Genomic DNA, 44731 nt, shown 5'->3' with positions numbered 1-44731 from the left:
GGACGGGGACCGGATTTGGCCGGGGTGAAGTCGGTGTCGGTGGCGGGGGTGGGGGGGGCGAGGCTGGCGGCGCGGGCTTCGATTTCGCGGAGGGCGGCGCGGGCTTCCTCGTCGTCGGGGTGCCTTTGGAGGATGCTTTCGTACTCGAGGATGGCGGAAGAGAACTGGCCGAGCTGGACGTAGGCCCGGGCGATGCGCTTGGCGGTTTTGATGACCTGTTCTTCCTGTCCGAGCTTGGCGTAGGCTTCCTTGAGGATTTCGAGCGATTGATAGTCGAGGGGTTGCGATTGAGCAATCACCTCGAACATCTCAATCGTCTGCATGAGCTGGGCGACTTCGCTTTGGCTGAGTGTCGTCGCAGCGGCCATGAATTTGACCTTTTACGGGGCCCCCGTGGGGAGCGCAAGCCTGCCCGGTTCGGTGGCAATGCAGACGGTGCCGAAGGCCGCAGATCCGGGCTGCGGTTCGGACCAGCTGCACGGGCATCCGACGGGGCTTGAGCGCGGCTCCGGACGGTCGCCCCCGGTTTGTTGTCCGTTCCTATATCGGCAGGATGGGCCGGAACTATAGCGCGGGTTTTGGGGAGGGTTCAGGGGGCGTGATCGGCGCGCCAGAGCAACCATGCGCCGGTGATCTGGAAGAGGAAGTTGGGCAGCCAGACGATCAGGTGGGGGTGCAGGTCGGGTCGGGTGTCCCATGCATTGGCCAGAAGGAGGAAGCTGAAGTAGACGGCCACCAACACCAGGGCGATGCCGACGCTCAGGTTGGTTTCGCGGCGGTGAAGCCGGGCGCCGAGGGGGATACCCACCAGGCAGAAGGAGAAACAGGCGAAGCCGAACGCCATGCGCTGGTGGATCTGGACGCGCACGGGGGTGACATCCACGCCCTGCTGATGGCGGAGGTTCTTTTCCTGGAGGAGCTGGCGCCAGGTCAGCTCGCTGAGCTTGGGTTGGCGGGGCGATTCGCGGCCGGGCGGCGTCAGTTCGTAGATCAAGGTGCGGGCGTATCCCGCGGGCAGCCAGCCCTCCGAGCTTTTCCGGGCGGCGACCACGTCGTTCAGTTCCAGCCGGAGCCGGCTGCCCTGATCTTCCGTCAGGAGGCGGCCCGACTCGGCCCGGAGTCGGAACTCGGCGTGTCCCTCGGCGTCAAGTTTCCAAAGGAGGACCTCCTGAAGGTTCCCCTGACGGTTGCGGCCGACGTACAGAACCAGGCCGGGGTAGTCGTGGATGTATTGTTGTTCGGGGATGAGGCTGCCGGCCATTTGGAGTCCGACCCGGGCCAGCAGGGCTTTGTAGGCCACGCGGCTGCGGGGTGCCCACTCGGCGTTGAAGAGGACGGCGACGAAACTGAGGAGCAGGCCGAGGATCAGGATGGGGGCGGCCAGGGCGGTGAGGCTGAACCCGCTGGCGCGGGCGGCGGTGAGCTCCTGGTCGGCGCTGAACCTGCCGAACACGAGCAGGGTGGCGGTCAACAAGCCCATGGGGAGGGCAAACGGTGCGACGTAGGGCAAGAGCAATCCCAGCGCTTCGAGCACCAGCGCGGGGTGGACCTGACGCTGGACCAGCAGGCCGAGGATTTCGCGCAGCACGTTTCCGAGCAGCAGGACGAACACGAAGACCAGCACGGCCATGCCCATGGCCGCCAACACCTGGCCCAGGAGATAGCGTTGGAGCGTGTTCACGGCAGCGGCAGGGCGGATGCGGCATCCCGCCCGGTCCACGGTCGCAACCCTGCGATCTTTTTCCGGCGGCGACTCATGATGCGTCAGCGGCTGATGCCCCGCGAGCTGCTTCGGATGAAGTTCACCAGGTGACGGAGTTCGGGGTAGGGTGGCAGCTCGGCTTCGATCCTGGCCAGGGCATTGGGCAGGCTGAGCCCGCTGCGGAACAGGAGTTTATGGGCCTGCCGCAGGGCGGCCTGGACTTCCTCGGCGATGCCCGCGCGTTCCAAGCCCACCTTGTTGATGGTGACGGTTTCGGCAGGGTTGCCGTCGGCCAGCATGAAGGGGGGTACGTCCTGCACAACCTTGGAACAGCCGCCCACCATCGCAAGCCGCCCGATGCGACAGAACTGATGGACGGCGGCGTAGCCGGCCAGGACGGCCTGATCTTCCACGTGCACGTGCCCGGCCAGCCCGGCGTAGCTGGACATGATGATGTGATTCCCCAACACGCAGTCGTGGGCGATGTGGCAGTAGGCGAGGATGTGGTTGTCGGATCCGATGATGGTGGCGCCGCCGTCCCCGGTGGCGCTGTGCACGGTGACACCTTCTCGAAAGGTGTTGCGGTCACCGATTTCGACCCGGGTCACCCCGCCCTGCCATTTCAGGTCCTGGGTTCGCAAACCGATGGAGGCAAAGGGGTAGATTTCATTGTCACAGCCCAGCCGGGTATGTCCGTCAATGACGACATGCGAATGGAGTCGGCAACGGTCGCCCAACTCCACATGTTCGCCAATGACGCAGTAGGGGCCGATGACGCAGTCGCGTCCGATGCGTGCGCCCGGGTGAATGATGGCTGTGGGGTGGATGGACATGGGCGGGCCGATGCGAGCGGGTGCGGATCAGGCGTCCATTAACATGAAGGTGACCACGGCTTCGCTGACCACCTCACCTCGAACCTTGCAGACGCCGCGGGCCTTCCCGACCTTGCCGCGGGCTTTGACCAGGTCCACTTCGATTACCAGCGTGTCGCCGGGCAGGACCGGTTTGCGCCATTTGACCTCTTCGGCCGACATGAAATAGGCGATTTGCGGTTTGTCAGCGAAGCGTTTGCGCATCAGGACGCCGGCGACCTGGGCGATGGCCTCCAGTTGCAACACACCGGGGAAAATGGGATGCCCGGGGAAGTGCCCCTGGAAGAACGGTTCGTTGATGGTGACGTTTTTGATGCCGACGATCCGTTCGTTTTCCAGGAGGGCAATCCGGTCCACCAGCAGGAACGGGTACCGGTGGGGGATGAGTTTCATGATCTCGGAGATGTCCAGGGCGCAGGCATCGAGCACCGGATCGTGCGGGGGTGGAGGTTGGGCCGGGGTTTCCCGCGCGGGTGGGGGCGGGGCGAAGGCCGGCACGGAGCCACGACGGCATCGGGCGTCCAACTGTCGGACCAGTTCGCAATTTGCCGCGTGGCTGGGACGCACGGCCACCAGGTGACCGAGGATCGGGCGGCCCAACAGGGCGAGGTCACCCACGATATCGAGCATTTTATGGCGGACGAACTCGTCCGGATACCGGAGGGGTTCGGTGGTCAGGACGGCGTCGTCGCGGATGACAACGGCGTTTTCGAGGCTGCCGCCCTTGATGAGCCCGTTTTTGATGAGAAACTCGATTTCCTCGAAGAAGCAAAAGGTGCGTGCGTGGGCCAGTTCGCGTTCCCAGGATTCGGGTGTGACCACGAGGGAAAAGAACTGGGTGTAACGGCCGGCCTGGTCGGCGCTGGTACAACTGATTTTGAACTCGGGGGCGGGGACGAGGTGCATGAACGTGTCGCCCATTTGGAGCGCCAGGGGTTCGTTGACAGCGTAGGGTTGTCGGGGGGCATCCTGGGGTTGCAACCCGGCTGCGTGGATGAGTTTGACGTATTCCCGGGCGCTACCGTCGGCGATGGGGGGTTCGTTGGCGTCGAGCTCCACGACGACGTTGTCGACGCCGCAGCCGCTGAGAGCGGCCAGCACGTGTTCCACTGTATGGATGCGGACGGATCCCTTGCCCAGCGTGGTGGACCTTTGCGTGTCCACCACGTTCTCGATGCGTGCCTCGATTTCGGGCCGGGCTTCCAGGTCCACCCGCCGGAACCGGATGCCATGGCCGGCGGGCGCGGGGACCAGGGTCATGTTGACCCGGTTACCGCTGTGGAGACCGACGCCCGAAAAGCTGACGGGACGTTTGATCGTTTGCTGCGAAAGCACGGGCGGCATTAGACCAGTCCGGGCCGGTTGTGGCAAGGCGAGAGGCCGACCGGGCCGGGTGCAAACCATCCTGGTACCCGGGTTTCCGAGTCGATGCTGGGTGGCCGACCGGGGTTGCCGACCTTGGTACGGGTCGCAGAGCGGTTGACAGGTGGGGAGTGACCGGCAACGCTTCCCAGGCGGCTGGCCCCGATTATTGGCGGTTCGTGCCAGCCGGGCGTGCAGGTTTCTCGCCGGGAAAGCCACTGGCAACGGTACGATTCCGGGCTAAAGTGGTGGGTGATGTTGCGATTGTGCGATGGCAGAATGAAGCGGGGGCCGGGTTGGCGGGTTGCTCAGACGCTGGTGTTGTGCGCAGGTTTTTGTATGGGCATGGAACCGCAGGTTCATGATTCCGCCGCAGCCACCGAGGAGGCGCCGGGGCGGGAGATCGCCGTGTTCGGCGGGGGTTGTTTTTGGTGCATGGAAGCGTTGTTTGAGACGCTGCCCGGCGTGATATCGGTGACCAGCGGTTACGCCGGGGGTCATGTGCCCCATCCCACCTACAAACAGGTGTGCACGGGCACGACCGGCCATGCCGAGGTCATCCGGGTGGAGTACGACCCGCGTCGGATCCGGTATGAGGATCTGCTGGAGGCGTTCTGGGAGGCACATGACCCGACCACACCCAATCGCCAGGGCAACGACGTCGGACCACAGTACCGGTCGATTATTCTCTACGTGAACGAGGCCCAGCGCCGGGCGGCGGAGCGTTCCAAAGCGGAGGCGGCCCGTCGATTCTCGCGGCCCATTGTGACGGAGATTGTGCGGCTGGAGCGGTTCTATCCGGCCGAGCCGTATCATCAGGACTACTTCCGCAAGAACCCGGAGCAGGCGTACTGCCAGTTTGTGATCCGGCCCAAGTTGGAAAAGTTCTTGAAAGCCCGGCAGAGGCCGTGAGTTGCTTCCGGATGGGCGGGGAATTTACCGGCCATGCTGTGCGGTGTTGGGACCTCTTGATGCGGATGGTCTGTGGCATTGAACGGGGGTGACAGGGCCGCGTATATTGCTTCGACCGGGAGGGCGCCCTGACGGGGTCGATGAATCATCCCAGGGGTTGGGGCGCCGTTGCTTATGCAAGTTTTATTGTTGAAATCCAAGATCCATCGGGCGGTCGTGACCGCCGGGAACGTGGACTACGAAGGGAGTCTGGGCATTGACCGGGACCTCATGGACCGGGTGGGGTTGTTTCCGTACGAGAAGATTTTGTGCGGAAACCTGGCGAACGGGGAACGATTTGAGACGTACGCCATTCCGGCGCCGCGGGGGTCGCGGGCCATCGTCCTGAATGGTGCGACGGCTCATTTGGGCAAGCCCGGCGATCGTTTGGTGATCATGAGTTACACCTGGGTGGACGAAGCACTGGCCCGGGATTGGCGACCGCGGGTGATTGTCCTGGGCGAAGGCAACCAGGTGCTGGAGCAGGACGAACCGCGCGCTGGCACCACCGATTAAGTGGCGCGGGGTAGGGGCCCGGCCGGGCAGGTTCAGGGGGTCTGTCGTGGCGGGTGGCCGGACGTCAGGGTTGGGCCGGTTCAAATGTCATGCGCATCTCGCCGCGAGGGGCAGCATCCCGAAGTCGAATGGCTATCCGGCGCGGTTTTTGCGGGGTGCGCACGTCCTCCTCAAGGATCTCGTCCGCGAGGGTGTAATCCTTGCCGGATGTGTCCAGGGCCGCGCGGACAATTGCGGTACCTTCACCGATCTGCAGTCCCGCGGTTTGTGCGGACCAGGGAGACCAGGTTACGAGCGCGGATTCGAACGGAATGGGGCGTGCGGCTTCCCAACGATCCGTGACGGTCAGGGTGGGCCGGGCGCCCCTGCGGAATTCGAATTCCCGCTCCAGCTTGGTCAATCCGTTGACCCGATACGCGCTGCGCAGGTCGAACACCACGCGATCGGCTTCGGGGCTCAGCGAGACGGAGACGACGCGGGCACGGGCTGCGGCACCGGTGGATTGCAGTTGACCGTCCACGACGGGGACGCTGTGGCCGTAGGAACTGAGGACGCGGCTTTCGTAGCGCCGGGCGCTGAAGGTGCGGGCGGTGTACACCTCGGCGCCCGGATCACAAATCACCATGGTTGAGCCCACCACGAGGCTGAAGCTACCCACGTCGTTGTGATTGTGGTGTTCGGCGTTGTGGCCGCCCTTGAGGCATGCGGCGAAGGGCGGCTGGCCCGGGCCAGGGCGGCAGATCAAGACGCCCGCGTCCTGAAACCAGGTCCGCAGCGGATCCGGGTCGGGCGCGGCGGTGGAGGAGGGAATGGGCGGCAGCGGCCGTGGCAGGAAGGTGTCGAGCAGGGTGATGGCCAGGGCGCGGCCCGGCCCGGGTTGGGTGGGGCGAACTCCGCCGGGGAACGTCCGTTGCAGCCGTTCCGCCAGGATGCGGACGACCCGGGCGTCGGGTCGCGTGCCCGGTGAGCAATCGGAAATGCTGGGGTAGATGCCGTTCAGGATCTCTGCGCGCCAGGGGAATCGGGCGGGCATTTGGGCTTCTGGCAGGGCCAGCAGGTCGAGCCGTCCGTCGGTGGCCCGGCGAAGCATTTCACCGAGCCACACATAATGGCCGAACCCGTAGTTCCAGTAGCCCAATCCCTCGCTGCAATAGCCGTCGGGGGTGAACCCTTGCAGGAAGGACCGGATGCGTTCTTCCGCCACGGCGACGAACCATGCCCGATCCCGGGGCGATTCCACCATGGCCAGGGCGGTTCCCACGGTTCCGGCCAGGCAGACGGCGTTCCAGTTGTGGGTGGCCCGGAGCCAGAACGCTTCGGGCTGGCGTCCCTCGATCATTGCGCGGAAGGGCTCCAACGTGCGGCGTTGCAGGTTCGCGCGGATGAGGGAGCGGAGTTCCGGGGACAGACGGTCACCCAAAAGCCCCAGGGCCGCGGCCAGGTCCCAGCTCAGGGCGGTTGAGCCCAGGTCCATCTCCACGACTTCTCCTCGAAAATTGCGGAGCGCTGCGTCGTGAGCGGGGTACACCCAGGTGCGTTCGGCGCAGAGGGCCCGGATGGTTTCCTCCAGGGGTGGGAGGAAACGGCCCCGGTCCTCGAGGGCTTCGGCCAGGGCAAAGGTGGTGACGCGGGCGCGGCGCGCGAAAGCCACGCGTTGCCAGCGCTCGCGGTTGCCGGTCCTGGAGAAATCGAGGTACAGGTCGTCGGGCTGTTCGGGCAGGCCGGCCCGGGCGTCGGTTTCGGCATCGCGGATGAGGGCGCGCCACTCCGGCTGGTTCAGGAGGGCTGACCAGGCTGCGCGGTTGGTGATGGGCTGGCCCGAGGCGGTCGGCCGCGCGGGCAGCCAGGCTGCAATCTCGTCCACCCGGGCCGCAGGCGGAGCAGCGGCGAACAGGGTCGGGCCCAGGCTGAGAACCAGAACCAGGGCAAGCAGACATCGGGGACGCGGGATTAGTGGCGACGGGCGTCGTGTTGCGACCAGGGCCAGCTGCGCTGCCGGGGTCGCCCATTGCACGCCGGCGGGCCAGCCGCCATGTTCTTGCACGCCGTTGCGTGCGAGCATGGGTTCGGGCAGGGACGGCCGGGGCAGTCGCATTCGGTCCGCCGACCTTGCAGGTTTCGACCCGTTCGTCCCGTGGGCGTTCTGCTCCATGCCCATATTGACTTGAGGCGGTGCCTCGTCATTCAACCTGTCACGGGCCGGCGCCGGGTTGGGTGTGTAGCGTGCTCGGGGAGGTAGGATGGGAGTGCAGGGGGTGAACCGGGTGAGGCTGAAGGTTCGTTGCAGTGGTTCGGTTGGTGCCCGGCCGGGGCGGTCGGGGTGGGGGTTGGCTGCCAGTCCGGGCTTGACTGTGGGCGGGGCGCGGACTTGGATGGCCGGTATGAGAAGCGTGTTGTGGGCAGGGTTTTTGGGCCTGGCATTGGTGGCCTCGGGTTGTGTGGGCACGTTGGACGGACGCCACCGGGCGGGTGTGCCATTCGTGAAGGATTCTGTAGAAGGGCGTTATGAGCGCCCGGTGGAACGGGTGTACGCCGCTGCGCGTGAGGTGATCCGGTACAATGGGACCCTGACGCGGGAGACGACGCAGTTGGGTGAGACGAACACCGTACGGGTGCTGGAGGGGAAGGTGAATCAGCGGTCGGTTTGGGTGCGGGTGGAACCGCTGGATCCCAAGGTGACGCGCGTGGTCGTGCAGGTGCGGACGCCCGCCGGTGGGAAGGACCTGGACCTGGCCCACGAGCTGGAGAAGCAGATTGCGCTGCAATTAACGCGGTAACCGACCTTTGAGGCCGAGGTTTGATTCGTACTGGCCCAGTTTGACCGTTGGGGCGATTTCGCGTCGTTTGAATTCCAGCGCGAGCAGGTTGATGCGGCGTTGGGCCTGCTCGGCGTAGGGGGAGTCGGGGAACAGTTCGCTGATTCGTTCGAGGGTGGCGCGGACAGTTGGTTGGTCCTTGCCGTGCCGGATCTGAAGATCGGCCAGCAGATGGATCCAGTGCACGATTTGAGCCGGTGTGGCGCCCGGATGATGGATGAGCTGCTCGAGTTGATCCTCCGCCAGGTCGAGTCGCTGGAAACCGTCGGCGTACAGGACGGCGAGTTGTTCGCGGGTGTGGAAGTCGTCCGGATGCTGTTCGAGGTGTTGGACGTAGCGGGCGGCGAGGGTTTCGGGCGGGTCGGGCTGCGGTGCGAGGGTGACTGGTGTGCGTTGTAGGCCGATGTTTTCGATGCCTTTGCGCAGCTTGACGCGTGCGGGTTCGTGTCGGTCGGTGAGCTGTTCCGCGGTGGGGAGCCGGGCCAGGCGTTGGCGGGCCGTGGTGGCCAGGTCGGTATCGGGGTATTGCTCGACCAGTTGTTGGAGGATGCGTCGGGCGTTGTCGGTGTCCTGACCGATCCGCAGGTACCAGTCGGCCAGGGTGGAAAGGGCATAGGCCTTTTGGGGGTCGGTGATCTCGGGCAGTTGGATCAGGCGCTGGATGGTCAACTCTGCGCCGTCCAGGTCGAGCATGTTCTGGGCCAGGATTTCGGCGGCGAGCATGTGGCCTTCGAAATCGTGGGGGAACCTGGCCAGTTGGGCACGGACCTCGGCGAGGGCGGCGGCGTACTGGCCGCGCTGTCGTTTGGCCCGGGCAATCGCGTAAAACGGGCGCGGTTCGGGTTGTTCATCCCCTCCGGTCCAGGCATGCCATAGGGGTTTGAAGAGGACCTCGACGATGTTGGGGGTCCAGAGGATGGACAGCAGGACTCCGCATACGGCGGCCACGATGGGGGCCAGCAGGCGCGTGTAGGGCAGAGCCGCGGTAATCAGGAAGGCCAGGATGGCGAGGCCGGTGGCGCACCATTTGAGTACGAGAGTCACCGGTTCATCGCGGGAATGGCGCATCCAAACGGCCAAGAACCAGATCAGGCCGGCGAACAAGACCAGCGCGATCAGGATGTCGGCCACCAGTTCCCAGGACGGTCCCATGGCGAGCTCCAAGAGACTATGCGTCCAATGGGCCGCGGTTGCAACCTGCTGATGTCACTTGCTCAGCGCATCAACCCCACAGGCCGGCGTGCGGCCTGTCTGGGTTGGCAACGGCCGGGGTTACGATGCTGACCCAGCGGTGAGCGGACGGGTCTTGGGCGGAAGCGATTTTGACTCCGCACCCCGGCCGGCCCAGGATTGACCCGAACCTGACTCGGAACACAAAACCTTGATCCCACGGCAGCCATGTCCAGGTGTGGAAACATCCTCCTTGCGGTCGGGTCCCTTCTTGCCGGGCTCGGATTCAGAGTCGAAACCAAGGCCTTTTACCTGTCGGACCGGGTCGAGCCGCGGGTGGTCACGAACCTGTGCAAGGCCCTGCCCCTGCCGTTGAACCGGGTGCGGCTGACGGGCGGGCCGTTGCAACGAGCCCGGGAACTGGACGCGAGGTATTTGCTGGAGCTGGAGCCGGATCGGATGCTGGCCCTGTTGCGGGAGAGCGCCGGGTTGAAACCGAAGGCCGAGCCCTATGGAGGCTGGGACGGCCGGGGCCGGCAGCTCAGTGGGCACATTGCCGGGCATTACCTCTCGGCGGTGAGCCTGATGTACGCGGCGACAGGGGACGAACGGTTCAAACAACGGGCGGACTACCTGGTGGCGGAATTGCAGGAGATCCAGAGGGCGCACGGGGACGGCTACCTGGGCGCCCAGACCGATGGGGACGGGACCCCGGGCAAACGGTTGTTGGAGGAGATGGCGCAGGGACGGATCCGCGCGGCGGCGTTTGATTTGAATGGCCTTTGGGCGCCCTGGTATGTGCATCACAAGTTGTTCGCGGGATTGCGCGATGCGTATCGGCTCACCGGCAATCGGACGGCTCTGGAGGTGGAGCGGGCGTATGCGGGCTGGGTGGAACGGGTGCTGACGCCGCTGAGTGACGAGCAGGTGCAAACCATGCTGCGGACGGAGTTTGGCGGGATGAACGAGGTGCTGGTGGATTTGTATGCGGACACGGGGGAGGAGCGCTGGTTGCGACTGGCAGAGAAGTTTCATCATCGGGCGGTGGTGGATCCCCTGGCGGAGGGACGTGACATTCTGCAACATCTGCACGGCAACACGCAGGTCCCCAAGTTGTACGGGCATCTGGTGAGGTACCTATACACGGGGGACCCGTTTCATTTGCGGGCGGCCACGTTTTTCTGGGAACGGGTGGTGTTGCACCACAGTTTCGCCACCGGGGGCCATGGGAGGAACGAGTATTTCGGTGCCCCGGACCGGCTCAGTGACATGATTGAAGGGCGCACCGCCGAGACCTGCAACGTGTACAACATGCTGAAGCTGACGCGCGGGTTGTTTGCGGTGGACCCGCAGGTCCGGTATGCGGAGTTTTTGGAACGGGCGCTGTTCAACCACATTCTGGCCTCGATGGATCCCGAGGATGGTCGGGTTTGTTACATGGTGCCGGTGGGCCGGGACGTGCAGCACGAGTACCAGGACATGTTTCGGAGTTTTACCTGCTGTGTGGGAACGGGCATGGAAAGCCATGCATTGCATGGTCACGGGCTCTATTACGAGTCGGGGGACACCCTGTGGATCAACTTCTATGCGCCTTCGGAGGCGGATTGGACCCGGATGGGGGTGCGTGTGCGGATGGAGACCGACTTTCCGGCGGGCGAGACCGCCACGGTGAGGGTGGACCCGGCCGGGGCACGGTCTTTCACCCTGGCACTGCGACGACCTGCGTGGGCCGGGGCCGGATTCGCCGTGGAGGTGAACGGGACACCGGTCTCGGACACGGGCATGTCGGGTTCCTACCTGCGTCTGAGCCGGACATGGCGGGACGGGGACACGGTGAAGATTCGCCTGCCCAAGACGCTGCGGGAGGAGCCGTTGCCGGACAACCCGCACCGCGTGGCGCTTCTTTGGGGGCCGTTGGTGTTGGCAGCGGATCTGGGACCGGCGACCGAAGGACGTCGTCGGGATGGCCGGTCGCGCGAGCGGGACCCCGCCGAGTTCACCCTGGTCGTGTCGAGTACGAATGTGGCGGACTGGCTCGAGCCGGTGCCGGGTGCACCGGGCACGTTCCGCACGCGGTTCACCGCCTCCGGTGCGGAAGTCACGTTCAGGCCTTTCTATCAGGTGGCGCGCCGGCGCTATGCGGTGTATTGGGACCGGTACACACCGGAGGCGTGGGCGCGCGAGCGTGCGCTCCGGGAGGAGCAGGCGGCTGCACGGCGGCGTTTGGAGGCGGCCACGGTGGTATACATCGAGCCGGGCAACGCCGCCAGCGAAGAACCGTACCGGTTTCAGGGCGAAGGATCGAGCACGGTTCGGGTGGAGGGCCGATCGGGTCGCCGGGCTGACCGATGGTTTTCCTACGAGGTGCCGTTGACCGGGCCGGGTCCATGGGCCCTGGTGGTGACCTACGGAAACGATGCGCCGCGTGACACGACCTTTGCAGTGTGGGTGAACGAGCAGAAGGTGGGCGAACAGACGGTGCGGCGGCGGAGTCCGGAGGAGCTGGTGCGGTTTGTGGACGTCACGTACGCGTTGCCCGAATCCCTGTGGAAAGGACGTGAGAGCCTTGTGATCCGATTCGAGGCGCCGGAGGGGCAGACGGTGGCCGGGGTGTTTGGGGTGCGCCTCATCCGGCAGGGTGCGGCCCCCTAAAAGGCGCGGTGACGCGGTCAGGCCCGCGGGCGCGCACCAGGAAAAAGCCGGGGGCGACCCTGGGGGCGACGTTTTACCGGCCGGGCCGGTGAAAACCCCTTGCCGGGCGGGGAAGGATGAACCATTTTGGCCGCCTGCATGGTACTGCCACAGCAACCAGTGACATTGACGCCCGAGCAAGTTGCGGAGCTGAATCGGAAGCTCTCCACGATGCGCCATGACATCAACAACTATCTTTCGTTGATGATGGCGGCGGTGGAGATGATCCGGCTGCGGCCGGAAGACGCCGCACGGCGACTGGCCACGCTGGCGGATCAACCGGCACGCATTTCGCGGGCGATGGCGGAGTTTTCCGCCGAGTTTGAGAAGGCCCTGGGCATTCAGCGGTGACCCCGGGCCGTGGGGGCGTGTTCGGGCCCGTGCGGGTGGTGTGGGGCCCAAGGGACTGAACTCAATTCGAGGCAGGATTTTCCGGTTGCCGGTCAAGTGCGGCGGGTTGGTTGCAGAAGGGTGTGGCTTCCTGATTTTCCAGGAGATCGAGGATGGCACCGAAGCGCAGGCCCCGGGTGCTGAACCGCCAGGATTCAAACCCCAGTGTTTCGGTCAGTTGTTCGTAGATCAGGCTGCCGGTCAGGATGATGTCGGCTCGTTCCGGGGGTAGTCCGGGCCATTGACGGCGCTGGGCCAGCGGTGTGGACCACAGCCGATCCGCCAGGGTGCGGAGTTCGGCACGGCTGAGGCGCAGTTGCTCGAGGGCGCGGCGGTCCCAGGATTCGGTGGCCAACCGGATGCGGGCGAGGGTCAGGGCCGTGCCTCCCACGGCCACGGGCAAGGGGGGCTTGGCGGAGGTGCTTTCATCAGATGCAACGTGGACATGTTCCCGGAACGCCGGCACCAGTTCGGCTTCCATGGCCTGGCGCAGTTGTTCCTTCAGGCGGGCGCGTTCCTCCGGGGCGGGCGGATCGGAGAGCCCTGCCTGTTCCCACAGACGGACCGCACCCCAGGGGTGGCTGGCTTGAAACAGGATCTGCCGATGCTGGCCTGCGATGATTTGGGTGCTACCGCCGCCGACTTCAACCACGACCATGAAGGCGCGGGACAGGTCGGGATGGGTCCGTGCGCCAAGGAATGCCCAGCGGGCTTCCTGCTGACCTGAAATGACCTCGAGCGGGATACCGGTGAGGGTTTCCAGTGCCTGTCGCAGTTCGTCCTGATTCCGGGCTTCCCGGGCGGCGCTGGTGGCAAAGAGTCGGAACCGCGCGGCCCCGACCCGGCGGGCCCGCTCCACGAGTTGCTGAACGGCTTGGACGGTGCGGGCGATGGCCGCGGGTTGCAGGATCCGGTCCGGGTAGAACCCCTCGCCCAAACGGGTTTGAATCCCGGTTTCCAGGACCGCCCGCAGCGGGGGTCCCGGATCGGCCACCAGAAGTTTGACCGAGTTGGTACCCACGTCGATGGCTGCCACGCGCACCGGCGTCATGGACTCATTAGACCGTGCGGATCGGTCTCACCCAAGCGCTTTTCTGTTACGAGTTCCGGTGCCTGAACCGGTTCGGTCCGGGAATGGTCTTGCGGTGGTCGGGTCTGATGCGTGCCGTTCTCGCCGCGTCCTGAGTGGAGCCTGTTGAACAGGCGGACTGGATTCGGCCCCGGTAGGGGGCTGCCGGCTGGCGACTGGACATGGGCCGGGGCGTGGTCGCAAACTGGTTGTGGGTAGGCCGGGAGTGTCCCGGTCCGGGCCCGTGGGGATGCCGAAGGTCGGCGCACCCCCGTTTTGTGGCCGGGGCAGAGCCGGTGTTCGTGAAACCTGAGAACCTCAACCAACCGATATGAAAACCTCCAGAAAACCTCTCGATGCCGGGCAGGATTCCCGATCCCTGGCTGGTGCAAGCGGAGCCGGTGTGAGTCGTCGGCGCTTTTTGAGGCGGCTGGCCCTGGGCGCGGCCGGTGTGGCGGCGCCGATGATTGTGCCGGCCCATGTCCTGGGCGGTGCGGGCCGGGTGGCCCCCAACGACAAGATCCGCCTGGCCGGAATCGGCGTGGGCGGCATGGGCGCGGCAAACCTTCAGGCGCTGGCGCCGTATTGTGACATTGTTGCCTTGTGCGATGTGGACGATCAGCGGGCGGCCGAGACCTTCGCGCGATATCCCTCGGCTCGCCGGTACAAGGATTTCCGGCGGATGTTCGAGGAGTTTTCGGACAAGTTCGACGCCGTGGTGGTATCGAGCCCCGATCACACGCACGCGGTGGCCAGCATGATGGCGATCAACCATCGCAAGCATGTGTACTGTGAGAAGCCGTTGGCCCATTCGGTCCACGAGGTTCGGGCGCTGATGCGGGCGGCGGCCGAGGCGGGTGTGGTGACGCAACTGGGCAATCAGGGGCATTCGTTCGATTCCATTCGGGACTGCGTGGAATGGCTGCAGGCGGGAGCGATCGGACGGGTGCACACGATCTATTGCGGGTGCGAGGCGGTGAACTCCGGATTGGACCAGCTGGCCGAGGTGCGCAAGGGTCGGCCGGTGCCGCCCACGCTGGATTGGGATCTCTGGTTGGGGCCCGTGCCGTGGCGACCGTATCATCCGGCCTATGTGCCGGGTGCCTGGCGGGGTTGGACCGCGTTCGGGAGTGGGACGATCGGGGACTGGGTGTGTCATGTGGTGGATCCGGTGTTTTGGGCCCTGGACCTCGGGGCACCGCGGACGGTGGTGGCAAGGGTTCGGGATTGGGACCCGCGCACCCAGGGCGAGGCGTATCCGAAGGGCGACGTGGTCACGTTCGAGTTTCCGGCCAAGGGCGGTCGCGGTCCCGTGACGTTGCATTGGTACAGCGGCACCGAGCGGATTCCGCGGCCCGAAGGGTTTGACCCGGAAGAGCCGGACGTGAAGACCGGGGCGATCGTCGTGGGCGATCGCGGGATGATGGTTTACGGGTCGCACGGCGCTTCCCGCGTACATCTGGTGCCGGACAAGCTGATGAAGGAGTTCCAGCGACCTCCGCGGCGGTTGCCGCGCGGCCTGGAACATCATCGGGACTGGGTGGATGCCATTCGGGAGGGCCGCAAGGCGGGTTCGGACTTCACGAGCTACGGCGGTCCGTTGACCGAGCTGGCCATGTTGGGGATTGTGGCGATCAAGATGCCCGGCGTGAAACTGGAATGGGATGCCGAGCGGATGCGGTTCACCAACGTGGCGGAAGCCAACCAGTACCTCCGGACGCCTTACCGGGAGGGGTGGACGCTGTAGACTCCGGATCGGCCTGAACGGAGCCGGGCTGTCGGCGCGGCCTTGTTGAGCGGGCCGGGTTCCCCGGGCGGAGGTGGGGCCGGGGAACCCGGGGCGCTCCGGACGCCACTTCGGCACGGTGTGCGACTGGTGGCGGGACTGGATTTGCGCCGGGGGTTTGGTATGGTGCGTGCATGCTGGGTGAGGGTTTGGCCAAAGGGTTGTTGACCACGGCGCGGAACTTCGTGGGCAGCTACGTGTCGCGGGACCGGCTGGTGACGGTCCAGTATCCGGAGGAACGCCGGCCGTTACCCGAGGCGGCGCGATCGTTTCCCTTTCTGGTGTACGACGGGGAGGATCCGGTGGCCGGCCTCCGGTGCGTGGCGTGCAAGATCTGCGAGACGGAATGTCCGCCCCAATGCATCTACATCGTCAAGGACAAGGTCAAGAAACCGGATCACACCGGGAAACTGCAGAACCAGCCGCTGATCTTCGACATCGACATTTCGGTCTGCATGAGCTGTCAGATCTGCGTGGAGGTGTGCCCGTTTGATGCCATCAAGATGGACGTGGCCTACGAGTTGAGCACGACGGACCGTTTCGGAGGGCTGCTGCTGCACAAGGAACAGTTGAGCAAACCCAACAGTTACTACCACAAGATCCACCCGACGGAAGCGGCCGAGGTGGATGCACGATTGGCTGCGGCGCGGGCCAGGGCGGCGGCGCCCAGGTCGGCTGCCGCGGGCCAGCCGACGCCGGCGCCGGCGAGCCGGGGCTGAGAGGACGGGAGGGGGTTGAACATGTTGGAAGGACTTTCGGTGGCTGTAAAAGGGGTGGTGCTGCGGGCGTTGATGACGGTCCTGCCCGCATGGGCGGAGCCGTGGGTGTCCGGTTTGTTGTCGGCTGCGGCGGTGGGGACCGTGTTTGGCCTGTTGTTCGGCATCGTGACGGTGCTGGAGCGAAAAGGGCTGGCCCGGATGCAGAACCGTTACGGACCGAATCGCGTGGGTATCCCGCTGACCCGGGTTCGCCTGGCCGGTTTTGGCCAGTTTCTGGCCGATGGCATCAAGGCGCTGACGAAGGAGGACCTGGTACCGCGTGCGGCGGACCGGGTGGTGCATTTTCTGGCGCCGGTGGTGATGGTGATTCCGGCCCTGCTGGCCCTTTCCGTCATTCCCTATGGCCGGGAGTGTGTGCCAGTGGATCTTGAGGCGGGGCTGCTGTTCTTTTTTGCGGTGGGTGCGGCGACCGAACTGGCCGTGTTCATGGCCGGCTGGTCCAGTCGGAACAAGTATTCGTTGTTGGGGGCCATGCGCGGGATCGCCCAGATGTTGAGTTATGAGGTGCCGCTGGTACTGGCGGTGGTGCCGGTGGTGATGGCGGCGGGTTCGTTGTCGTTGGTGCGGATTGTGGAGGCGCAGGCGGCGCAAGGGTCGGGTTGGACCGGCTGGTATGTGACGACTCCGTGGGGTTTGGCCGGGTTTCTGTTGTTCCTGGCGGCCGCGTTGGCCGAGGCAAACCGGTCGCCGTTTGACCTGCCGGAGGGCGAGTCGGAGATTGTGGCCGGGTATTTCATTGAGTACTCGGGCTTCAAGTTTGCGCTGTTTTTCCTGGGTGAATACCTGGGGTTGTTTGCCGCGTTGGGGCTGGCCATCACGTTGTTTCTGGGCGGGTGGCAGGCGCCGGTGACGGCGCTGGATTGGCTGCCGTCATGGTTTTGGTTCTTTGCCAAGTTGCTGGTGCTGATCGGGGTGGCCATTTGGGTGCGAGGTTCGTGGCCCCGGTTGCGCGTGGACCAGCTGATGGGCCTGGCGTGGAAATTCATGCTGCCGCTGGCGTTGGTGAACCTGGTCAGTGCCGTGTTGTGGCGATACGTGCCGGGTGCGCTGTTGCAATGGGCGGTTTGTGGCGGGCTGTTTGTGGCGGCGTACGTCAGTTTGGCGCGGGGCCTGGCCGGGGCCGGCGGCTGGGGACGACGGACCTACCGTTTTGCGGAATAACGCGGCAGCGGCCGGCCGACACCGGACAGGCGTCGGCCGACGTGGACGCCACAGGAGCCGCGGTTACACCGAGTCGCGTTCAAACGCCAGGGGCGGGTTGGCCGAGGGGATCTGCAGGCGATCGTTTGCGATCTCGACGGGCCAGGCGGTTTGCTGGCCCTCCAGTTGGACTTCGATGGTGTATCGTCCGTTTTCGGATCGCCAGCGGCCGGTGATTGTGCGGTGCTCGGTGGCCGGGGCTGTCTCGCCCGGGCGAGGTGCGCGGGTCACCGGGTAGTTCTTGAGCGCCACAAATCCGGACGGGGCGGCGACCAGCGAGGTGTTCAGGAAAATGCCCGACAGATGTTTCCGCGCCTCGCGCAATTGCAGGGCGGTCATCCGCGGGTTGGCCTTACGGTACAAGACGAACGCGGTTCGAAAATCAAACGCCCAGGTGCCGAGGATGGGTTCTTTCTCGTATTTGGGGGAGCGGCCGGTTTCCAGATACGCCATCAAATCGGGCAGGTCCGGTTCCAGAATCGCCCAGATTTCCCGCAGGAGGTCGAGATTTTGCATCAGGGCCGTCATTTGCGGGTGGGCCAGCACTTCGCGCAGGGGCGCCCGGCTCTGTCGGAGCTGGGTCCATGAGGTGTCCTGGGCAAACCCGTGGAGTTCCGGGCGCTCGGCAATCTCGAGCAAAGCCGGATATCGTGCCAGGCGCCCTTCCAACATGGGATTGTGGAAGAGCAATCCCACGAAATCGGCCGCCTGGTAGTAGACTTCTGGCAGGGGATCGAGGGCCGCCACGGCCCGGTGGAGCCGGGTCTCTTCCAGGTCATGCGCCAGACGATTGAACAACCGCATGGTCCATGGGTCTCCCTCCTCACTGCCCAACTGCGTGGTCCAGTAGCCAAACATGTAGATGCCCAGGCAGACCAGCAGGGTGTAGATGGTGCCGTTGACGAAACCCAGGCAAGCCCCGAGGCGCGCGTTCAACCGCTCGAACAAGGCACGGTGCAAATCGCCGGCATGGTACTTGAAGAACACGTCCACCTTCCGGTGCACCTGAAAAGCCACGGCCTTGAACAACCCGTTGATCAGCCAGAACACAAGGACCGGAGGCAGGATCCAGGCCCAGAAAGGGTGTTTGACACCGATCCAACCGAGCACCTTGCCCATCCAGGGCGACATCGGGATGGCCAGCCACACACCCAGAAGGATGCCGACCAGTGAAAAGGCCACGCGCACGCCTCCCTGTCGGTATCCCAGCGCAGTGACGCTCGCCAGCAACACCAGGACCAGTATCCAGATCGTCATGCGCGCACATTATGAGGACTCGCCCCGGCGGCGCACGCGGAAAATTTCCGGCGCCGCGCCGGGTTTGGGACCGACGCGGCGCGTGCCGGCCGGGTCGGTGCTGCCGCCGGCCAGGGGGACTTTTGCGCGGGTTTTGGCGATGGTCCCGGGCCGGGGGGCCCTGGTGAAAGTGTCCCGGAGATTGCCCATGCTGGCCTGCCCGCGGGGCGCTGCAACGCTTGGGGCACACGCGCCGGAGTGCGATCACGACCCGGCCCGGAGTCGGCGGGAGAGTCGGTCGGCCCAATACGTGGGTTCCGGCAACCGATGACCGCCGCAGCAGGACAGGACGACGCGGATGGCGTCGTCCAGGGTGCAGCGGTGTCCCACACTCACGTAAACGGGTCTGGACCCTGCTCTTGTCCGAACCACCGCACCCACAATTTCATCGTTGTCCAGCAGCAGAGACCACGCGCCCGGTTCGGGCGGCGGATCGGTTGCCTGGCCGATGAGCCGGCTTTTGGCGCAGCCGATGGCAGGCAGGTCGCAGAGCACCCCCAGGTGACAGGCCAGACCGAACCGCCGCGGGTGCGCCACGCCCTGACCATCACAGAGGAGCAGGTCGGGTGAATGACGGACCTTGTCCAGGGCGGCCAGCAGGGCCGGTGCTTCGCGGAAGGATAACAAACCCGGGATGTAAGGGAACCGGAGTCGTCGACGGGCGGCCGCCTGTTCCAAGAGGCACTGATCGTGCAGGTCCCAGATGACCGCCACGCCGATCACATCGAGGCCGTCGGTGGAGAGGGCCGCGTCGAGACCGGCAATACGCCGCGGCGTGGAGCGCAGGGGTTCCCTGCGGACCCGGGCGGCCAGTTCAAGTTGGATCTGGCGTGCCCGGGTGGGAGAGCGGGGCCAGACGGCGATCGAACGGGAGCGACTCATGACATCCGGCACGGGCGTTCCAGGGGCTGGTTTTGGTGAGGGCCGGCCCGGGCAGGTTCCCTGCCCGACGTGGTTGGACCGGGGACGGTTGCGTGGCCGTAACTTTGGCGTTTGTAAAACGCCATCGGCAGTTCGGCATAAGAAGGGCGGCGTTTCATGAGACTCGATTGCTCTGGAAGGATCGCGATGAGTCGGGTGCGGATCAAGAGCGCCCGGCGGTGCCCCGGAGGGGACCGTGGACCGGTGAGCGGCATGGGAGGAGCAGGGGCGAAAGCGGCGATGGGGTCGGTGCGCGGCCGACAAGGACCGGCTTTCGCGCCAGCGGGATGGATGCGGCTTGTCGGTGGCGTGTGACTTTCGTACTGTGGCTTCGGAAACCGCGTTCGAGGGCGTTCTTATGGCAAGCTACACTTCCAGGCAATCCTACCACGGCAGCAACGTCTTGGCGGTCGTCATGGGGGGCGGTCAGGGTACGCGCTTGTTTCCTCTGACCAAGTACCGTGCCAAACCGGCGGTGCCGTTGGCGGGGAAGTACCGGATTGTCGACATCCCCATTTCCAACTGCATCAATTCCGGAATCCGGCGGATCTACGTGTTGACGCAGTTCAATTCCACGTCCTTGCACCGGCATTTGTCGCAGACCTACAAGTTTGACCAGTTTTCGGCGGGGTTTGTGGAGGTTCTGGCCGCGCAACAGACCCTGACCGACAGCTCGTGGTACCAGGGCACCGCCGATGCCGTGCGGAAGAACCTGGTGCACTTCATGAACCATGAATGGGACCACCTGCTCATCCTGAGCGGTGACCAACTGTACCGGATGGATTTCCGGGACCTGATTGCCCATCACGTGGACCGGCAGGCGGACATCACGCTGGGTGTGGTGGCGGTGCCCAAGGAGGAGGCGTCGCATTTCGGTGTTCTGCAGGTGACGGAGGATTGGCGGATTCATCGGTTTGTGGAGAAACCCAGGGACCCGGCGGTGCAGGACTCGTTGAAGCTGGACCCGGCCTGGCAGGCGCGCCTGGGACTGAAAACGCCGGCCGAGGTGGTCCTGGCCTCGATGGGCATTTACGTGTTCAATCGCGACGTCATCAAGCGTGCGCTGGACAACACGTTGGTGGATTTCGGCAAGGAGGTCATCCCCGCCATGATCGAACAGTCCAGGGTCTATGCCTTCCTCCACCAGGGCTATTGGGAGGACATCGGCACCATCCGCGCGTTTTTCGAAGCCAACCTCGACCTGACGACCGATCTGCCGAAGTTCAATTTCTTCGACATGACCGCGCCGATTTTCAGCCGCCCCCGGTTCCTGCCGGCGTCGAAACTGAACAGCGCGCACGTGGATCATGCGGTGGTGGCGGACGGCTGCATCATCGACCATTCCCGGATTTCGCACAGTGTGGTGGGGATGCGCAGCATCATCGCCGAGGGATGCGAACTGCGGCGGGTGGTGCTGCTGGGATGCGATTATTACGAGTCCGCCGAGTCCATCCAGGCCCATGAGCAGGCGGGCATTCCGCGGATCGGCATCGGTCGAAACACCCGCATTGAGAACGCGATCATCGACAAGAACGCGCGGATCGGGGACAACGTGGTCATCTCGCCGGCGGGCAAACCGCCGAATCTGGACCACGAACTCTATTACATCCGGGACGGCATCGTGGTGATCCCGAAGGACGCCGTGATCCCGCACGGTACGGTGATCTGAGGCTCATTTGAGGGGACCGGTTTGGGCGGAGGGGGACCGGCGCACGGCACCCGTCCCCTTGGCGGCCGTTTCCCGGTGCGGTTCCGGGCCCCCGGTTGCCTGCAGCACCTGCTGCAGGTCGGCCAGGAACGCGTCCACCTCCTCGGGCCGGGTGTCCCAGCTGCACATCAGGCGGGATTCGCCCGGCGAAATCACGCCGGTATAGAAATGCCAGCCGCGCTGGTGCATCGCCTCGGCGACCCCGGGCGGAAACCGCACGAACACGGCATTCGATTCCACCGGGTAACAGATTTCCACGCCGGGCAGCGTACGGAGCCCGGCGGCCAGCCGTTGGGCCATGGCGTTGCTGTGGCGCGCGTTGCGAAGCCAGACGTCGTCTTTCAGCAGTCCGAGCCAGGGAGCCGATAAGAACCGCATTTTCGAGGCCAGTTGGCCCCCCTGTTTGCAGCGGTAATCGAATTCGCGGGCCAGGTCGCGGTCGAAAAACACGACGGCCTCGCCCACGGCAAGGCCGTTCTTCGTGCCACCGAAACACAGCACGTCCACACCCGCCCGCCAGGTGATGTCGGCCGGGTGAACGCCGAGGTACGCCACGGCGTTGGCGAACCGGGCACCGTCCATGTGCACGCGCAACCCGTATCGGCGGGCCGTTTCGCACAACACGCCCAGCTCTTCCACCCCGTAGGCGGTGCCCAGCTCGGTGACCTGGGTCAGACTGAGCGCGCGCGGTTTCGGGTAATGAATGTCGCTGCGCCGGGTCACCGCGTGGGCCACGGCTTCCGGCAGCACCTTGCCCTGGGGACCCGGCAGGAGGAGGATCTTGCTGCCGTTTGCGAAAAATTCGGGCGCGCCACACTCGGACGTTTCGACATGCGCCAGCTCGTGACAAAGGATGCTGTGATAGGGCTGACACAATGTGGCCAGGGCCAGCGAGTTGGCCGAGGTGCCGTTGAAGACGAAAAACACCTCGCAATCGGTTTCGAACAGCTCGCGCAGTCGGTCCGAAACCAACTGGGTCCACCGGTCTTCGCCGTAACTGGGTTCGTGGCCGTGGTTGGCCTCGGCCATGGCCGCCCAGGCTTCCGGACAAATGCCGGCGTAATTGTCACTGGCAAACTGGCGGAGACGCCGGGTTGGGACCGAACTTGGTTCATCCTTCATGGGCGTGCATTTAAACGGGCTGATGGGGGCTGAAAAGGTTTTTCTGCGTCATACGGGCCGGGCGGATAGGGACCCCACCCATCGCGGGGCTCCGATGAGGTTTCACGTCCGGAACCCTGCCGGTGCCCACCGCCGGGCGGAAAGTAGCGGGCCTGGCCTTGAGCAGCCGTCGATGCGCTGTCCCAAAGAAGGACCTGAACGGCCCGATCCGCCCGGGGATTGCCGCCCGTGGCAGCCGGCGGAGGTGGGATGACGCTGGGCCGAACCGTGCCCGGGCCCGGGTTGGAAGGCCGGTCAACGTGGGGCTTGTAGGCTGCGCCCCGGCATCAGTGTGGCCCACCCGGGACTGCCGGGGGCGGCCCGGGCTCGGGTTGGTGCATCATTTTGCTGAGCGGTTTTGTGGCCGGTGGGGTCATCCAATCCCCATGGACCGGTTCACTGAAACCGGGCGCCTTCTGCTTCGGCTGCAAAAGGGGTCTCCCGGCTGGAGCCCGGAGGATGTTGGCAAGCTTTCCGGCCCCTGCATTGCGTGGCGATTCCGGTTGAGTTTCGAGCGAAATCTTCCCGGGGTTTTCGGACACGGATGACCCGGGCGCAAACCGCGTGGGTGACGTGGGTTGAACCGGTTATCGTAGAGGGGGATACGTCCGCCGGATGGTGGTGCCCTGCCGGGTTTACCGGGGTCGCGCGGACCGGATCGGAAATCGGAGGGCCCGGGCGGGTTCGGCCCGGTTGCACCGAGGTCCGTTTGCCGCTGGTTCAGGAGGTGGATCCGTTGCTTCGCTCAGACGCTGCGGTCGCGTGGTTGCGACGGCGCTTCGCTGTGCGGACGCGTTGTGCCGATTCCGCCTGCGGCTCTTTTTCGGGATGGGCGGAGTGTGAACCCGGGAGAAGGCCTCAGAACCAGCTCGCAAGCAGCCCGGCTGGAGGGAGTTGGGTAATTGCACGGGCGGGAATGGTCGAGGGACTGAAGGAAGATTCCTGCCTGGTGAAGACCGCCGGTCCGACTCTGCGATCGAGGTCTGACCGGAAACCGAATTGCCGGCGCCGGGCGAAAACAAGACGCCTGCGCTCTTGCTTCCTCGCCAACAGGCGAAGCGACCCGTTTGCGGGCGACCGTTCCGGCGCGGCCTCAGGATGCCGGGGCGGGCGGATTCGGATTGAGGTTGGGATTCGGGCTGCAGGAAGCGGGCCAGACGTGCCGGGCCCGACGCAGCATGTGGTAGATATGGTCCTTCAACTTGGCCCGGCGCATCTTGAGCTCTTCGAGCTCCTGATCGGTGGCGAAGTCGATTTCCTCTTCGATCCGGTACACCGCGTCGTCGAGCCGGTGGTACTCGTCGTACATCTTGCGGAAGTGCTCGTCACATCCCTTGAGGTAGCGGATGGTGTCGCGGTATTCCGGGAACTCCTTGAGGATCGGATGGTGTAGGTCCATGGCACATCATCTCCGTTTGTTGGACCCGGCGGTCCACGGCTATCGTACGCCGTTTTAAGGTTAAGACAAGCCCCGGTCGACCGGGTTCAAAGATTTTTATGCAGGGCCGGTCGGGACCACGGACCCGGTCGCGGGACCGTGCCCGGTTTTGACGAAAGCCGGGTCGAATCCTGCATTGCCGCCCGGGGATCAAACGTTTTGAATGGGCACATGCTGGCAAAGCGAGTCATACCCTGTTTGGACGTGCATCAGGGCAAGGTGACCCGGGGCGTACGGTTTGGCCGGGCCGAGGCGGGTGAGTTGCGCGACGTGGGGGATCCGGTGGAACTGGCCGTGCGATATAACGAGCAGGGGGCCGACGAGATGGTGTTTTTTGACATCACCGCCAGTGCGGAAGGGCGTGCGGCGATGGTGCAGGTGATCGAACGGACGGCCGACCAGTGTTTCATGCCCCTGACGGTGGGGGGCGGCATCCGGACGTTGGAGGACATGCAGGTGATGCTGCGGGCCGGCGCCGACAAGGTGAGCATCAACACGGCTGCGCTGGCCAATCCCGACCTGATTCGGGCCGGCGCGGAAAAGTTTGGCAGCCAATGCATCGTGGTTTCCATTGATTGCAAGCGGGTTGCGCCGGATCGGTGGCAGGTCTTCTCCCACGGCGGCCGGCGGGCGACCGAATGGGAAGCGGTGGCCTGGGCCCGGGAGGCGGTCCGGTTGGGTGCGGGCGAGATCGTGCTGAACAGCATCGACGCCGACGGGACGCGCGCCGGTTACGATCTGGAGATCACCCGGCGCGTGAGCGAGGCGGTGGGGGTGCCCGTGGTGGCCAGCGGCGGGGCCGGTTCACTGGAGCATATGGCGCAGGTGTTGCTGGAGGGCAGGGCGGATGCGGTGTTGGCGGCCAGCATCTTTCATTTTGGCGACTATACCGTGGGCGACGTGAAACGTTACCTGGCCTCGCGGGGCATACCGGTGCGGTTGGAACCCGAGATCGAGGTGTTCGAGAACCGCCCGAAACGCTGAGCAGTCTGCGGGGCTTCCGCAGCGGGGTTGGTTCCGGTCTGGGAACGCAGGTCCGCCGGGGTTCAAGCCTGCGGCGAAGCGCCGGCGGCTCGGACAATGGCCGGGTTTCCCGCGGCCAGGGCGCCCGGGGGGACATCGCGCGTGACCACCGCCCCTGCGCCGATGACGGCGCCGTCGCCGATGGTGACGCCTTTGAGCACGATGGCCCGGGCGCCGATGAAGACTCCCCGGCCGATTCGGATCGGCTCCGCGTGCCCGGGATCGGCCACCACCCAGGTCCCGTCCGCAGCCCGCACATGAAAGTCGGTGTCCATGATCATGGCTTCGGCGCCGATGATTGTGTCTTCCCCGACCACGATGGATCGGGCGGCGCACAGGACGGCCGCGCTCAGACCGCTGCGGGCGTCCATGCGAATCTCGGCTCCGGCATGCAGGGTCCGCAACGTTGCGGGCCGCGGGCATCCCAGTGGGTTGCTGCGGAGGGCGCTGTTGAGTTGGACCCGCTCGCCCAGGACAATGCGCGAACCCGGCGCGCGGGCCAGACAGGGACGGCCGAGGAATCTCACGCCGGGGCCCAGTTCGATGCCGCGGCATCGGGCCTCCCATTTCCAGAGCCACTCGCCGGTCCGCCACCTGAGCTGTTGCAACCACAGGGCCCAGCGGCGCAGGGTCGAATCGTTCATATGGGCGCGATTGTTTCCGAGCCGTGGCCTGTGGGGCAAGCCGGTCGGAACCTGGGACGGATTTGCTTTTCATCGGCCGGTTCAGCCCCACGGGTATGAGCCGCAGTCTCAATGGCCCGGGTGACGCGGAGCGGTTTCAGGGTTCAGGGGACCGTTGCCCCGGACCGGACCGGCTCGCGGATGTATCGGAGGAACAGTTCGTCGCCGACGCGGCGTCGGGATGCGAGGCGGAATCGCGCCGCGAGTGGCAGGCGCGGGAAGCCCCGTCCGTCCGCGATGGTGGGTGCGGCGCGTCCGCCCACGATGAACGGGCAGACGGTCAGGTGAATCTCATCCACCAGACCGGCGCGAAAAAGGCCGTCGTTCACCGTGCCGCCGCCTTCACAAACCAGCCGTCGAACCCCCCATTCACGGTGCAGCCATGCCAGGGCGGTCGGCCAATCGAGTTCATCCTGTCCGAAAACCCCGACCGCATCTGCCAGACGGCGCAGCCGGGCCAGGCGCGTGGCAGGCGCCCGCCCGGTGGCCAACACCAGAATGGGCGAGAAGCGTTGGGTAAAGACGTGCGCCGTGGGGGAGACGGATCCGGACCCGGTAACGATGATGCGGAGGTTGTATTCGGCGAGGCCACGTCGCAGTCGCAGCCGGCGGTACCGGACAGGGCCGGGCCCGAGGTCGATGGGACCGGATTCAACGGTGCGCGCCCCGGCCAGGACGGCGTCTGCCGTGGCACGCAAGGCCAGGAGATGGTCGTGATCGGTTCGGCTGCCGAAGGTGGTGACGTGGCGGTTGGCGGTGGCGATCTTGCCGTCGGCCGTGATGGCCATGTTGACCAGGACCCGGGGCCGGGGTTCGGTCATCGGGCACGGATCGGCGCCTGAGGGGGTCGGGCTCATAGGATGAGCATGGCGTCGCCGTAGCTGAAGAACCGGTACCGCTCGCGCACGGCTTCCGCGTAGGTTTCCAGGATCAGTTCCCGACCGCGGGTTTCGCCCGGGGCAGCAAAGGCGCTGACCAACATGAGCAGCGTGGAACCGGGCAAATGGAAGTTGGTGATGAGCGCGTCAACGGCCCGGAACTGATAAGGCGGGTAGATGAAGAGGCGGGTTCGACCCCGGGTGGGTTGAATCCGACCTTCGAACCAGTTGGCCACGGTTTCCAGCACCCGGACGGTGGTGGTGCCCACGGCAACGATGCGACGCCCTTCGGCCCGGGCGGTCTGTAGGATGTGGGCGGTTTCCTCCGACAACTCAAATCGTTCCTCGTGCATGACGTGCTCTTCGACCCGACTGACGCGCACCGGGGCGAAGGTTCCCAGGCCGACGTGCAGGGTGACAAAACAGACGGTCACCCCCTGGCTGCGCAGCTTCTCCAGCAGCTCTTGTGTGAAATGGAGGCCGGCGGTGGGAGCGGCGGCCGACCCGGGCACGCGCGCGTACACGGTCTGGTAACGTTCGCGGTCGAGAACCTCTTCCGCGCCGTCTTGCCGCTGGATGTAGGGGGGCAGGGGCATGTGCCCGAGCCGATCCAACTCCAACAGGAGGTTTTCGGTTCCGTGGAACCGGAGGGTGTGCTCGAACCCGTCGCCCTTGTCGAGGACCTCGGCCCAGACGGAGGAGGGGCGCTGATGGTGATCGAGTACACTGATGCAGGTGCCGCGTCGGGCACGTTTGCCGGGCCGGAGCAGCGCCTGCCAGACGTTGTTGTCGCGCGGCTCGAGCAACAGGATTTCGAAGGCGCCGCCGGTACGTTGGTTGCGACCCAGGAGCCGCGCGGGAATGACCCGGCTGTCGTTCAGCACCAGCACGTCGCCGGCCCGCAGATAGTCGGGCAGGTCGGTAAACCGCCGATGCTCCCGCCGGCCGCTGGTCCGGTGCAGGACCAGCAACCGGGAGGCGTCCCTGCGATCTGCCGGATGTTGCGCGATCAGCTCCGGCGGCAGTTCATAGTGGAAATCTTCCACCCGCATTGGGTGCCGCCCATGCTAGCAGCGACTGGGACACGGACTGAAGTGCAAAGAACCGGACGCCACAGCCGCCGCACGTTGGCGGGTGGGGGCGGTTCCCCACGGAGACGGTCCAACCGGCCGGGTTCGGGTTTCAGCCGGCCTCCCGGACCCGGTGGCGGGGGTGATGAACCGTTGACAGCGGGCGCTGCCCCGACAACCCGCTTGACCGGCACTTCAACCTGCCGGACCGGCAAGGCCGCCAGGCGCGCTGAAGGTACCCGGGTTGCGGGCCCTACACGGCGGCCGCGACCTGTTTGATGATCCAGTCGTACCCTCTGGCTTCCAGCTCCAGCGCCAGGTTGCGGTCGCCCGACCTGACGATCCGACCGTCCACCAACACGTGGACGTAATCGGGGATGATGTAGTTCAGCAGTCGCTGGTAGTGGGTGATGACCAGTTGGGCGTTGTCGGGGCGCTTCAGTTTGTTGACCCCGTTGGCTACGACCTTGAGCGCATCAATGTCGAGGCCCGAATCCGTTTCATCCAGAATGGCCAGTTTCGGCTCCAGCACGGCCATTTGGAAGATTTCGGCCCGTTTTTTCTCGCCGCCGGAGAAGCCTTCGTTGACCGAGCGTTTCAGGAGCTCCTCGGGAAGGTCGAGCAACTTCACCTTCTCCTTGACCAGGTTGAGGAACTCCATGGCGTCCAGCTCGGGCAGGCCCCGGTGTTTGCGGATTTCGTTGAGGGCGGCTTTGAGGAAGTAGGTGGTGTTGACGCCGGGGATTTCGACCGGGTACTGGAAGGCCAGGAACAGCCCTTCCCGCGCGCGTTCTTCCGGGTCCATTTCCAAGAGGTCGCGACCGCAATAGCGGACCTCGCCCCCGGTGATCTCGTAGCCTTCCCGGCCGGCCAGGACGGCGGCCAGGGTGCTTTTTCCACTACCGTTGGGGCCCATGATGGCATGAACCTCGCCGGCGTGAATGGTGAGGTTCACGCCTTTGAGGATCTGTTTGCCCTCCACGCCTGCACTCAGGTTGATGATTTCCAGGATCGGTTCTCCAGCCATGGTCATGTCCACTCGCAGGGCTCAACCGGTTCCCCGGGTTCGGCCCTGGGCCGTCCGGGGCGGAGAGCCCGGGATCTTTCTCGTTACCAGGTTCCCGCTGCGTCCCTGCTCGGGGGTCGACCCTGGCGGGACGCTGCAAGGCGCCCATTTTGGCACAAGGTGATGCCCTGTGCAAATGAGACCGCCAACCCGGCCCGTCCGCGTTGGCACGGCTCACGTACTTGGGCCCGGTCGGTCGGACGCCGAAATTGCGCGGGAGGCCGGGGTGGTGCTGCCGGCGCGAGCGGCCGGTACAGGCGAATGCCCGTTGTTGCCGTTGCCGCGAATGGCGGCCGCTGCGGCGGCGGCCTTGCGGGCGGCTGAGAGATGTCCACGGCCGATGGAGACACCGTTGAACGCCTGAACGTGGGCGCCTTCCGGACAGGGTTTGGGTCGGGGACGGAGGTTGTAGAGAAGGTTTTTCCAGTGGTCGCCGGGCTGATAACTGGTGCCCAGGGCGCCGCTGGGATCGTACCCGCAATGGACCATGCAGTTTTCGCAGCGCGGATCGCGGGCCACGCCGTTGACCACGCCGTACTTTTCCCAATCCACCTTTTCCAGCATTTCGGCGTAGGTGGGGTAATGGGCGTCGGTGATGAGGTAGCAGGGTGCTTTCCAGCCCTTGATGTTGTAAGTGGGGATGGCCCAGGCCGTGCAGGTGAGTTCGCGCAGCCCTGCGAGGAATTCCTGGTACACTGGGGTGCCCAGCAGATTGAAGCGACGGCCCCAGTCCAGGATTCGTGCGAACTTTTGCCGGGTGGCATCGCGGGTGAGGAAAAACTCGGCCGGATTCTTGCCGAGTCGCCGGATCATATCCTTCTTGGCGGCGTCGTAATCGTACCCGGGCGAGATGGTGTGGCCGTCCACCCCCAGCCAGGAGAAGAACTTGAACATGTCCTCGATCTCTTGGACGTCGGTCTCCCGGTACACGGTGGTGTTGGTGGCGACCTGAAAGCCGAGTCGCTTGGCCAGTCGGATGGCGGCGACGCATTCACGGAAGACGCCCTCGCGTTCCACGATGAGGTCGTGGGTGTACTCCAGGCCGTCGATGTGGACATTCCAGTAAAACCACCGGGTGGGCCGGATGACGGGGCGGGGGTCGGTCTTACCCTTTCGGATGGTGTCGCGCTGGGCGGGGCTGATGAGTTCCTCGGCCACCAGCTGTTCCAGCAGGGGTTCGCGTTCAGGGGAGTAGGTGGCGGCAAGGTAATCGCACAATTTCCGGCGCATGAACACGCCGTTGGTACAGAGGTAGACGATGCGCCCCTGGCGCAGCAGCCCTTCCACCAGCTCCTCGATGTGCGGGTAGATGAGAGGTTCACCTCCGCAGATGGAGACCATGGGTGCGTCGCACTCGGCGGCCGCGGCCAGGCACCGCTCCAAGGGGACCATGTCCTTGAGGCTGGTGGAGTATTCCCGGATCCGGCCGCAACCGGTGCAGGTGAGGTTGCAGGTATGCAACGGCTCGAGCTGCAGCACCATGGCGAAGCGCGGGGTCCGCTTCAGTTTGTGCTTCAAGATGTGGCCGGCGATTTTGAGCGTCAGGGGAAGTGGAAAACGCATGGGAAAAACCTCAGGTCAACCCTCGGGGTTCCAGTGGCCGTCTTTCCAGGGATGGGCTCGGGGTTCGATCTCCGGGGGCTTGCTTTTGGATGAACCACAGGGGCGAAACGGGCACGTTGGCGTTGAACCCGCCACAACCCGTTCCGGTCCAGAGCACGAGGCAAAGCCCCGGCCCGAGGAGTCTTAAGACGGCCTTTCGGTTCACGTGGACCCAACTATAGAACGGGTTTCCCCTGCTGCAACCTTGAACTGCCGGTTGCGACACGAGCCGGTGGTGGATCTTCCCTCTGCCACGGGGCGGCGTGGGCGGCTTCGTTTGGGGCTGGCGCGGTTGGAGGAGCGAGCCGGATCGGTGCGTTCCACGCGAGACGGCCCGGCGGCCCCGGAGTGGACTGGCCCCCGGGCCGTTGATGGTGTGGCTGCCTCGCCGGCAGGGCGGGACAGGCGGGCGGAAGGGGCGTGGCTCACCGGCCCTGGTGTTGGACGGGACCTGAACCCGGGCTGTTTTGGACCTGCAGCAGGCAGGGGCGGTGGGTCGGAGGAACAACCCTGGCCCCCGGAAGGCCCGGGCGACGGGAGAGGTGGGATTCCGACCGGCAGTGCCCGGGGGGCGGGGCAGACGTTCTCCGTGCGGGAGCCGGTCCGGTGGGGTCGACCTCCCCTGGCTTGTGCCGGGGGCAACCGGATTTTCCAGCCGGGCGGCCGGTGCGGAAAATCACTTGACCCGCCCCGGGTCCGGGTCTAAAAGGGCGATGCACCAAACGCAAGCGGCCGGGCAAACACACTTATGACTGTCACCAAACGGGATCTGGTCCTGTCCATCACCAAGAAGCTGGGTCACCCCCAGTTGCTGGTGCAGGACGTGGTCCAAGCGGTGTTCGACCGGATGTTCGAGGCTCTCGCGCGCGGGGATAAGATTGAGTTGCGGGGGTTCGGCGTGTTTGAAGTCAAGGTCCGAAAGGCACGTGTCGGCCGTAACCCTCATCAACCGGAAAAGGACATTCCCATTCCGGCCCGCGCGGTGGTCCGGTTCAAACCGGGCAAGGACCTTCGAGAAGCCGTGCTCAAGCTGACACCGTCGGGGACCAATCCACCTTCTGACGCACCTTCTGCTGCCTGACATGACGTTGCGGCCGGGGTGAGCCGGGTGAACCGCGCAAACGCGGTTTGCGCGGCAGTGTTGTTTGGGTCTCCCGGCACAAGAACAGCCCGTCGAAGTGTCGGAACTCAAGTTTGTGCATCGCCCGGGCCGGACTGCAGAAGGTCGGGCAACCGGGCGGACCCCTGCTTTTGGGTTGCCGTTCCGGGGGCCGTGCATTGGATTCGGGTCATTGACGGACCTGGCCGGGTGTCAACGTCTTGAGCAGAGGTTTTCCCGGATTTTTTGCGTGTCCGCGCGGGTGTCGTTGGTGGTCGTATTTCCGCAGCAACGGCAGCTTGCGGGAGCGGAGCAGCCGGGTGGGCCGGGAGGACATCCGCGGATTTGCCCGTCGCGCGGCCGCTTTGAGGGCGCTGTTCGCGCTGGCCGGATCCGATGGCTGGCCTCGCGGGGATGGTATCCCTCTCCGGGGTAGCCCGGCATTGGCGCGGGAAGAAGGTCGCGTCGCATGGTCCTCCGACTTTCCTCGGCGACAGGCCTTTGGACCGGTTTTGATCTCGTGCACCAAAAGTAACTGTTACCGGGCGCGGGCGGGCGGAATGCCCGTTGCGCCAAAATGGCTGTTACCCTGTTGACCCTCCCTTGGGAAACCAAGGGGGCCAACGCCCGCAGGCGCTCGGCCCGGCTTTGCTCCCGTTGGGGCGCACGCTTTTTGACCCCGGTCTCCGGCTCCTTCAAGCCGGCAAACGGCGCCGGGCTTCGATCGCCTTCTTCTGCCGCTCGATGTCCCGAGCCAGCGGGATGGGGTTCAGCGTAGGTTGAAGGGCTTGCAGGCGGGCCTTGGCTTCCGCGCTGACTTCCGCCGCCGCCAGCACCCGCGCCGAGGGCGTCTGCGCCGGCCCATTTTGCTGTGCCAGGCGCCGGCCCCGCCGTTGCTTCGGCTCCAGCTTGAGGGTTGGGCAGGAAGTGGTTGATCAACTGCCCCAGCGCGCCGGCGCACAGGGCGTTGATCAGCGGGGTGACCTCGGGGTTGTCGTAGCGTTCGTAGCCGACGTGTTCCTGCACCCGCGTCCGGTTGCGCAGCTCCACGTGCGCGTTGTCGTTCCTGTGCCAGGGCCGCGCCCGGGTCGAAAGCACCGGTCGAGGCCGTTGGCTCAGCCGGGCGACCAGGTGATCTTTTTGGCGCAAATCTTTGAAGGCCGGGTCCGTGGTTTTCGGCTTTAGTAAGGGGAGTCAGCGCTTAATCTGTTCGGGCACTATGGAACGATTGCCGGGATTTCGCGATTTTTATCCGGATCCGGTCCCTTCCGGGGACGCGTTGGCCTGGAGCGCCAGCCTGCGCGATTACATTCATCGGACCTGGCGGCGGGTGGCGCGTCGGTACGGATTCGTCGAGTACGACGGTCCGCCGCTGGAGCCGCTGGAGCTCTACAAGATCAAGAGCGGTGAGGAAATCGTGCAGCAGCTCTATCATTTCGTGGACAAGGGGGAACGCGAGGTGGCGCTGCGGCCGGAGATGACCCCCACGCTGGCGCGCATGGTGGCGGCGCAGGCGCGCCAGTACAAGAAACCCCTCAAATGGTTCGCCATCCCGCAGTTGTTCCGTTATGAGCGCCAGCAGAAGGGTCGGCTGCGTGAACATTTTCAGTTCAACGCGGACATTGTCGGCGAGGCGGATCCGGCGGCGGACGCCGAGGTGATTGCGCTACTGGTGGACACGTTGCGGGCGTTCGGGTTTGGTCCGGCGGATGTGGTGGTGCGTGTGAGCAGCCGGCAGGCGTGGCAGGAATTCTACCGGCAGCAGGTTCCTGCGTCGGCTGCGGACCCTGCACGGGAGTACGCCTTTTATCAGGCCATCGACAAACTGGAACGCGTGCCCCGGGAGGAGACCGAACGCAAACTGGCCGAACTGGGGATTTCGTGGGACAAGGTGGAGGCATTTTTGCGAACCTCGCCGCCCACGGCCGAGCTGCATGCGGTGATGGAAAACCTTCGCACGCGCGGCCTGGATGGGTTTGTGGCGATTGATTACCGGGTCATCCGCGGCCTGGCCTATTACACCGGGATTGTGTTCGAGGCGTTTGATCGGCAGGGTCAGTTCCGGGCCATTGCCGGTGGTGGCCGGTACGATCATCTGATCCGTTTGATCAGCGGGGGACGGGTGGACCTGCCGGCCCTGGGCTTTGGCATGGGAGACGTTGTGTTGGCGGAACTGATCCGGGCGCGCGGTTTGGCGCCGGCGGCACCGGCCCGGGTGCAGGTCTTCTGTCTGGTGGAAGACGCCTCGCTGCAGGCCCCGACCGTGCGGCTGGTGCAACAACTCCGGGACGCCGACCTTGAAGTGGACCATCCCCTGGGGCCGGAGAAGCCGGACAAGCAGTTTAAACGGGCGCGCGACGCGGGGGTGCGGTTTGTGGTCCAGTTGGTTCGCGACGAATCCGGGACCGTCCGGGCACAGGTTCGTGACCTGCAGACGCGCGCCACGTGGACTTGTGCCGAGTCGGAGGTGCTGGCGCGGCTGCGCGAAGCGATGACCAGGCCGTTGGAGCTTGGGTCGGGGGAGGGTTCGTCATGAAACTGTCGGAAATGCGGGATGAGCCTGGTGCGATTCGGGGTTTGCGACCGGGCGCGGGTGCGGCCTTCGTGTCAGCATCCATCAGGGTACCGGGTCATTTGGGTGTGTTGGTGGCTGCGATTGGGTGGTTGGCGGCCGGGACGGGGGTGGGCGCCGAGCTGTGGCAGCGGCGATTCGATTTTCGCGAGGAGTGGACGGTGCGGGAGTGGGAACCCTGGCATGATTTGGCACCGTTGCGGGCCACGGCGGAGGGGATGGAACTGCGGATCACGGGCGGGGACCCCTATTGCGGCGGCCCCCGGCTCGGCCTGCCGGGGATTTTACCGGTTTGGCTGGAGTTGCGGTTGTGGTCGGAACAGGGTGGCACGGCGCAGATCTTTCATTTCCGTGATCAGCCGCGGGAGGAGGATTCGGTCCGTTTTGATGTGCCGGCCGGGCAATGGTACGAAGCGCGTCTGCCATTGCCGCCGTTGTCTCCGGACACACGGCTGCGATTTGATCCACCGGGCACAGGTGGGCGTTGTGTGTTGGAGCATTTGACCGTTATCGAGCGGCGGGTCCCGCAGCCGCCGGCATGGCCCGTGCCCGCAGAACCGCAGTTGGCCGCGCCGGTGGTGGAAATTTCGGCCGGTCGGATGGCTTTGCGGCACGGCCGGGCCGGCCCCGGCGATTTCGATCTGCAGGTGGGGGGTGTACGAATGGCGCGGGGGCATCCTCACGCATGGCTGGGGTACCAACGGGGCGACGCGGTGCGATGGATTTCGTGGGACGGGAGGGGAGGGCCTTCGCAGTCGGGCGGGTCCGGGTCGTCTGCGGCGACCGGGGGCGCCGAGGTGTGGATGGAGTCCGGCCGTACGGTTCGGGTCCGTGCCCGGCTGCGGGATCCGGATGGCGGGCAGTGGACGTTGGAACAGGCGTTTCAGGGCTCGGACGAGGGGAGTTTTCGAGTGGTGGTGCGGGTGGGCTGCGATCAGGACCGCGAGGTGTTGCATCTGCCGCTGTTCTGGTTGGTGGCGGGGCCGGGGGACGCGGGCACGAACAAGCAGCAGGCGTTGTTTGCCGGGTTGGAGTATTTGGAGGACGAACCCAGCAGCTCCACGGCGGACCTGTTGCCGCCGGCGTCGAACCGCCAGGTGCCCGACACGGCGAAACTGACGCTGCCGCTGAGCGTATTGGTGGCGCGGGACCGGTACGTGGGGGTGTTGTGGGAGCGTGCCGGTGACGAGGTGGCCGCTGTGTTTGACTCGCCGGACCGGCTGTTTCGGAGCGGGGGCCACCTGATGGGCTGGATCTTTCCAGGGTCCGACGGCAGGCTCCGGGACGAGTCCAATCTGTTGCCACATGGGCCGGTGCGACTCGCCGCGGGGCAAACGCTGGAGTGGCGGGGTTGGATTCTCGGCGGCGAGGGCAGCACGGTGGTGCCGGCGGTGCAACATGCGTTGCGGTTGATGGGCTGGCCGGCGTTGCCCGACCCGGGACTTTCGGCCCGCGACTATTTTCGGTTGGCGGCGCGTGGGTGGCTCGATTCGGACATTCGGCAGGGCGACCTGTTCCGACATGCCGTCTGGCCGGGGTTTGGGCCGCAACCGGCGGCTGATGCGGCCTGGACGATGCTCTGGCTGGCGGGCCGGGTGGAAGATCCGGCCCTGGCACGGCGGCTGATTGAAACGGCCCGGGCGGCGGTGGCGCGCGTGCCCGCAGGCCGGCGCAATCAACAGCAGGTGGGGCACATCCGCTGGCCGGTGCCGGCGCTCGTGTTTGGCGATGGATTGGCCGAGGCACGGAGCGCGGCCGAGCTGGCGCGGGCCGCTCTGGGCGAGTTTGAGCCGGACGGTTCGCTGCTGTACAAGCCCCGGCCCGGCGGACCTGACTTCGCGCGGACCCATTTCTCCCGGGAAGCCAGCGGGTTCATGGCGGAGCGGGTGGCGGCGGTGTTGGAAGCCGCGCTCTGGACGGGGGAACCGGACCTGATCGCGGCGGGCTTGGAAAAGCTGGAGGTGTTGGACCGGAAGTTTCAGAACGGCGTTCCGCGCGGTGCCCAGACCTGGGAGATACCGCTGCACACACCCGACATTCTGGCGGCTGCGCATCTGGTTCGCGCCTTTGTCCGCGGGTATGAGCTCACCGGGGAGCAGCGGTGGCTGGACCGGGCGCGCTACTGGGCGTGGACCGGCGTGCCGTTTGTATATCTGACCCGGCCGGTGCCGGGTCCGGTGGGATTGTACGCGACGATCCCGGTTTTGGGCGCCACCGGTTGGCGGGCACCGGTGTGGCTGGGTCGGCCCGTGCAGTGGTGTGGCCTGGTTTACGCGGATGCGTTGTGGGAGCTGGCCGAACACGATCCGCAGGGGCCCTGGGCGCGTCTGGCCCGTGGGATCAGTTGGTCCGGCGTGCAACAGACCTGGCCGGCCGATGACCGGGCCCGCGGCGGGTTGTTGCCGGACTTTTACCTGCTGAGGGAACAGCGCCGGGACGGACCGGCCATCAACCCGGCCACGGTCCTTTTGCCGGCGATTCGCGCCTATGAAGCTCCCCTGGCCTACAGCCGGTGCGTGGTGCGGTCTGCCGGGTTGAGGCTGCATGTGCCGGGGACGGTCCGGGTGGAGGTCAACGAGGCCGACCATTTGGTGTTGCGCGTGGAGCCATGGCCGAAGGAACCGTGCTGGATCCTGATCAACGGCTGCCAACGCCTGCCGGAGGTCCGAAGGGACGGCGTGCCGGTGGAAGTTCGGTGGGGACGGGACTTCGAGGAATCGGGTGGCCGGCTTGTGGTACGTGTGCAGGGGCCGACGCGGATCGAACTGCGGCATTGGCGTTGAGGTAGGTCGCAGAGCGGTGTCCCTGCCCACCCGGTCGGCGCCAGGGCGCCCCGGCTGGTTCCCCCGTCTCGGCTCCGGGCCCCGGGTTGCGATCTGCGCTTACCGACCGAATCCGTGGCTGCACGGGCTGCGGTGTGGGACTATGCTGGTGCCGGAACGGTTATGGTTCAGTTGCTGTGTGTTTTTGTGGGGGGAGGTTTGGGGGCGCTGCTCCGTTGGTGGATTTCCGGTTGGGTGGCGGAGCGCGTGGGTGAGACCTTTCCTTGGGGCACGTTGGTAGTCAACGTCACCGGATGCATCGTCGTGGGCTTCCTGGCCGGGCTGTTTGCCCCGGAGGGCCGTTGGTGGGCGACGCCGGAGGTGCGGCAGTTTTTGATTCTCGGAGTCTGCGGGGGGTACACCACGTTCTCGTCGTTCAGTCTCCAGACCTTGAACCTGCTTCAGGACGGTCAGTGGTTGGCAGGGCTGGCCAACGTGGGGTTGTCGGTTGTGCTCTGCATGGTGGGGGTGTGGCTGGGGCATTGGTTGGGTCTGTGGACGCAAACGTTAAGGAGCTGAGGTTATGCAACTGCCCGAGGACTCTGTTCTGGTGCGGATTTTCGTGGGCGAGAGTGATCGGTGGGACCACCGACCGTTGTACGAGGCGATTGTGTTGAAGGCCCGGGAAATGCACCTGGCCGGGGCGACCGTGCTGCGGGGGCCCATGGGATTTGGCAAATCGAGCCGGCTGCACACGGCCAAGATCCTGCGATTGTCCATGGACCTGCCCGTGGTCATCGAGATCGTGGACACGGAGGAGAAAATCCGGTCCTTCCTGCCGGTCCTGGAACCGATGATGCAGGGCGGGCTGGTCACGCTGGAAAAGGTGAAGGTCCTTCATTACCGGGCGGGCGGTACCGGTCAGGCAGAAACGAAGTAGCAACCGAGGGACGCGGAGCGGCCGGGCCGGGCCGGGGTCCGCAAACCCGGTATGAACGGCCGGGGGGACGGTAGTGGCCCACCCGGCAGGGCATCCGGTTCAACCGGGGACGGCCATACGCCCGTGACGCGCACGAGGTGTGAGTGAACAACGACCAGTGTCGGCGGAGTTGTCTCCACGCCGGAAGATCGGCTGGAACCGATCCGGCTCGTGGTGGCGGTCCCCGGCATCGCGAGCCTGGCTGGCCCTGGCCCTGGTACTGGTGCTGGGTTTGTTGTTTCCCGCCGATGGTGCGTTTTACCAATGGGGCACTCACCGGGACGCCCTCCGGCAAACATCCGTTTACGGCATCCTGGCCTGCGGTCTGACCGTGGTGATTGTCAGCGGCGGAATTGATCTGTCGGTGGGGAGTGTGCTGGCCCTGGTGGCGGTGGTGACGGCGCGGCTGGCCATACATGCGGGGTGGCCGGCGTGGGGTGTGGTGTTGATCGGTTTGACCGTGGGCGGTGCCGTGGGTTTGGTCAACGGCCTGCTTGCCGCGCGCCTGGGTTTGCAACCGTTTATTGCCACGTTGGCCACGATGGTGTTTGCGCGCGGCCTGGCCAAATGGTCCTCGGGCGGGATGAAAGTGTCCACGGCGGTGCCGTTGCCGGACGGTACATTTCGTTACGTGGACGTGCCGGCGTTGTTCCGGTGGATTGATACGCGGGTCCTGGGGGGAAACGTTTCGGTGGTGACACTGGTGTTTCTGTTTTGTGCGCTGGTGTGCGGGTGGCTGTTGACCCGGCATGCGTGGGGTCGGTGGTGGATGGCGATCGGGGGCAACGAAGAGGCCGCCCGGCGATCCGGCGTGCCGGTGGCCCGGATGAAGATGGCGGCGTACGTGGGGAGCGGACTGCTGGCGGCCGTGGCCGGGCTTTGTCAGGCGGCCCAGGAGCAGCAGGGGGATCCGGAAACGGGCGCGGGGTATGAACTCATCGCGATTGCCATGGTGGTGATGGGAGGCACGCGGCTGAGCGGTGGGGAAGGGGGCATGGGTCGTACTTTGTTGGGCGTGCTCACGGTGGGGTACCTGGAAAAGATCCTCAGCATCAATGCGGTGCCGGAGGCGGGACGCCTGATGTTGATGGGCGTGATCATCGTGCTTGCGGTGTTGACTCAGGGCATGCGGAGAAGTTGAATCGGTCCGCGCCCGGCGCCCGGCCGGTCCTTGTCCGGCGTCGCACCCATGAAACCGCGCCTGATGATTCCCGTTGGTTGGGCACTGGCCACAGCAGCGGTGCTGCTGGGGCTGGCGGGTTGCGAGCGTCCCTCGGGTGGGCCCGCACCGGCCCGGCAGGACGGCGGACCGCGCGTGTTCACCATAGGCATGAGCCAGTGCAACCTGGGCGAGCCGTGGCGGGTGCGAATGAACGCGGACATCCGGGCGGCGGCGGCCCGGCATCCGGAACTGCGCGTGATCTTCAAGGACGCGCAAAACGACACCCTCCGCCAGCGGGCGCATGTGGAGGAGTTCATCAATGCCCGGGTGGACCTGCTGATCATCAGTCCCAAGGAGGCCGCGCCGCTGACCGAACCGGTCGCACGCGCCCTGGATGCCGGCATCCCGGTGATTGTGTTGGATCGGGCGGTGCTCGGAGAGCGGTTCACCCGCTTCATCGGTGCCGACAACGTCAAGATCGGCCGTGCCGCGGGCGAATGGATCAAGCGGCGTCTGGGCGGGCGCGGTCGGGCGGGTGGAATTGAAGGGGCTGATGACGTCCATCCCGGCCCAGGACCGGCATCGGGGCTTTCGCGAGGCCATCGCCGGCACGGACATCGAGGTGATTTTTGAGGCGGACATGAAGTGGTTGGAACCCGAGGCACGACGCGAGATGGAATCGGCCCTGGCCAGGTTTCCAAAGATTGACCTGGTGTATGCGCACAATGACCCCGGTGCACACGGCGCCTGGTTGGCGGCACGGGCTGCGGGCCGGGAAAAGGAAATGCTATTTGTCGGGATTGATGCCCTGCCGCAGGAAGGGGTGGCCTACGTGAGGCAGGGGATCCTGGACGCCACGTTTCAATACCCCACGGGCGGCAGCGAGGCCGTGGAAACCGCGCTGCGGATCCTCCGTGGGGAACCGGTTCCGAAACGGATCGTTTTGGGCTCGCGGGTGTTCGATCGCTCCAACGTGGAGCGCGGCGGTGACCCGCTGCCCTGATGAGGTGCCGGAATCCGAGGACATCAACCGTGCAGACATTCCAACACGCACCATGAAAACGAAAGCGACGCAAGGTGGAGGAAACTCGAAACAGGGCTCGCGAACGGTGGTTCTGGTGGCCAGTGGCGACCTGCGGCTGTCGGCCAACCAGGTTTGCTGGCCCGCGCAGGCGGCCATGGAAAAGGCCCTGACAGCGGCCATCGAGGCCGAGGGCTTCCGCGTGGTTCGGGGCCATCCCTACAAACCGCGCCTGAAACACGGTTTTATCGCCTCTCAGCGGGAGGGGTTGGAGGTGTTCCGGCAGATTGACCCCGACCTGCCCCTCATCGTGGCCGAGGCGGTGTGGCAGTACTCGCACCATGTTTTTCCGGGTCTGACCACGCACCGCGGCCCGATCCTGACCGTGGCCAACTGGTCCGGCCAATGGCCCGGCCTGGTCGGGATGCTGAACCTCAACGGGTCGCTCACCAAGGCCGGCATTCGGTATTCCACCCTCTGGAGCGAGGATTTCCAGGACGAATACTTCCGCAAACGATTGCGTGACTGGCTGACCACCGGTTCCTGCCAGCACGACACATCGCACGTGGTGGAATGGGATCGGGTCAAAGTGCCCTCCCGGGCACGCCGCGTGGGCGAACAACTGGCTTCGGAGCTGATGCGGAACAAGGCGATCCTGGGCGTCTTCGACGAGGGTTGCATGGGGATGTTCAACGCCATCATCCCCGACGATCTATTGCATGCCACCGGCGTGTTCAAGGAACGGCTCAGCCAGTCGGCCCTCTACTACGAAACGCTGCAGGTTACGGACGAGGAAGCGCGGGCGGTCCGGGACTGGATGGAAAAACGTGGCATGAAGTTCCACACCGGTCCGGACGAGGCGACCGACCTCACCGACAACCAGATCCTCTGGCAGTGCAAGATGTACATTGCCGCGCTCCGGATCGCCGACGATTTCGGCTGCGACGCCATCGGCATTCAATACCAGCAGGGGCTGAAGGATCTCCTGCCGGCCAGCGACCTGGTCGAGGGCACCCTCAATAACACCCAGCGCCCGCCGGTCCGGTCCCGCGACGGTCGCCGGGTGTTGTTCCCGGGCCGACCGCTGGTGCATTTCAACGAGGTGGACGAGTGTGCGGGCCTGGACGGCCTGATGACCGCCCGCGTGCATGCCGCGTTGTCCCAGCCGGTGGAAACCACCCTGCACGACGTCCGGTGGGGCGACCGGGACCGGTCCGGCACCGTGCAGGATTACGTCTGGGTCTTCGAAATCAGCGGGGCCGCGCCGCCGGCCCATTTCATTGGCGGTTGGAAGGGCGCCGAGGGTTTCCGTCAGCCGCCCATGTACTTCCCGAAGGGCGGTAGTACCCTGCGCGGCATCTCCAAACCCGGCGAAATCGTCTGGTCACGCATCTACATCGCCGACGACGCCCTGCACATGGACCTCGGCCGCGCCAAGGTCGTGGAACTGCCCCGGAGCGAGACCGAGCGGCGCTGGCAGGCCACCACACCCCAATGGCCCATAATGCACGCCGTCACCTACGGCATTACCCGCGACCAGATGATGGCCCGACACAAATCCAACCACATCCAGGTCGCCTACGCGCAGGATGCCGACTCGGCCGACCTGGCCCTTCTGACCAAGGCCAGCATGGCCGCCGCCCTCGGAATCCGCGTCCACCTGTGCGGGACACGTGCCAACGGCAAACCGTGGGCCTGACCCAACCGGCCTCTCCGGAGGCACCGCCACGTTCCATCATCCGCGACCTGCGGGAGGTGTATCGCCGGGCGCGGGCCCGGTTCGGTCACCAGCACTGGTGGCCGGCCGATACCCCGTTCGAGGTGTGCGTGGGCGCCATCCTCACCCAGAACACGGCCTGGACCAACGTCGAACGCGCCCTCGCCAACCTCAAAGGCGCGGGCCTGCTGGACCCGCGCCGCCTCTACGCACTGCCGGAGGAAACCTTGGCCGAACTGCTCCGGCCGGCAGGGTATTTCCGGGTCAAAGCCCGTCGGCTGCGGGCGTTCTTGCAGGTGGTGGTGGAAGAGTGCGGCGGTGAGCTGGAGCGGCTCTGGGCCGGCCCCACCGCGCAGGTCCGGGCCCGGCTTCTCCGAATTCCCGGTGTGGGACCGGAAACCGCCGACAGCATGTTGTTGTATGCCGGCGGCCATGCGGTCTTCGTCGTGGACGCGTACACCCGCCGGATTTTTGCCCGGCACGGATGGTACCGCGGCAGTCCGGTTTGGGTCCGTGCCCATGCCGAACCGGGCGACCGTCCCGCTTCGGAAATTCCGCGCCGGCCACTGCCGCTACCTCACCCGGTTCCGCCCGCGCTCGGTTACGATGCACTCCAGACGCTCTGCCAACAGGCCCTCGGCCACAAACACGGCGCCGCCCGACTCGATTATTGGCAGGATTACCACGCTCAACTCGTCATGATCGGCAAACACCACTGTCGGACCCGACAACCCGCCTGCGACACCTGCCCGTTGCGGGAGCTTTTGCCGGAGGCGACTTTGCAAGCCGGTGGTGCGGTGTTGGGAGGATGAGTCGGGCATGGGTTCGGCCCGTGGCGAGCTCTCCCGGGCCGACGTTGCCCAACCGGCCCGACGCATGGTGCATGTCATTTCACCAGGGCCAGGATCGCCTTGAACGCCGGCGACTCCGCCGTCTGCAGCAACTCAAACAACGCCATCTCCACGCAGGTGGGTCGCGCGCCCAGCAGGGATAACTTGGTCAGGGCCAGTTGCCGGTGCTCGGCCGAGCGCGATGAAACCGCGTCGGCCACCACCTCCACCTCGTACCCTGCCTGCAGCAACGCCACGGCGGTCTGATAGATGCACACATGCGTCTCAATCCCGGCCAACAGGACCTGCCGACGTCCGGTCGCCTCGATCGCCTTTCGGAACGCGGGGTCGGCCCAGCAATTGAAGGTCATTTTCGTAACCGGTTGCTGCCCCACCAGCAGCGACCGCAATTCCGGCACCGTCAGACCCAGTCGGGTGGGGTTCTGCTCGGCCCAGACCACGGGCAACCCCAGATGTTGCGCGCCCTGAATCAACCGCCGCAGGTTGGTGATCAGCGCCTCCTGGTCTGCCATGACCCGGGCGAGTCGTTCCTGCACATCAATCAACGCCACCAGGGTGGTTTGTGGATCCAACATGTCTCCAGCATGGATGCGGAAGACAACGGTGGAAAGCCGGCACTTCGCAGGTCCGACGCGGTCCGGCGTGATGGCACGCACGTCGTCCGGTTGCCGCGGTCGCCCCTTCGTGATAAGGTCAGGGCGAAGACGTGCCGGGGAGTCGGTACCCAGCCATGCAGTGGAGCGACACAGACCTGAAGTTTGTGATTGAGACGGTGGTCACCACCCGACAGGACCACGACCGGATCGTCGAGCTGGTCCGGGACAAACCTGATCTGGTGGCACCCTTGCTGGACGATCCGCGCCTGGTTCAGCGCCTGCAGAACGAGAAGGAATGGCTGGCGCGGATCAGCCCGCGTCTCCTCTTCACCCTCCTGTTGCGGCGGCTGCGGCGCGACCTGGAGGAACAGGGGATCGTCATCGAACGGGAGGGCGGTTACCGCTTGCCGGTGTTTGCCGGTGCACAGGCGCGGAGCCTGTTGGATGAACCCGGCGTGTTTGATTACCTGGTGGACCTGCTCTGCTCCTTCGTGCGTACCCGCAGCGGCACGGTGTACTGGAAAGAACGCGGCTTTTGGCGCAAACGCAGGTTCAGTGACCTGGACCTCGACGACATGGTGGCCCTGTGCCACATGGTCGCACCGGAATGGCGCCCACGCCTGTATCGGCGGATCGGCGATATCGCGCTCTTCTTGAGCGGGGTTTTCCCGGACCACTTGACGCGCCTCTGGCAGGGCGTCCGGCATCGGCTTCGGGATCGACGAACGCTGGCCGATTACGAACGAGAAGGCCGATACTTTTACCGCCTGGCCGCACAACAGGCCGAGCCTCACGTTCCCCGTACGGTCCTGGAACGTCTGGCCGAGCAGTTCACCCTGGCCCGCGAGATTCTGACCACCCTGAGCGACCGTTACCTCCGCCCGTTGCGCGAGCAATACTTCCACACCCCGGCTGCCTGACGGGTGTAAGAGGGCTACCGCATCGGCACCGCGCGGGAGTTCCGCTGGAGCCCACCCGGAACCCTGGGTTGGCCAAGTGGTTCCGTCCGGGCAGTGAATCTCCGACCCGGACGATCCATGGTTGCGGCTTGTTCCGGAGGCTTTGGGTGGGATCGGGACCGGAAAGCAATCGTGGCGCGGACGCTGTGAACCGGAGCTACAAGGTCTCCTTCTGCTGCTCGAGGTTAAGACGATTCCTCAGCCGGTCGCATGCCACGAGGTCGTCAGGTTCCGGCCTCTCGCCCTCTGCGCCTCGGTCACGGGGCCGGATGCGAGCTTGTAGGAGGGTGCCTGGTGCGACTTTGAAGTCCGATCCAAAGGCTGGGAACTTCAATGGGGTCGGCTGCGGGCCGAGGTGGCAACGCGATGGTTGCCCGAGGGCCCGACCCGCCCGAGTTCGCGTCCGGGCGTTTGTGTTTGTCCTGGCCTGCGCCCACGGGTAGAAGGGATACAAGGTGAGGCCGGGGTCGGTCAGGACTTTGGGGAAAGTTCTGGCACGGTCTCCCTGGTCATGACGCAAACGTACGGATCACTCAGAAACCGTGGCGATGCGCGAAGGGGCTGAGTCCAGGTGGGCAACAGAGGGGAAGATGCGGCGTCCCGGGATAACTTCGGATCGATGGGCCCGGCTGAAGCGGCAGACGGCTGCCGTGGTTAAGGGCCTTTGCGTTCTGGCGTGCAGTTGGGTGGGCGGTACGGCCCGGCTTGAAGGCACACCGCCCCCGCCGGTCTTGGAGATTCAACCCAAATGGACGGTGGGCGGGCGGGTGGGGCCCGAGATGGCCCTGACATTTTCGTCGGATGGGAGTGTGTTGTGGACCGGCGGGTTTTCGTACGGGGTCAGCTCGTGGTCGTTCCCAGAC

General features: G+C 65.5%; 39 protein-coding genes. 22 read left to right on the top strand and 17 right to left on the bottom strand.

The window, feature by feature from the left end; translation table 11 throughout:
* From G4L39_RS01655 to G4L39_RS01640, 4 genes are all read right to left on the bottom strand, one after another.
* Window positions 1-368, bottom strand: a 368-nt coding sequence (locus G4L39_RS01655; RefSeq protein WP_165105418.1) for a tetratricopeptide repeat protein, incomplete at its 3' end; no start/stop codon positions are given.
* A gap of 221 nt (window positions 369-589) precedes the next feature.
* Entirely contained in the window at window positions 590-1681 is a 1092-nt protein-coding gene (locus tag G4L39_RS01650) for an LptF/LptG family permease (protein ID WP_165105416.1), read from the bottom strand.
* Window positions 1682-1764: 83 nt separating this feature from the next.
* On the bottom strand, window positions 1765-2547 hold the full coding sequence (gene lpxA / locus G4L39_RS01645) for an acyl-ACP--UDP-N-acetylglucosamine O-acyltransferase (RefSeq protein WP_343203289.1): 783 nt from the start codon (window positions 2545-2547) through the stop codon (window positions 1765-1767).
* A gap of 15 nt (window positions 2548-2562) precedes the next feature.
* Window positions 2563-3918, bottom strand: coding sequence for a bifunctional UDP-3-O-[3-hydroxymyristoyl] N-acetylglucosamine deacetylase/3-hydroxyacyl-ACP dehydratase (locus G4L39_RS01640; protein WP_165105413.1), 1356 nt, complete (start codon window positions 3916-3918; stop codon window positions 2563-2565).
* Window positions 3919-4281: 363 nt separating this feature from the next.
* On the opposite strand from G4L39_RS01640, the gene msrA reads away from it, so the two are divergent.
* Together msrA and panD are read left to right on the top strand one after the other, a co-directional pair.
* Window positions 4282-4848 (top strand): peptide-methionine (S)-S-oxide reductase MsrA, encoded by a 567-nt coding sequence (gene msrA / locus G4L39_RS01635; protein ID WP_165105411.1) that lies wholly within the window; start codon window positions 4282-4284, stop codon window positions 4846-4848.
* 174 nt (window positions 4849-5022) lie between these two features.
* Window positions 5023-5403 (top strand): aspartate 1-decarboxylase, encoded by a 381-nt coding sequence (gene panD, locus G4L39_RS01630; RefSeq protein WP_165105410.1) that lies wholly within the window; start codon window positions 5023-5025, stop codon window positions 5401-5403.
* Window positions 5404-5467: 64 nt separating this feature from the next.
* On the opposite strand, the gene G4L39_RS01625 is transcribed toward panD, so the two are convergent.
* The gene (locus tag G4L39_RS01625) at window positions 5468-7498 is read right to left on the bottom strand and encodes a heparinase II/III domain-containing protein (protein WP_165105408.1); all 2031 of its coding nucleotides are present in this window, start codon (window positions 7496-7498) and stop codon (window positions 5468-5470) included.
* Between the two features lie 286 nt (window positions 7499-7784).
* On the opposite strand from G4L39_RS01625, the gene G4L39_RS01620 reads away from it, so the two are divergent.
* Window positions 7785-8180 carry a DUF3568 family protein gene (locus tag G4L39_RS01620; protein WP_165105407.1) on the top strand — a complete coding sequence of 132 codons (396 nt, stop codon included), beginning with the start codon at window positions 7785-7787 and terminating at the stop codon, window positions 8178-8180.
* On the opposite strand, the gene G4L39_RS01615 is transcribed toward G4L39_RS01620, so the two are convergent.
* Window positions 8169-9371: a tetratricopeptide repeat protein gene (locus G4L39_RS01615; protein WP_165105406.1), complete on the bottom strand. Its 1203-nt coding sequence runs from the start codon at window positions 9369-9371 to the stop codon at window positions 8169-8171. The two genes, G4L39_RS01620 and G4L39_RS01615, sit on opposite strands and share 12 nt — an antisense overlap.
* 246 nt (window positions 9372-9617) lie before the next feature.
* Between G4L39_RS01615 and G4L39_RS01610 the strand changes: the two genes are divergently transcribed.
* On the top strand, window positions 9618-12041 hold the full coding sequence (locus G4L39_RS01610; RefSeq protein WP_165105405.1) for a glycoside hydrolase family 127 protein: 2424 nt from the start codon (window positions 9618-9620) through the stop codon (window positions 12039-12041).
* Window positions 12042-12179: 138 nt separating this feature from the next.
* Window positions 12180-12431: a hypothetical protein gene (locus G4L39_RS01605; protein WP_165105404.1), complete on the top strand. Its 252-nt coding sequence runs from the start codon at window positions 12180-12182 to the stop codon at window positions 12429-12431.
* Between the two features lie 61 nt (window positions 12432-12492).
* On the opposite strand, the gene G4L39_RS01600 is transcribed toward G4L39_RS01605, so the two are convergent.
* On the bottom strand, window positions 12493-13521 hold the full coding sequence (locus G4L39_RS01600; RefSeq protein ID WP_165105403.1) for a Ppx/GppA phosphatase family protein: 1029 nt from the start codon (window positions 13519-13521) through the stop codon (window positions 12493-12495).
* Window positions 13522-13870: 349 nt separating this feature from the next.
* On the opposite strand from G4L39_RS01600, the gene G4L39_RS01595 reads away from it, so the two are divergent.
* From G4L39_RS01595 to nuoH, 3 genes are all read left to right on the top strand, one after another.
* The gene (locus tag G4L39_RS01595) at window positions 13871-15286 is read left to right on the top strand and encodes a Gfo/Idh/MocA family protein (protein WP_165105402.1); all 1416 of its coding nucleotides are present in this window, start codon (window positions 13871-13873) and stop codon (window positions 15284-15286) included.
* Window positions 15287-15459: 173 nt separating this feature from the next.
* On the top strand, window positions 15460-16044 hold the full coding sequence (locus tag G4L39_RS01590; RefSeq protein WP_165105401.1) for a 4Fe-4S dicluster domain-containing protein: 585 nt from the start codon (window positions 15460-15462) through the stop codon (window positions 16042-16044).
* 21 nt (window positions 16045-16065) lie between these two features.
* A complete protein-coding gene (nuoH, locus tag G4L39_RS01585; protein ID WP_165105400.1) occupies window positions 16066-17265 on the top strand; it encodes an NADH-quinone oxidoreductase subunit NuoH in 1200 nt (399 codons plus the stop codon).
* A 63-nt stretch (window positions 17266-17328) separates the two neighbouring features.
* Here nuoH and G4L39_RS01580 read toward each other — a convergent pair whose 3' ends face one another.
* Window positions 17329-18561 carry a CvpA family protein gene (locus tag G4L39_RS01580; protein ID WP_165105398.1) on the bottom strand — a complete coding sequence of 411 codons (1233 nt, stop codon included), beginning with the start codon at window positions 18559-18561 and terminating at the stop codon, window positions 17329-17331.
* Between the two features lie 243 nt (window positions 18562-18804).
* Window positions 18805-19482: a deoxyribonuclease V gene (gene nfi / locus G4L39_RS01575; RefSeq protein ID WP_165105397.1), complete on the bottom strand. Its 678-nt coding sequence runs from the start codon at window positions 19480-19482 to the stop codon at window positions 18805-18807.
* Window positions 19483-19879: 397 nt separating this feature from the next.
* Between nfi and G4L39_RS01570 the strand changes: the two genes are divergently transcribed.
* Window positions 19880-21190, top strand: coding sequence for a glucose-1-phosphate adenylyltransferase (locus G4L39_RS01570; protein ID WP_165105396.1), 1311 nt, complete (start codon window positions 19880-19882; stop codon window positions 21188-21190).
* Window positions 21191-21193: 3 nt separating this feature from the next.
* On the opposite strand, the gene G4L39_RS01565 is transcribed toward G4L39_RS01570, so the two are convergent.
* Together G4L39_RS01565 and G4L39_RS01560 are read right to left on the bottom strand one after the other, a co-directional pair.
* A complete protein-coding gene (locus G4L39_RS01565) occupies window positions 21194-22351 on the bottom strand; it encodes a threonine aldolase family protein (RefSeq protein WP_165105395.1) in 1158 nt (385 codons plus the stop codon).
* 1132 nt (window positions 22352-23483) lie between these two features.
* Window positions 23484-23789, bottom strand: a complete 306-nt coding sequence (locus tag G4L39_RS01560) for an HP1242/YdcH family protein (protein WP_165105394.1) — start codon at window positions 23787-23789, stop codon at window positions 23484-23486.
* 210 nt (window positions 23790-23999) lie between these two features.
* Here G4L39_RS01560 and hisF point away from each other — a divergent pair, with 210 nt between their 5' ends.
* A complete protein-coding gene (gene hisF, locus G4L39_RS01555) occupies window positions 24000-24812 on the top strand; it encodes an imidazole glycerol phosphate synthase subunit HisF (protein ID WP_165105393.1) in 813 nt (270 codons plus the stop codon).
* Between the two features lie 62 nt (window positions 24813-24874).
* Here hisF and G4L39_RS01550 read toward each other — a convergent pair whose 3' ends face one another.
* The 5 genes from G4L39_RS01550 to hpnH all read right to left on the bottom strand — a co-directional run bounded on the left by G4L39_RS01550 (window position 24875) and on the right by hpnH (window position 30111).
* Entirely contained in the window at window positions 24875-25495 is a 621-nt protein-coding gene (locus G4L39_RS01550) for an acyltransferase (protein WP_165105392.1), read from the bottom strand.
* A 143-nt stretch (window positions 25496-25638) separates the two neighbouring features.
* Complete coding sequence (locus G4L39_RS01545; RefSeq protein ID WP_165105391.1) at window positions 25639-26355, bottom strand: RibD family protein; 717 nt, start codon at window positions 26353-26355, stop codon at window positions 25639-25641.
* Window positions 26356-26387: 32 nt separating this feature from the next.
* A complete protein-coding gene (gene queA, locus G4L39_RS01540; RefSeq protein WP_165105390.1) occupies window positions 26388-27464 on the bottom strand; it encodes a tRNA preQ1(34) S-adenosylmethionine ribosyltransferase-isomerase QueA in 1077 nt (358 codons plus the stop codon).
* Window positions 27465-27735: 271 nt separating this feature from the next.
* The gene (sufC, locus tag G4L39_RS01535) at window positions 27736-28509 is read right to left on the bottom strand and encodes a Fe-S cluster assembly ATPase SufC (RefSeq protein ID WP_165105389.1); all 774 of its coding nucleotides are present in this window, start codon (window positions 28507-28509) and stop codon (window positions 27736-27738) included.
* Between the two features lie 213 nt (window positions 28510-28722).
* The gene (gene hpnH, locus G4L39_RS01530) at window positions 28723-30111 is read right to left on the bottom strand and encodes an adenosyl-hopene transferase HpnH (protein WP_165105387.1); all 1389 of its coding nucleotides are present in this window, start codon (window positions 30109-30111) and stop codon (window positions 28723-28725) included.
* A 787-nt stretch (window positions 30112-30898) separates the two neighbouring features.
* Here hpnH and G4L39_RS01525 point away from each other — a divergent pair.
* From G4L39_RS01525 to G4L39_RS01485, 10 genes are all read left to right on the top strand, one after another.
* Window positions 30899-31231, top strand: a complete 333-nt coding sequence (locus G4L39_RS01525; protein WP_165105386.1) for an HU family DNA-binding protein — start codon at window positions 30899-30901, stop codon at window positions 31229-31231.
* A 1237-nt stretch (window positions 31232-32468) separates the two neighbouring features.
* A complete protein-coding gene (gene hisS / locus G4L39_RS01520) occupies window positions 32469-33785 on the top strand; it encodes a histidine--tRNA ligase (RefSeq protein ID WP_165105385.1) in 1317 nt (438 codons plus the stop codon).
* On the top strand, window positions 33782-36604 hold the full coding sequence (locus G4L39_RS01515; RefSeq protein ID WP_165105384.1) for a hypothetical protein: 2823 nt from the start codon (window positions 33782-33784) through the stop codon (window positions 36602-36604). The genes hisS and G4L39_RS01515 overlap by 4 nt, the downstream gene beginning before the upstream one ends.
* 162 nt (window positions 36605-36766) lie before the next feature.
* The gene (gene crcB, locus G4L39_RS01510) at window positions 36767-37162 is read left to right on the top strand and encodes a fluoride efflux transporter CrcB (RefSeq protein WP_165105382.1); all 396 of its coding nucleotides are present in this window, start codon (window positions 36767-36769) and stop codon (window positions 37160-37162) included.
* Window positions 37163-37166: 4 nt separating this feature from the next.
* Complete coding sequence (locus tag G4L39_RS01505) at window positions 37167-37523, top strand: DUF190 domain-containing protein (RefSeq protein ID WP_165105381.1); 357 nt, start codon at window positions 37167-37169, stop codon at window positions 37521-37523.
* A 157-nt stretch (window positions 37524-37680) separates the two neighbouring features.
* Window positions 37681-38703, top strand: coding sequence for an ABC transporter permease subunit (locus G4L39_RS01500; RefSeq protein ID WP_205880699.1), 1023 nt, complete (start codon window positions 37681-37683; stop codon window positions 38701-38703).
* Window positions 38704-38751: 48 nt separating this feature from the next.
* The gene (locus tag G4L39_RS14535; RefSeq protein ID WP_205880698.1) at window positions 38752-39357 is read left to right on the top strand and encodes a substrate-binding domain-containing protein; all 606 of its coding nucleotides are present in this window, start codon (window positions 38752-38754) and stop codon (window positions 39355-39357) included.
* Entirely contained in the window at window positions 39278-39727 is a 450-nt protein-coding gene (locus tag G4L39_RS14530; protein WP_205880697.1) for a substrate-binding domain-containing protein, read from the top strand. Before G4L39_RS14535 ends, G4L39_RS14530 begins: the two co-directional genes overlap by 80 nt.
* Window positions 39728-39779: 52 nt before the next feature.
* Window positions 39780-41444, top strand: a complete 1665-nt coding sequence (locus G4L39_RS01490) for an L-fucose/L-arabinose isomerase family protein (RefSeq protein WP_165105380.1) — start codon at window positions 39780-39782, stop codon at window positions 41442-41444.
* Window positions 41435-42274, top strand: coding sequence for a hypothetical protein (locus tag G4L39_RS01485; protein WP_205880696.1), 840 nt, complete (start codon window positions 41435-41437; stop codon window positions 42272-42274). Before G4L39_RS01490 ends, G4L39_RS01485 begins: the two co-directional genes overlap by 10 nt.
* Window positions 42275-42348: 74 nt before the next feature.
* Here G4L39_RS01485 and G4L39_RS01480 read toward each other — a convergent pair whose 3' ends face one another.
* Window positions 42349-42888, bottom strand: a complete 540-nt coding sequence (locus G4L39_RS01480; protein WP_165105379.1) for a hydrolase — start codon at window positions 42886-42888, stop codon at window positions 42349-42351.
* Window positions 42889-43043: 155 nt separating this feature from the next.
* Here G4L39_RS01480 and G4L39_RS01475 point away from each other — a divergent pair, with 155 nt between their 5' ends.
* Together G4L39_RS01475 and G4L39_RS14525 are read left to right on the top strand one after the other, a co-directional pair.
* Window positions 43044-43829, top strand: coding sequence for a hypothetical protein (locus G4L39_RS01475; RefSeq protein WP_165105378.1), 786 nt, complete (start codon window positions 43044-43046; stop codon window positions 43827-43829).
* A gap of 689 nt (window positions 43830-44518) precedes the next feature.
* Window positions 44519-44731: hypothetical protein (locus tag G4L39_RS14525; protein ID WP_205880695.1), on the top strand; the 213-nt coding region annotated here is incomplete at its 3' end.

It is taken from the genome of Limisphaera ngatamarikiensis (assembly GCF_011044775.1).
In the GTDB taxonomy this organism is placed as follows: Bacteria; Verrucomicrobiota; Verrucomicrobiia; order Limisphaerales; family Limisphaeraceae; genus Limisphaera; species Limisphaera ngatamarikiensis.
Note: the sequence above shows the minus strand (reverse complement) of the source record. Positions and strands in the feature narration are given on the sequence as shown.

Bases quoted from the DNA above. Each gene is read 5' to 3' on its own strand.
- G4L39_RS14530 (WP_205880697.1), top strand. From the start codon at position 39,278: ATGACGTCCATCCCGGCCCAGGACCGGCATCGGGGCTTTCGCGAGGCC.
- G4L39_RS01610 (WP_165105405.1), top strand. From the start codon at position 9,618: ATGTCCAGGTGTGGAAACATCCTCCTTGCGGTCGGGTCCCTTCTTGCC.
- G4L39_RS01570 (WP_165105396.1), top strand. From the start codon at position 19,880: ATGGCAAGCTACACTTCCAGGCAATCCTACCACGGCAGCAACGTCTTG.
- msrA (WP_165105411.1), top strand. From the start codon at position 4,282: ATGGAACCGCAGGTTCATGATTCCGCCGCAGCCACCGAGGAGGCGCCG.
- G4L39_RS01590 (WP_165105401.1), top strand. From the start codon at position 15,460: ATGCTGGGTGAGGGTTTGGCCAAAGGGTTGTTGACCACGGCGCGGAAC.
- G4L39_RS01545 (WP_165105391.1), bottom strand. From the start codon at position 26,355: ATGACCGAACCCCGGCCCCGGGTCCTGGTCAACATGGCCATCACGGCC.
- G4L39_RS01475 (WP_165105378.1), top strand. From the start codon at position 43,044: ATGCAGTGGAGCGACACAGACCTGAAGTTTGTGATTGAGACGGTGGTC.
- crcB (WP_165105382.1), top strand. From the start codon at position 36,767: ATGGTTCAGTTGCTGTGTGTTTTTGTGGGGGGAGGTTTGGGGGCGCTG.
- G4L39_RS01605 (WP_165105404.1), top strand. From the start codon at position 12,180: ATGGTACTGCCACAGCAACCAGTGACATTGACGCCCGAGCAAGTTGCG.
- G4L39_RS01550 (WP_165105392.1), bottom strand. From the start codon at position 25,495: ATGAACGATTCGACCCTGCGCCGCTGGGCCCTGTGGTTGCAACAGCTC.
- G4L39_RS14535 (WP_205880698.1), top strand. From the start codon at position 38,752: ATGAAACCGCGCCTGATGATTCCCGTTGGTTGGGCACTGGCCACAGCA.
- G4L39_RS01595 (WP_165105402.1), top strand. From the start codon at position 13,871: ATGAAAACCTCCAGAAAACCTCTCGATGCCGGGCAGGATTCCCGATCC.
- G4L39_RS01560 (WP_165105394.1), bottom strand. From the start codon at position 23,789: ATGGACCTACACCATCCGATCCTCAAGGAGTTCCCGGAATACCGCGAC.
- hpnH (WP_165105387.1), bottom strand. From the start codon at position 30,111: ATGCGTTTTCCACTTCCCCTGACGCTCAAAATCGCCGGCCACATCTTG.
- hisS (WP_165105385.1), top strand. From the start codon at position 32,469: ATGGAACGATTGCCGGGATTTCGCGATTTTTATCCGGATCCGGTCCCT.
- nuoH (WP_165105400.1), top strand. From the start codon at position 16,066: ATGTTGGAAGGACTTTCGGTGGCTGTAAAAGGGGTGGTGCTGCGGGCG.
- queA (WP_165105390.1), bottom strand. From the start codon at position 27,464: ATGCGGGTGGAAGATTTCCACTATGAACTGCCGCCGGAGCTGATCGCG.
- nfi (WP_165105397.1), bottom strand. From the start codon at position 19,482: ATGAGTCGCTCCCGTTCGATCGCCGTCTGGCCCCGCTCTCCCACCCGG.
- G4L39_RS01600 (WP_165105403.1), bottom strand. From the start codon at position 13,521: ATGACGCCGGTGCGCGTGGCAGCCATCGACGTGGGTACCAACTCGGTC.
- G4L39_RS01640 (WP_165105413.1), bottom strand. From the start codon at position 3,918: ATGCCGCCCGTGCTTTCGCAGCAAACGATCAAACGTCCCGTCAGCTTT.
- hisF (WP_165105393.1), top strand. From the start codon at position 24,000: ATGCTGGCAAAGCGAGTCATACCCTGTTTGGACGTGCATCAGGGCAAG.
- panD (WP_165105410.1), top strand. From the start codon at position 5,023: ATGCAAGTTTTATTGTTGAAATCCAAGATCCATCGGGCGGTCGTGACC.
- G4L39_RS01480 (WP_165105379.1), bottom strand. From the start codon at position 42,888: ATGTTGGATCCACAAACCACCCTGGTGGCGTTGATTGATGTGCAGGAA.
- G4L39_RS01505 (WP_165105381.1), top strand. From the start codon at position 37,167: ATGCAACTGCCCGAGGACTCTGTTCTGGTGCGGATTTTCGTGGGCGAG.
- G4L39_RS01515 (WP_165105384.1), top strand. From the start codon at position 33,782: ATGAAACTGTCGGAAATGCGGGATGAGCCTGGTGCGATTCGGGGTTTG.
- G4L39_RS01620 (WP_165105407.1), top strand. From the start codon at position 7,785: ATGAGAAGCGTGTTGTGGGCAGGGTTTTTGGGCCTGGCATTGGTGGCC.
- G4L39_RS01565 (WP_165105395.1), bottom strand. From the start codon at position 22,351: ATGAAGGATGAACCAAGTTCGGTCCCAACCCGGCGTCTCCGCCAGTTT.
- G4L39_RS01625 (WP_165105408.1), bottom strand. From the start codon at position 7,498: ATGCGACTGCCCCGGCCGTCCCTGCCCGAACCCATGCTCGCACGCAAC.
- G4L39_RS01580 (WP_165105398.1), bottom strand. From the start codon at position 18,561: ATGACGATCTGGATACTGGTCCTGGTGTTGCTGGCGAGCGTCACTGCG.
- G4L39_RS01490 (WP_165105380.1), top strand. From the start codon at position 39,780: ATGAAAACGAAAGCGACGCAAGGTGGAGGAAACTCGAAACAGGGCTCG.
- G4L39_RS01525 (WP_165105386.1), top strand. From the start codon at position 30,899: ATGACTGTCACCAAACGGGATCTGGTCCTGTCCATCACCAAGAAGCTG.
- G4L39_RS01615 (WP_165105406.1), bottom strand. From the start codon at position 9,371: ATGGGACCGTCCTGGGAACTGGTGGCCGACATCCTGATCGCGCTGGTC.
- sufC (WP_165105389.1), bottom strand. From the start codon at position 28,509: ATGGCTGGAGAACCGATCCTGGAAATCATCAACCTGAGTGCAGGCGTG.